Raw genomic sequence first — 54,676 nt, 5'->3', positions numbered from 1 at the left:
ATATTTTGCATAGAAACCCGGTTTATGATTAGTTAGTAACCAATTAAGTGCAATACGTCACGTAATACACTGTAACCAGCTAAGTCCCAAAGCAAGTAAGCGAGGAATCCAATTGCTGCCAAGCGACCATTCCATAATTCTGCTTGAGGAGTAAAACCGAAAAGAAATGCGTTGCGGTCTACACCGTTATATTCTTTAGCTACTGCTGGTAAATCACTTGAAGGACGAGTTTCGCGAGTTTCCATTTTCTTTCTCCGATGTTAGGTATTGGGTAATTAGTAATAGGCTTGAGAAACCGGGTTTCTTGTTGATATGTTGTAATAAAAACAAGATTTTGCGTAGAAACCCGGTTTCTTATTAGTTAGTAACCGATGAAGTGCAATACGTCACGTAAAACGCTGTATCCTGCTAAGTCCCAAAGCAAGTAAGCGAGGAATCCAATTGCTGCCAAGCGACCATTCCATAACTCCGCTTGAGGAGTAAAACCGAAAAGAAAAGCGTTGCGGTCAACACCGTTATATTCTTTAGCTACCGCTGGTAAATCACTTGATGGACGAGTTTCACGAGTTTCCATTTTCATTTCCCCTAAATTTCATTATCGAGCGCAATGTTTTAGCCTAATTTCTTAATCTAATTAGTTTTTTATCTAATTAGTCGGCTGTTGTTTTTCTGTTGTCTTTAATTTAACTTTTAAAAAGTTTTTTGGTTTCTGTCTACAGGCACAACATGCACGCACTTGTGGACTATTGTTTTCAATAGTATTTACGTGAAAATATCCACCCATAGGATGTTAAAAAAAACAAAATGTAACGAAATGTAACGAATGTAACATTCGGTTGATACTAAAAACACGGTTTCTTAGCGACAGGCGCCTATTTTTGATACAAAGTGGCGCCTTTGGACTAAAGATGATGACATTTCTATCTAACGCTGGAGGTAGGGTTCAAACTAGCGAGAGATGCCCAAAAGGTGTTGTATAGCCGATTCTATTACTTAAGAGTTGGGTCAATCCATACAATAACTTTCCCTTATGTAATTTTATCCACCGATGTTTTAATAGGATTAGAGGAAGCAGATACAATGTTTGATAAATTAGATATAAGGCTGTTCAGTATTAAGCCACTATTGTGGTTTATGCAAGCGGCGCCAATAGACACCTCACAAATCTCACCAGCGCAAGCTTCGGTGGTTACAGCAGGCCCCCGGTTCTTTGTAGCTCTAATCGCTGGTGTGATTTTGGCTTTTGCAATTCAACTAGTTTTAACAAATTTATCGGTTGCCGCTGGTATTACCTATTTAGGACGTTCCTCTGACTCCGACTCACATTCGACCCATAATGAAGCAGGCAGTTTTGGCGGGACAATCCGTAAAATTGGAACTGCTGTGGGTATGTGGACTTTGGTTACCGTCACGATTGCACTAGCTATTGCATCGTTTCTTGCAGTTAAACTCAGCTTATTAGTTCTTAGTCCTGGATTGGGTGCAATATTAGGGCTAGTAATTTGGGGCGCCTACTTTTTACTTTTAGTATGGGTAAGTTCTACAACGGTAGGTTCTTTAATTGGTAACGTCGTCAATACTGCAACATCCGGACTGCAAGCGATTATGGGTACTGCTACTGCCGCATTAGGCGCCAAAGCAGTGAATAATCAAGTAGTCTCAACAGCAGAAGCAGCAGCAGCAGCTGTACGCAGAGAGTTTGGTGGCGCCATTGACCCAGGTCATATCCGAGATAATATTGAAGATTATCTGGAAATGCTTCGTCCACCTGAGTTAGATTTGGGTAAAATAAGAAGCGAATTTGAAAAATTACTCAATGACCCTCAGTTAAAAGACATTGCAGGTAGTGACCTTCGCCATATTGATAAAGACAAATTTATTAGTTTAGTTAGCGAACGTACTGACATTTCCAAACGTGATGCAAATCGTATTGCGGATACATTATATGGAGTATGGCAGCAAGTAGTTGGTCAACAACCTCAGAAAGACCGTTTGGGTGAGTTAGTTGATTACCTCAAATCTTTACCACCAGGACAAACTAAAACAGATGAACTGAACGCTAAGTTAGAAGCTTTAATTGCAGAAACACGTTCAGCAAAACAATCTGATAATAGAGCTGCCAAAGAAGCAACTCCTGGTCCACTGCAAAGAACACTACAACAAGGATTTTCAACGTTATCGGGTATTGTACTAGGACGTACAGATTTATCTGATTTTGATGTTGAGAAAATTATAGGCACCTTAAGTCAAGCCAAAGATAAAGTTAGTAACCAAGCAGATAAACTAGGTATACCAACGCCATCTCAACCTTTTAGCGCAATTCGTGCGGACGTTGAAAATTATTTACTCAACACCTACGCATGGCAGTTAAGTAACGAAAAAATCGCTCAAGAATTCCGCGACGTTATATATGACCCTGCTGCTGACCCTGCAAGAGTCCGTCAAGAAGTAGAAAGTCTTGGACGTAACGACTTTATAAATATTCTTCAGCAACGTGGGTTGTTGACACAAACCGAAATTCAACGTATTGCCGACAAACTCGAAGCAGTTCGTCAAGAAGTTTTAGTAAGCGTCACAGCAGCAGAAGAGCGGGAAATAGTGCTTGACTTGCAGCGTCGAGTCGAAAGTTATTTGCTCGTCACTCCCAAAGACAACTTTACACCCGAAGCTATTGAGAGAGACTTTAAACCCATACTCGAAGACAAAAACGCAGACTACGAAACGTTATCACGACGGTTATCAATACTTGACCGTCAGCAAATGCTTGATATTTTACTCGAACGGAATGATATTCAACCTCGCGAAGCTACCTATGTTGTCGAATTGTTAGAAAAACAGCGCGACCAAGCTTTAATTGAGTCAAAAGGACTAGCAGAGCAAGCTAAGTATCAAGCTGAAACTTTATGGTTGAATTTAGAATCCTACCTGCGAAATACTGGTAAATCAGAACTAAACCCTGATGCTATTCGTGCAGACCTAAAAAGATTACTTGATGACCCGCAAGCTGGACTTTCGGCAATTCAAGCGCGTTTATCTCGATTTGACCGTGATACTCTCGTTAAATTGCTCACGCAACGTCAAGATATGACGGAAAGTGAAGCAAATCAAATTATAAATACAGTTTCAGAGTCGTGGCATAATGTTCAAAAGGCGCCGTCAGCAATAGCTGACAAAGCCAAAGAACAATACGACAACGTAACAGCTACGCTAACAGATTACCTACGGAAAACAGGCAAAGATGAATTAAACCCCGAAGGTATTCAGCGCGACTTAAACAAACTGTTCCAAAACCCCCAAGAAGGTGTAATTGCTTTACGTAATCGCTTGTCTAACGTTGATAGAGATACCCTCGTACAATTACTATCACAGCGACGCGATTTAAGCGAAGAACAAGTTAACCAAGTTATCGATTCGGTACAAACTTCGATTCGTGACATTATAGGCGCCCCACGTCGAATTGCCACTCGTACACAGCAACGAGTAGAAACCTTCCAAGCTTACCTGCAAGAGTATTTGCGCCAAACAGGTAAAGAAGAACTCAATCCAGAAGGTATCAAACGTGACTTGAATTTACTACTACACGACCCACGAGTTGGAGTAGACACTATATCCGAGCGTCTTTCACACTTTGACCGCGACACAATAGTAGCGCTGCTCAAAATTCGTGAAGATATTACAGATACCGAAGCTGAACAAATCGCAGATAACATCTTCTCGGTGCGCGACCAATTTGTCGAGCAAGTACGAGGAATACAACGACGCATCCAAGACGCAATCGATGGAGTATTCGGAAAAATTCGTAACTACCTAAATTCGCTTGACCGTCCAGAATTAAACTACGATGGCATCAAACGCGACGTTCGTAAGTTGATCGATGACCCACAAGCAGGATTTGATGCATTAAAAGACCGTTTGCAATCGTTTAACCGTGAAACCTTGGTTGCAATAATGAGTTCTCGTGATGACATCTCTCAAGATGATGTCAACCGAGTTATTGACCAAGTAGAGCGCGCACGCAACAACGTATTACAACGTGCAGAACGTATTCAACACGAAGCACAACGGCGCCTAGAAGACGTTAAACAACAAGCACAACGCCAAGCCGAAGAAACCCGTAAAGCCGCAGCCAATGCCGCTTGGTGGCTATTCCTCACAGCAGTTGTCTCCGCTATTTTCTCAGCAATTGCAGGCGCCGTGGCAGCCACAGCTTTATTGATATAACCCCTTATCTCCCCCTTAATCTCAATACCAGCCTCCCATCTTTAGATTAGGGAGGCTTTTTATTTTCTCTCTCTGTGTCCTCCATGTCTCTGTGGTGAAATAATTTTTTACCACAGAGACACAGAGAGCGCAGAGAAGAGGAGAGTCCAGAAACAAATTACAGTAAAGTTCGTTATTATTCTTAGATGCTTCAAACAGTAGCTAGTATTTAATAAGATATATGAAAACTATTTCCCGCGCGTCACGTAAAGCCTCAATATTAATTGCTATATCACCCTTATTTATCACACCGTTATTTTCGCACTCAGTTTTAGCACAATCAACCAACCCATCACAAATAAATTCGTATATCCAGCAACTAAGCAACCCGAACCAAAGCCAGCAAGCACAAAAATCATTAGTAAATATAGGTAAACCCGCAGTTCAGGCTTTAATTACGGCACTACAACAGCATCAAAACCCTGAAGTCCGTGCTGCTGCTGCTACTGCATTAGCTCAAATAGGCAATGATGCGGCGCCAGCTTTACCAGCACTATCAAGAGCATTACAAGACAAAGACCCAAAAGTTCGCTCTGCCGCAGTAGAAGCATTTGGCAGTATCGGCAAACGAGCCATGATACCTTACTTGGTAGCTAATTTAAAACACGAAAACGCATCTGTACGTTATAATGCAGCACACGGATTAACTCGCCTTGGTAATTATGCGGAAAGTGCAGTTCCCACTTTGACTGAAACTCTAAAAGATCAAGAAACTTGGGTGAGATTAACAGCAGCGACAGCATTAGGAAATATTGGAGTACGTGCGCTCTCATCACTACCCGCTTTAGTCACAAGCATGGAAGATAAAGATATATCAGTACGACATAGTGCTGCGTATGCATTAGGGAGTATAGCCACAAACGCACAAGAAACAGTAAACAAGGTATCTACAAAAGACTTAGACACATTAATTATAAACTTGGAAAAAGGCTTAAAAATAGCTGGAAAACCAAACCTAGAATTTCGACAGCAAGCAGTATCATCCGTTCGCACACCCCTAGAAGCCTTAAAAAAAGAAAGAAGCAAACGTAGAATTACTCAAATACTATCTCAATGGAAACATCTTTCTTTAGGGTATAGCAAAACAAATAGTTTAATTGTTAATTTAAAGTAGGAATAAATATAAAAACAAGTACAATAGGTAAAATTAAAATGAATAAAACAATAGTATCAATTGTATTATGTGTCTTTTTACTACTGTTTATTTTTTCGCCGTTCGCAGCATTCTCAGGCTTACTGCTTATATTATTCGTTTCAGTAATATCTTCGCTCTTTGTTAATATATTTCAAGCATTGCTAGGAAAAAATACAGATAACTCAAATTCTAATCCGGCGCCTTAATGGTGATTTTATAAGGGACGGGCAAGGATGCCCATCCCACAAGAATTAGATTACACAAGAATTAGAATGAACCACCCCACCGCATGGCGGATGGGGTTTCTAATTTACTGACTCGGTTCATTAAATGATTTCTTGAAATTACAAAACTTTAATATCTTGTGCTTACTTCATTGGGATCACGATAAGCATGAGGTTTTTCATCCCGTTTGAGAAGACCAGCTAAACCAAGTAATCCTAACCAACCAAGCCATCCCCAACTGGTACCACGGTTTTCTTGAACTCCAGTTGTACGTTGGTAATTAGTAGTATCAGTTGTTGTACCTGTTCCGGTTGTTGTGCCTGTACCAGTGGTAGTTCCATCGGTAGTAGTACCTGTTGTGGCGCCACCTGTTGTAGTTGTTTGATTTGTTGTGGTGTCTGTTGTGGCGCCAGTTCCTGTACCAGTTGTCGTATCGGTTCCAAAATTACTACCTCCTGTTGTACCTGTACCAGTTGTTGTACCTGTACCTGTACCAGTGGTGTCTGTACCTGTCCCTAATGAACCAGTTCCTGTACCTGTACCGTAGGTTGATGAACCAGTCCCCGTACCAGTTGTTCCTGTACCTGTAGTTCCTGTACCTGTCCCAGTGGTTCCTGTACCTGTGCCTGTACCGTAGGTTGATGAACCAGTCCCCGTACCAGTTGTTCCTGTACCTGTAGTTCCTGTACCTGTGCCCAATGAACCAGTTCCTGTACCTGTACCGTAGGTTGATGAACCAGCCCCCGTACCAGTTGTTCCTGTACCAGTGGCGCCTGTACCTGTACCGAATGAACCAGTACCAGTACCAGTGGCGCCTGTACCTGTACCGAATGAACCAGTACCAGTACCAGTGGTGCCTGTGCCTGTACCATAAGTTGATGAACCAGTACCAGTACCAGTGGCGCCTGTGCTACCCGTTCCTGAAGTTGTACCAGTTCCGGTTGTACCACCTGTGCTAGAACCATTAGAGGCGCCTGAACCCGAACCACCTGTTTGCGCTAAAGCTGGTAAAGATATAGGTAAGGTGGCAATACCGAAAACACAGGCACTAGCCCATACTAATTTGGATATTTTGGAAGGCTTCATTGTTTTAGTTGCTCCAATTTTTTAGGATAATGGGTTAATGTTGGCGATGCAATAATTACAATTTCAATTCGATTGCTAGAACAGAAGTTATTTATTTCAACTTGCTTTGAAATTAGTTTGAGATGTTTAGATTGAGTTAATAAACACTTAACTAGGATAAAAGTTTTAAATATATTTCACTTCCACCACAGACAGAAAGTTGCTACATCAAAAGGAATAGGTAGAAAATATATATAAATGCACAATAAAACAAGAGAGACGCAAAATTTTGCGTCTCTACATTTGTGGATATTGGTGTTTTAAGGGTTAAATTGAATAATAAAGGGGGAATGATTTGGCGTCTTTGGGTTTGACGTAGACTTTTTGCTGTGGTTCGAGGTTCAATTCGTCGAAGCGTTCACGCGATAAGTGCGCTGTCATTACTTGTCCGTCTTCTAACGTTAACTCGGCTTGTATTTCCCAACCTAGGTTAATTAATCTACTTATTCTTGCTGGTACTGTTGTACCGTTTGGATTTGTTTCTATAATTATATCTTGGGGTCGTAAGAACATTTTTGGATGTGCTGAGTCAAACCCGTTACTTTGGAATAACCCTGATGTGCTAGGTAAAACGTTGACTGGACCAATAAAGCTCATTACAAATGCTGATGCTGGGTGGTCATAAATTTCGGCGGGAGTACCAATTTGCTCGACAGCACCTTTATTCATTACGACAACTTCATCAGAAACTTCCATTGCTTCTTCTTGGTCGTGCGTTACAAATACTGTGGTTACATGCACTTCATCGTGCAAACGTCGTAACCATGCGCGCAAATCTTTACGAACTTTCGCATCTAAGGCGCCAAATGGTTCATCAAGTAATAATACCTCTGGTTCCACAGCTAATGCTCTAGCTAATGCGACACGCTGCCTTTGTCCTCCCGAAAGCTGTGATGGGTATCTATCTCCAAGTCCACTCAATTGTACTAATTCGAGTAGTTCTGAAACTCGGTTTTTTACCTTATTTTTTGGCGCCTTACGTATTTCTAGACCAAAGGCGATATTTTGCCGCACTGTTAAATGCTTGAATAAAGCATAGTGCTGAAACACAAATCCGATGTTCCGTTCTTGAACACTTTGATAAGTCGCGTCTTTGCCTGTTAACAATATTCTACCTGTGTCGGGCAGTTCTAAACCTGAAATCAAACGCAGTAATGTAGATTTGCCGGAACCTGATGGTCCTAGCAACGCTACTAACGAACCGCTTTCAATTTCTAGACTAACGTTATCAACTGCCTTAAAACTTCCAAACTGTTTGGATACGCTTTCAACTACTATGCCCACTGACTAACCACCTTTAGTTATAATCTACGGTTACTGGGTAGGGATACCGTGTTATAAATATACCATATGTGGATGATTTTGTTTAAAAGCTATTTAAAGGGCATAGAAACGATGAAAGTAGTGCCAACTCCTTCTTTGCTGACGAAGCTTATATCTCCACCGTGTAGTTCAACATACTGTTTGACGATGGATAACCCTAAGCCGTTACCAGGAATTTTACCAACATTGCGGCAGCGGTGAAATTCATTAAATAATTCTTGTTGGTCTGTGTAGGGAATACCAATACCTTTATCTTGGATACGAAAGATAGCTTCTTCCTGAAGACAGAATAAATCAAATTTGACGGGTTCACCGTTTGGTGAGTATTTGACGGCGTTTGTGAGCAAGTTTGTTAAAATGTGTTGTAGCAGCTTTTCGTCAAGAACAGGTAACTGGGTGGTTGCTTGTTTTGTAGAGGTCAAATTAGTTGTTGTATTTGCTGGGTTTTTTTCTAAGCACCGTAAGTTAGAAGTTGATGTGCTATCTTCTGCTTGCTTTGCACATCTTCCTTGAACGGTGAAAATAATGGGATTGGAATTTTTTGTACAAAGTTGAATTTCTTCGGTTAGGTCTTGGCAGAATTGTTCTAAATTTAGAGGCGCCGGGTTAAAATGAACTTTACCGACTTCACCTTGACCAACGAGTAAAACATCACTTAATAACTCTGTCATATGCGTTGCAGCTTTTTTGATATGATTGAGATATTCAGTTTTTTTATTATCGTTGATTTGGGCGCCGTGAACCACAAGTAACTCGGTAGAAGTAATTATGGCACTTAAAGGATTACGAAACTCGTGGCTAACTTTTGAAACGAATTGCGATTTTAATTGGCGTAGTGTTTTCTCTTTTGCCAGCGCTTCTCGCATGACTATTTCATTTTGATGTCGAGAAAATGCAATTTCAATAGTCGTAATTAATTGAGCTTCGTCAAATGGTTTTAAAACATAACCAAATGGCTGAGTATGTTTGGCTTTCGCAAGTGTATTTTCATCCGAATAAGCTGTTAAATATACAACAGGAATATGAAATCGAGAATAAATTTCTTCTGCTGCTTCAATACCGTTCATTTGACCTTTAAGCATTACATCCATTAAGATTAAATCTGGCTCTAATGCTTCTGCTTTTTCAATTGCATATTCTCCATATGCGACAATTGCGGATACATTATAACCCGAACGTTCTAAAGAGTTTCTAATATCGCAAGCGATAATACGCTCGTCTTCTACAACTAGGATATTTTTCATGAGTTAATTCCTCCTTATTGTTCGACGAATGTGATTGTGAATGAAGTACCGAGTTTGTTATTAAAAATAATCGAACCTTCTAATTGCTCAACTAAGCTCCAAACCAATTGTAACCCTAAAGATTGGTTTCTACGTAATTCAATATCATCGGGAACACCAATTCCATTATCGCTGACACTGAAAGAGTATTTACTATTTCCTAAATCTAAAAATTCTATATATATCACTCCAAACTCAGCGTTAATAAATGCGTGCTTGATTGCATTTGAAACAAGCTCGTTAATAATGAGACCGCAGGGAATCGCTGTATCTATTCTCAACTCTACTTGATGTATTTGTAAGTTAATTTTTATGTCTTTATTAAGGGAGTACCCACATGCAAGATTATTACTTAAGTTACGAATATATTCAGAAAACTTAATCTTACCCAAGTCAGTCGATTGATATAAGCTCTCGTGAATCATTGCCATTGCACGCACACGGTTTTGACTATCACGCAAAATATCTAATGCTTCTTCATCTTTAATGTATCGTGCTTGTAGTCTAAGTAAACTAGATATGACTTGTAAATTGTTTTTGACGCGATGATGAATTTCTTTGAGTAATACTTCTTTTTCTTTTAAAGAGCCTTTTAAACGAGCTTCTGTATACTTACTGACGGTAATATCTGTATTTGAGCCTGCCATGAAGCAGATTTTATCGTTAATATCACACAACATTGTACCGCGTGCTAAAAACCAAATATACTGACCATCGCGATGTCGCATTCGATGCTCTATCTCATACTTAGGAATCAAACCTTCAATATAAGCATTTATCTCGACTTTAAGCGCATCAATATCCGAAGGATGAACTAAATTTAACCACTCTTCAAAACAATTTGATAGTTCGTTATCAGCGTAACCCAGCATTGCTTTTAAGTTAGGGTCGATATATATTTCATTAGTATCAATATTCCATTCCCATATTCCCACTTTTCCTGCATAAATTGCTCGTGTATAACGGTCTTCAGCCTTTTTTAGTTCATAAGTTCTAGCTTCAACTCTCCGCTCAAGTGAGTTCTTGGCTGTTTGCAAAGCAGCTTGTGCTTGTTTACGCTGTGTAATATCACGAATAATTACGATGACTTGCTCTTGAATTGATGGTAGTAAACGTGCTTCAAAACTTTTCTCTCCATCGTGCATCAATAAAGAGTACTCGATTGCTACTAGCGATTTTGTTTGGTTAAGTTCGACGATTGCAGTATTGAACTTTTCGCTAACCTCGGATGGTACAACATCTTTAACAGGTTTACCTAAAAATTCTTCAGGTGGTAAATATAGTGCTGATTCGTCCTGAACATAGTAACTAAGTATTGTTCCATCAGCAGCAAGACGAAAATAAATATCAGGAAATGCTTGAAATATCTGCTGTAACTCAGATGTTGTTTTTAGTAGCTGTGCTTCGGTTTTAACCGAAAAGCAAATTTTCTGTTGTAGTTGCTGATTAACTTTTGCTAATTTTTCTGCACGAATTGCATGTTGCTTAGTTTTATTCAACTGAGTTTGTAATTGTGCTGCAATTGTCTCTGGTGTTAAAATCCCTAAAAAAGAACCGTCTTCATCAACAATAGCTAAGGATTTATGATGTTGTTTTCCAAATAGTGATAATGCTGTACTAGTTTCAATGTTTTTGTCAACCGTTACAGGCGCCTGCATAACTTCGCCAATTGTAATAGTAGTATAATCTACTTGAGAGAGCAGTAATTTCACTAAATCATTGACCGTAAATATACCAAGTAAACGTGATTGTTCGACAACATAAACACAATCGCATGGCGCCGTTTGACAGGTAGATTCTGAATATGCACCCATAAAATTAATTACATTGGGTAAGGGCGTATTACTGGGAAACGTTAGTGTCGGAACAATACTTTCTACTGTTGGCATAAGCGTGCGTTCTCATAGCTCAGGTGCAAGTGAAATGACTATTAATATGTTAAGTCTTGTATATGTCACAATTGTTTAGCTAGTTTGTTTTTTATATAAAACTATATTAATGAGTTAGGGTACATTCAAAACAATAAATCTGTATTTACACTCGATATGTACCTGCCTTACTCAAATTAAAGGCATAAAATAGTTAAGTCGGGAATAATAGGTGAGCGAATGAAAGCGATGTTATCAGAAAAACAAATTCCACAGCTTGCAGCAATAGTTGGAGAAGATGCGGTTTGTATGTGGGATTTTATAGAAACTAGTCACCTTTCCCGTATTAGTCGTGCGTTTTTACCTTCAGTCACACCTCCTAGTTGCATCGTTTATCCACAGTCAGAAGGTCAATTAGCTTCACTTCTAACTATTGCACACGGCAATAAATGGCGAATTTTGAGTTGCGGCAATGCAAGTAAACTGGGTTGGGGCAATTTGGCAAGTGATATAGATATAGTCATCAGTACCGAGCGGATGAATCAAGTTATTGAACATGCTGTTGGTGACTTGACGGTAACAGTATATTCTGGCATGAAATTTGCGGCTTTACAGCAAATGTTAGGAAACACTAAACAATTTCTTGCCCTCGACCCGAACCCATTATCAACGATTGGTGGTGTTATTGCTACCGGAGATACTGGTTCATTACGACAGCGTTACGGCAGTGTTCGCGACCAATTGCTTGGTATTACGTTTGTTTTAGCAGACGGACAAATTGCAAAAGCTGGGGGAAGGGTGGTAAAAAATGTTGCCGGGTATGACTTGATGAAATTATTTACAGGTTCGTATGGCAGTTTAGGAATTATTACCCAAGCGACATTTAGGTTATATCCTATGCAGTCAGCATCTTCTACCGTTGTACTAACGGGTGAAAGTGATGCAATACAGCAAGCAGCAGACATTTTACGTGGTTCTGCGTTAACTCCTACACAAGCAGATTTACTATCGAGTCAACTAGTAGCAAATTTAGAGTTAGGGAAAGGACTAGGATTAATTGTTCGCTTTCAAAGTATAGCCGAAAGTGTTAAAGAGCAAGCAATTCGACTTTTAGAGGTTGGGCAAAAATTAGGACTGCAAGGAAATCTATATGAATTAGAAGGTGACGCAAGCTTATGGGATAAATTACAACAACAAATCCATTCTTCAGATAATACAGACTTAATTAAGTGCAAAATAGGAATATTGCCTACTACAGCAGTTCAAGTACTAAGTTTAGGGGAGATAGGAATGGTGCATATCAGTAGTGGTTTAGGAATGTTGGAGTTTACGCATCTAGACAAAGTACTAGAAGCGCGTGCGTTATGTCAAAAGCACGGTGGTTATTTGACGATTTTAGAGGCGCCTGCTTCAATCAAGCAGAAAACAGATGTATGGGGTTACACTGGAAATGGGCTAGATTTGATGCGAAAGATAAAACAGCAATTTGACCCAGAGAATATTTTAAACCCTGAAAGATTTATAACCTAGGGATGTGTTGGGGAGAAAGACTGGCAACGGATGTAACGGATGTAACGGATGATTGATTATACTGCTACTAGATGAGACGACTTATGTCATGCTGAGGAACGAAGCATCTTCCGTCACACTAAGGAACGAAGCATCTTCTGTCACACTAAGGAACGTTAACGCAGTTTTCCCGCAGGGTAGCATCTCCCGTCATGCTGAGGAACGAAGCATCTTCCGTCACACCAAGGAACGTTAACGCAGTTTTCCCGCAGGGTAGCATCTTCCGTCATGCTGAGGAACGAAGCATCTTCTGTATTTTCAAGCTTGAAATATTGTGAAGTTGTAACCCGTTTTTATAATAAAATATGCTGAAAACCCCGTCTTTTAAGACGGGGATGAAAGCTTAGTGGATGGCTTTAGCCATCAATCATACTCTTTATGTGTAATTATTTATGAATATGATATTAACACGATGCTCATATTTAATTTAATTGCTTTTTAGAATATTTTAATAAGATGATATTTATAACTATTACAACACGTTTTATCTCATTAGTATAAAATAGAATACTATGTGTAAGCTTCAAATTTTTAAAGTTTATTCTTGATATATTTCCAAGATTTTTGTATAATATTTATAGTTAATCAATCAAGGAGGTGAGTCAGAATTGCTAACAAACTATTTGTATAAGCTTCAGCCTAATGTCACTCAAACGGCGGAAATGGTTCGGTGGATTGATATGCTACGTAGCCATTATAATTGGTGTTTGAATGATAGAATATCTCAATATTATCAACAATTTATACAAGGTGATTATTGCGATATCAGAACTAAAGCTGAGGCATGTCCTATTACTTGTTTTGTTAGCAAGAACGGCGCTAGCGGCGAGCCGTGGAAACAAGATAATCAAAATACCGTAGTTCCAATGGGAGAGTATTGTTTACTTCCATATGATTTGAATAATTTACCTTATAGTGGTAAAACTCCACGTCGTAGCGTTGGAGATATTCAAATCACGGCACTGCCAGTGTTGAAAGTTGCTCGACCTTGGTATGCCGATATTGATTCAACAGTATTACAACAAAATGTAAAACGGTTAGATACTGCTTACGAAAACTTTTTTGAAGGAAAAGGGTTTCCAAAATTTAAGAATCGTAGCAATTTTACATCATTTACTTATCAGGCAGGAGTTAAAGTAAGTGGGAATAAAATCTATCTGTCTAAATTAGGATGGATGCGTTTTCATGATTCTAGACCAATACCACCAGGCTTTGTAATTAAAGCTGCAACAGTACGTAAGCGTCAAGATGGTTGGTATATTTCTGTCAGAATTGAAGACAAAACTGTACCTGATTATGTACCAAAACCCCTGTCAGAAGTAAACAAAGTAATTGGTTGTGATTTAGGAATTGTAAAATTGGTTCACCTATCAGATGGACATCAAATCGATAATCCTAAAATTGCAACGAATAAAAAAACTCGAAGAATGCTGAAAGTTAGGCAGCGTCGAGTTAGTCGGAAAAAGAAAAATAGTAATAATCAGAAGAAGGCTAGCCGTGCAGTAGGGAGATTATATAAAAAAATTACTGACAAACGTCAAGCTTACCAATGGAATATTGCTAACGAGATTGTTTCACGTAACGTTGATGCAATTGGTGTAGAAAATTTAAATATCGCTGGGATGCTTAAACGTTGTAAAGTTAAAGTCGATGTTAACGAAGTTTGCCCGAAGGGCGAAAGTACAGGGAGGTTCTTACCTAACGGACAATCAAGAAAGAAGCATTTGAATCGTGCCATCTCGGATGCAAGCTGGAATGAATTAATTTTAAAAATCGAGTATCTTACTGTGAAGCGAGGAAAGGTTTTAGTTAAAATTAATCCTAAAAACTCTAGCATTGAGTGCAGAAATTGCGGTCATACTGATAAGTCAAATCGAGACAAAGAAAAATTTCTGTGCTCTCAATGTGGCTTTTACGAACATGCCGATATCGGTGCCGCAAAAACAATCCGAGATCGAGTAATCGAATTAATAGAATATCAAAAGGTACACGGGGACTGCGTGGAACCAGCGGATAAAACTGCTAAACGCCCGAAAAAACGTAAGGAGAAATCAGCGCGCTCTACCTTGAGCAAACGTGTTGAGCCTGGGAACCCAAAATCTAAGGGTGAAAATCCTGAAACTGGGATACAAGAGGACATAGCCTAAAATCTCTTGTGAATCTCTGTGGCTTTAGTTATCTCGTTTACAACAGCTATAACGTTAGCAATGAAAGCTTTTTAGGCTGTTGATATTTTCCACAACGTTATTTTATGGGCGATATTCTACAACGATGTTTTAGCCCTAGGAGAGCTTTACGTTAGGAGAAGCACATCTTTGTTTACGTTGTTTTTTAAACAGAGATAAAAATTCAACAACGTTCTAAAACGCTCAAAATACCAACGATGTTGTTGTTGTTGTTATTTATAATTTAATAAGAGATAACTTTAGCCCAGAGAGAGTCAATTTATCTGTTTATCTGTTTATCCGTTACATCCGCTCTCATCCGTTGCAAACTTTCTCACCTTATAGTATGTAACGCCTGCAATCTACATTAATAAAAACAAACTTTACCCCTCCTCTTAACTCCTATGCAAACTTCAGAAAATCCAATCAACGAAACTGCCAACATCAAAAACCTCAAAGGGTTTGACGCAAACCATCCACCCGACCCCAAACTCATAGATAGCTGTGTACACTGCGGGTTTTGTCTCTCAACATGTCCAAGCTACAGAGTACTTGGCAAAGAAATGGACTCCCCACGTGGACGTATCTATTTAATGGACGCAATAAACGAAGGTGAAATAGCGCTCAACGAAGCATCCGCACAACACTTTGACTCATGTTTAGGATGTCTTGCGTGTGTAACAACTTGTCCTTCTGGGGTACAGTACGACAAATTAATATCCGCAACTCGTCATCAAGTCGAACGTAACTACTCTCGTAACTGGTTTGATACATTAATACGAAAATTAATCTTCACGTTATTTCCTTACCCGAATCTTTTACGTGTTTTTCTAGTTCCTTTGTTCGTCTACCAAAAACTAGGTTTACAAAAACTAGTACGCGCAACAGGTTTACTTAAACTAATATCACCTCGCCTAGCCGCGATGGATTCGATATTACCAGAAATCACCTTAAAATCATTTCAGAGTAATCTACCAACAATCATTCCTGCCCAAGGAGAAAAACGTTACCGTGTTGGTGTAATTTTGGGTTGCGTACAACGCTTATTTTTCTCACCAGTCAACGAAGCAACAGTACGTGTACTAACAGCAAACGGTTGTGAAGTAGTAATTCCCAAATCACAAGGATGTTGCGCTGCACTACCAGAACACCAAGGACAAACCCAACAAGCGCAAGCGTTAGCAAAGCAAATGATAGACAGCTTTGCCGACACCAACGTTGATTATGTAATTATTAATGCAGCAGGTTGCGGACACACCTTAAAAGAATACGGTCACATTTTAGAAAACGACCCAGAATACAGCGAAAAAGCCAAGCAATTTGCAGCAAAAGTTAGAGATGCACAAGAATTTTTAGCAACCGTTGGTTTAACAACAAAACTATCACCAATTACCGAAAAACCCTTGACATTAGTCTACCAAGATGCATGTCATCTATTACATGGTCAAAAAATTAGCGTCCAACCACGTCAACTTTTACGACAAATACCTAATATCAAATTAAAAGAACCATTAGATGCAGCATTATGCTGTGGAAGCGCAGGTGTATATAACATGCTACAACCAGAAGTAGCAGAGGAGCTTGGGCAGCAAAAAGTGCAAAATTTACTTGATACAGGCGCCGAGTTAATAGCATCACCAAACCCAGGATGCGCGTTGCAAATTAGCAAGCATTTGAAAGCACAAGGTAAAAATGTTGAAGTGATGCATCCAATAGAGTTGTTAGATTACGCAATTCGTGGTGAAAAATTGAGTTGATCCCTCTAAAATGTAAAATGTAGCACAGGCCGAAAAGCCTGTGCAGTGGGTCAATATAATTTTATCTACCACAGAGAGCGCAGAGAGTACGTAGGTTGGGTAAAGCGCAGCGTAACCCATCACAAATCTTGTTGATGTAGAGTAACCCAACAAATAGAATAAGTTTAAAATTTTAAAAGCTTGAGCATTACTCAAATAGAACGGGAATAATATAAATGTAACTACCCTGCCGTTATGTATATTCAGTAATCCATATTAAAGATTAATAACTATATAGAGTTAAATCGACGTGGTTCTGCACTGCAAGAACCGATGTGTCTGTTAAAAATGGTTTGTCCTAGTACTGGCCATGTTCATATATTGCGCGTTCCACCTGATATGACTTCCGCGCGCACGGCTATTTACTGGGTAAACTGGGGTATTCAACCAGAAGATTTTGCGGTGCAAAGTTGAGATGATGAGTAGTAATTAATAACTATCACTCGTTTTTAGGAGGTTTACCGCGTTCTAAAGCTTTAGATGCTGGAGGTGGAGAACTTGGCGCCTGTTGTAAAATTTCTATAATTGCTGTAGTCACTTCGTTTATTTTTCCATCTTTGAGACTACCTAGTTTCCGTATCGCTGTACTTTTTTTAGCAGTATAAATTGCATCAGGATGTATATAGGAGATTAGATCTAATTTGCCAATTAAAAAATCTTCATCTTCTAATTTAATTTCTTTTTCTCTACCAGATTTACTAGTAATAACACAAACGATTATATTGTTTCCAAATGTAGCAACAAGTAAAGCAGGTCTCTTTTTACTATTTGAACCATCTGAAAAAGGATAATTAATTACTATGACATCACCTTTAGTCAGATATTCTACAGGTCTTTCCAAGCTTCATCCTCCTCTTCATTAAGCCAATACTCATCAAGTGCTGATTCACTTATATTCATAAAATTATTTATGATAATATCTTCAGAATCATCTAATTTATCTTGTTGACTTGCTGATTTTTGTAATACTTCAAGCTTATAAGTTCTCAAAACTTCTGTATTGGAAATTTCTAATATAACTTCTTGGTCATCTGGAATAGCAATTTCCTCAAGCAATTCTATATTTTTACCTCGCTTTATTCCTTTAATTCTCATATTGAATACTCCTAGTGTTTATACGTTGCTCACGTTTGGGTATTAGGTATATATAACGTTTTAACTATTGCCACGCTACCATTGGATAGTTAAGTTTGCGTGCTGCTTCCATCAAGTATTGCTTTTAAATCGTCTATCTCAAGGTCAGGCATTTCCTCTAATATTTGTTCACTGCTCAAACCCGCAGCAAATAGGTCTAAAACGTCAGATATACGAATTATCATGCTACGGATGCAAGGGCGCCCACCGCATTGTTTAGGATTAACTGTAATTCTTTGAAGTAAATTAGACATTTGGTTTATTTTGATACCTATTTTTTTATCTACAGAATTGTGAGCATTATTAACACAATATGGGAATAGTAGAAGTATACCAGTTATCGTCCTATTTTACGAGTAATGTGTGATGTCAGAAAATTCTACTATGACTGCTTGAAGAGCGGAACGCTGAATTACGAAGAGTTCTCATTCAAGGTATTGGGTATGAACACATTTGTGAAGAATTAGGCGCCGCCCTCGTTAGATACAAGGCTTGAGTATACTTTATTAAAGATTGATAACTACACAGAATTAAATCGACGTGGTTCTATATTGCAAGAACCGATGTGTTTGTTAAAAATGACTTGCCTTAGTACTGGAAGTATTCATATGCTGCGTGTCCCACCAGATATGACATCCGCACGTGAGGCTATTTGTTGGGTAAATTGGGGTATTGAGGTAGAAGATTTTGCAGTGCAAAGTTGAGATAATTAGATGTATATATAACTTTTTGATTAGCTAGTGATGTATATTTATGGTGTGCTTTAAAGACTACACAGGCAGGATGCCTGTGCCACGAGAATTTATTTAAATTAAGCGGTGGCGCCTACCGTTGATGGTTGCAATAAACTTAATAAATGCTTATCGGGGGTACGCACAGCAGCAACTTTGCCGAACGACGGTTCGCGAACTCGTCCTTCTAATTTTGCTCCCATGTTTTCAAGTGTGGCAATGACTTGGTGAATATCATCGACGTTAAAGCTTAAAATTGGTGAGTCGCCTGTTTCGGCATCAGACTCGGCGCCATGAAAAGCGATAGTAGTACCACCAGCATCGATTTCAGCCCACCCAGGTGTAGAAACTTTTACAGTTAATCCTAAACCTTCGCTATAAAATTTTACTGCTGCGGGCACATCCTTCACCATCAGCATTACGTACTTAAACTGTGCTGGCATTGTTTGCTACCTATATATATTGTCTCTAGTTTAATTGTATACGTAGAACACTTGTAGAAAAGCCTTATAGTATTTTTCAATCAAGTAAGGTACAAATTAAGTTAATAAAACTCTTGTGGAACGGGCATCCCGAACCGTGATTGTGTACTTCATTTGAATAGGAACCGCTATATCTGTTTAGTTAATAGAAAGTAGTAAAAGTAACATTTATTTTTAGTCCTCTTATAGAGGACTTCTGCTATTAGCATGGGAACTTACAGTCCCATGCGAGTAGGAAAATACATTAAGTTTCAGGTACATGAGGTATATAAATAATACCCAAAACCTTGTAGAGACGCGATTAATCGCGTCTCTACATGTACCGTATAAACGCGCAATCTGCTGTATTTATATATATTGGACTGCACAGGCAGGATGCCTGTGCCACAAGAGGGGTTAATGTAGTATTGATAGGATGAGGGTTACTGCTGAACAAAGGGAGAGAGCTAGTAACCAGGTGTTGAATTGTTTTTGCTTTTTTGATTGAGTTTCTAGTTTTTGATTTAATCGTTCGATTTCTGTTTGCACTTGCTGAAGCTGGTTGTGGATGGTTTGGTTATCTAGACGTATGTTGTCTAGTGCTTGTTTTCCTCCAAAGTCGGTTATTATTGTTTGAATTTCGGTTTTTATGGTTTGGATTTGTGAGTGTGCTTGAGATACTTCGTTGGTTTGTGTTTGAGTTTTTTCTTGGTATCTGACTATTTCTTGTTTGGTTGTTTCGATTTGCGCTGCTAGTTGGTTGATGTGTTCTAGTTGTTGAGGCAAGTCTTTGGTAAATGCTGGTAAGATTGCTTCTAGTTGTTGCGCTTGAGTTTTTGTTGCGTCTACGCTGTCTATAACAATTTTTAGCCCTTGTCTAAATGAATCTAGTACAGTTTGGTAATTTCCTATTTGCTCTAAGTATGATGCTATTTCGTTACGAATTTCATGGATTGTACTGATATTTGCTTCTAGTTTGACTTGTTGTTCTTGGATTTCTTGGATGTTGTTTTTGACAGTTTGTGAGAATGAGAATGTGTCTGATTTTAATTGTTCTATTTTGCTGTTATCTTCTATAATGGCTGTGTGAATGTTGGCAGCTTGTTTGACTGCGTTGTTCGCTGTTGTAATTCCTCGTTCGATGGTATGCCAAAGTTCTTCTAGTTGTTTGGCTATTTCTGCATCTGTATGTAATTTCATTTAATTTTCTCCTTTTAATAATAGATTATTTAGACGTGATGTAAATGATTTACATAGTAGTGTTACTAGTGGCTGTTTGTCGTTTGATTGAGTGTTGATATCTTGCCAAAAGCTTAGATTTTGTTGGTAGTTGCCATCATATATATGTGACCTGACGCGCGCTGCTTCATAAGGTAAACCTTTTGCTTCTAGGTCTTTGGCTATACTTTTTAATAAGTATTTATACTCTTGGAAGTCGGTATTTTTTAATAGTTCTGCTTCTTCTACTGCTTGCCAAGATAATCCCATTGCGCGTAATAGTAAGCAGCGCAGGTGGATATTTTGAGTTTTTTGGAGTTCGTTGTTTAAGTGTTCATGTGTATGTTTTTTTAATAGTGTTATGGCTTGGGTTTCCCATATATATAGTTCTGCGTTTTCTACTCCAGCAAATTGCAGTGCTAAGTAACTATCCCAATATAGATAACCTGTTTCGCAACGTTTGAGTAGACGTTGTTGTACGTCATCGGTAATTTGGTTTAAGTCGGCATCACTGACAATTTCACTAATCCAATTTATGGCGCCTTGAGTATCGATTATTTCACATTGCTGAAAAAAGTTATAGCCATTGTCAAAAAGGCGCCTCATTTCCGACGTTGTTACAACTACTAATAAACGGGAACGCGCACGGGTTAAAAGCGTATACCACTGAAAACTTTCTTCTAGAGTTGGTTTTTCTTCACCTTCAAACAAGCAAAAAGCTACACAAGCTTCAAATTCACGACCTTTAGCTTTTTCTGGATTGAGAATTACTAAATTATCGTTCGAGTTTAATGCTTTATTAGAAAGTACTTTAACAGCTTTTGCTAAGTCACGCAGTAAATAACGACGATTTTCTTCGTTACCACACTCTCCTGCAAGCTTGTCTAAAAATAAAATAGCTTCTTCTTTAGATGCACATTCTAATAATTTTACACTTTCACCAGTTTCAAAAGCGTGTTTAGGATTCGCGGGTAATGGTAGCTCTTTACATTTATTTTCAGATGTAATTGTTTTTGCTACTTCCCAAAATTGATTTGCAAATTCTAATATTTGGCGTGAGTTACGGTAATTACGTACTAATTCAATAGAGTTTTTTATATGTAGCTGTCCCCAGTTAAAATCAGTAGCTTGAATGCGTTGATTTAAATCACCTAACAGCCATAAATATGTTTGATGTCCTTGAGCAGCCCATGATTTACATACTGAAATAATAGCTTGTAACTCGCTTAATAAATAATCTTGTGTTTCATCTACTATTAATAAAGTGCATTCAGAATTGCTAGGGTTAATATTGAGTGAATTCTGTAATATTTTCGCTGCATCTGACCGTGAAATACGACAAGATAAAGCTTTATAAAAATGCTTTTTACTAATTTTCAATAAGTTTTCAACTCGGTGTGAGTTTACTTGATACATAACGTTTTTATCATTGGCTTTATTTTGATTTTCATCTAATACAAAAGCTTGGTATAATAAAACGTCATCTGTTGTAATATCAGTTTTACGACTATATTTCAGTGCTTGCTTTAATGCATCTAGCTCTTCTTGTCCTGAAGCTAGACGGTTTTTAAACTCAGGATTAATTTTAGTCAACCACTGCGGAAACGTGCCTAACCAAAAATTTTCTTGAGTTGCTGCTGTTTTAACTTCAGAAAATTCGGAAATATCACGTCGCAAAGCTTCCGGTACAATCAACATTGTATTCCACCCAAAATTACGGTGAATTTCGCAAGCGAATAAAGTTGCACAAACCGTCTTACCAGTACCAGGTGCGCTTTGAATAACAATGCACGAACTATCTTCAAACTCATGTACCGTTGATAGTTGATACTGCGAACACAATATTCGTAAAGGTTCATCTAAAATATTGCGCTGGTAATTTGTCAAAATCGGTGAGTACCGATAGCTACCATACACAAACCTGTACCAATCGGTATCTTGCTCTCGATTCCATTGATATGCTGGGTTTTCCTCTAATGCAGTACCTTGTGGGTGCAAAAGTTCTTCAATCACGTTTGTGTGCGAACATTCTCGCTCGTCAAAAGCATGATCATAAACACTATCGCGCAACCCAGCTTTGATAACAACAACATTATTATCTGCACGATGCCAAATAACGCGCCACTTGCCAGAGCGAGTTCGCAATAAATTATCAAAACCTTTTAGCGCTTTCGTTTGTCTTTCATCTCCCTGACTCAACCGATGCAAAATCTGATAAATCCTTTGCAGGTCAGCAGGTGGAAGCTTTTGAATTTCACGAAAGGCCGCACGGATTATTTTCACGTCAGCCATACAAAGTGTCTTTTCCCCGATAAACAGTAGTCGTATGCGCTTATTATTCCCACCTTCACAAGAAATATATATATAGCGCTTAATTTTGCCATCTTGTAGCACAGGCATCTTGCCTGTGCAGTGATATAGTTTTTCTACCACAGAGACGCAAAGACCACTTAAGAGTTGACAGTTAATCACAAAGGCGCCTAACCCTAAAGCCGCAAAGAACTTGTATACTAGAAAAAAGTTTGTGTGATGGAAGTTTTACATATGCCCTCACCATTTCCCGGCATGGATCCATACCTTGAACAGCCTACTTTTTGGTCTTCGTTTCATAGCCGACTTATCGTAGCTATTGCAGATGCAATTGAACCACAGCTAAGTTCCGAGTATTATGTTGAAGTTGAAACCCGAACTTATCAAACAATGTCAGTTTCAGTTAATGAGCGTTATTTAGAAGTGCGTGAGATGGTAACAGATGAAGTTATTACCGTGATTTAACTTTTATCTCCAAAAAATAAGCGAGCTAGTGATGGTCGAGTTGCTTATGAGAAAAAACGACGAGCAATTTTAGGCAGTGCTACTAATTTAATCGAACTAGATTTGTTACGAGCTGGTAAACCAATGGAAATTCTAGGAATGCAAACAACAACCGCGTATAGAATCTTAGTTAGTCGTAGCCATCAACGTCCCGCAGCAGAACTTTACCGTGTTTCCCTGCAACAGCAGTTACCAACTTTCCCTATACCTTTAAAGCTTAATCAAGTAGAACCTTTAGTAAATTTACAAGAAGTATTTAATGGTGTGTATGAACGTGCGCGTTACGCAACACGTATAGATTATCACCAGCCTGTTCCATCACCTGCATTGTCGAAAGCTGATGAACAATGGGTTGAAGCGTTGTTGTCTCCGATTCGAGTTGTATAATTCTCTATTATATATAGATGTAATTAAATATTTAAGGGAGTGAAAGTGCTTATGATACGAAAAGAGTTTGGTGGAAAACGAGTGTATCCAAGCGAAGAAGGTTTACATTTTGAACTTTATACTGAGGCTGAAGCTATTGATGCTTATAACGATGCCAAAAGTAGAAATGTGTCCGTGGAACTCAATGGCTTGATTTTGACATGGAAGTTTCCTAATCCGAAAAAAAAGCCATAATAGTAAATAATTTGTATAAATCAAGCTATAGAAGTTGTAACAAGCGTTGTAATTCTCCACAAGCTAGTTGAAGTGAGGGAGGCGCCTCCTTTAAAATATTTTGGGAACGACATTGTTCGGCAAGGTTTTCAACACTGGGTTTACAATTCGCTTCATTGTTAGGAAATTTTGAGTAAGTATCTTCCTCATTTACGCTTTCTCCTTGTAGATAATGTATCCAAGTCTCGATATTACGTTTAGGGACAAATATTGCAATTGCCTCGTCTGGTTGGCGATTTTGCTGCTCATCATCCGCAAGGGTACGAGCTAACCAATCGAGTCTTTCCTGTGGTGTGCTTGTATCTGCGTCAATCAATACAACTAATCCAATTGATACGCGATTTCTATTTTGACGATATGCTTTTACTTCCACCGGGTACTGAGTGCGTACATACTGCTCTCCTGATTGGCTACTTGGGGGGGCAAATTTTAGCTCGAAATAAACCTGTGAAACCACGCTTTTTAAGAAACAAACGAGCAAAAACCTCTTGCTGTCTATCTTCACAAAGAATAACCATTTGAACTCTACGCTGACTCATTCAACCATCCCCGTGCAATTAATTCAGAAACGGGTAATCCAGAATTATCTAATATTCCACTACCGATACGTTTGACCCGAACAGGAGTATTAGCTTGACGTTCAAACCAGTAACCAATTGGTGAAGCTAAAAGATAATTAATTAATTCTGGATGGTGAGAAATTAGTAGCGCTTGAAGTTTTCCATCGCTACAAAGGTCATAAAGTTCAACTAACCAAGGTTGAATTTCAGGTAAAGCTAAAAAGTTTTCAGGTTCATCTATACACAATGTATAGTCTTCTGATTTTGTACCATGAATAAGTGTATACAGAGCAATTAAGGTTTTTTGCCCATCAGATAATTCTCCAAGCCGATAGTCAATAGTTTTACTTGCATCTGTTTCTCCTGAAAAGCGTAGTTTTAACACTAAGCTTTGCTCGCTTACTCTTTCAAACTTAAAGTTTTGAAAGCCATCAAGTACTTCTTTTAAAATATTTCCTAGTTCAGCTACTTTTCCTTGGTCTTCAGAGAGATACCGATACCAAGAAACATAATTTTCCATTTGACTAGTTAAATATGTTTCTTCTTGATGAGTCTCATCATGCATTAAACTTGGAATAACTCGTACAATTATAAATCGTGCTATTCGTTCTCTAAACCAAATTAACTTTGTATTATCAGCTTTTGGCAGTAGTGAAGTTATAACTGACTGCGACCAATTGAAAGAGTATTGTGATTCTCTTGAATAATCATCTTTATAAGTTTGAACTTCCCCTTGCTCAAATTTTAGTAAAGGTTGATTATCATACCATAATCGTTCGTATTCAACTCGACTGTTATCTTTATTTTCATGAGTAATCCCTAACTCGTACTTATAAATACCATTATTACCGAATATTTCTAATTCAAACCTCTGTTTTTTTAATATTTGCCAACGAGTACAGTCTTTAGCTTTAAAAATAGTCTCAACTTTACTATCACCATTAATAAACAACTGAATTTTTTGCAAAACTTCAAATACGCTTGATTTTCCTGTTCCATTAGAACCTAGAAACAAATTAATTGAGTCAACGTTAAGTTCAACATTGACTAGACAGCGAAAGTTGTCAATATAAATGCGTTTCAACATAAGATTTCCTAATTAAGGAATTTTGTTGACAATAACATGGTCAACTTACTATCATAGCTCAGAACTTGCAGGCAATTATCAGTAAATTAAAATCAGCTAAGACAATAGATGAATTTAACCAGGTATTTGCTGAACTACGTCATGCCAATCGTCTTGTCCACTTAGGTACAGTGGCTGAAAATTCCTTAATTTTTACAAGTGCAAAAAAGGGTAACGACTACACGTTAGGCTTAATAAAAGTTAAAATTAACCCTATATCCGAAGCAGATGCCTTGTATATTGATAATAATGGTATTATCCACATTGATGAAGTAAAAAATACTGCCAACGCCCTGCGTGATAAACTGTTGAAAACTCCGGAGCAATTAGAGAGAATGAAAGACTGGCGCAATTTAGATTCCGCTCATAGAGAAATAGGGGTTGTTATAGAAACAGAAAATGCTTGGACAAATTTATTTTCTGCTTGTCCTGGGGAGACAGCCGCATTAAGAACTTTAATTGATGAACAAGTACCGCTTACTATTGCTCCTTATAATCTTAGTGTTTTCCAGATGGAACAATTATGGAATGCAGTAGCAAGAAAATCAAGGGAAATAAAAAGACAGGGCGAATGGTCAAATTGGAATGATTTTTATAGCCAAATGCCAACAATTTTAGATGCAGAATTTTTTTTATTGAATCGAATTGAGCCTGCGCTTGATAGAGATTCATTGCAATGGCTTCTTAGCGAAAAATTTACTAGGCGAGGGCAGTGCTTTAAAAAAGTTGTAGTAGTGAGAAATTCAACAAACACTTGTACGCCTACAAACTAGTTAAGAGGTGGCTTAAGGCGCCGCATTGTGAAAAGCGGGAGCAAGTACTATATTCCCAGCTTTAATTCGTTTGTCAGAGAAAAATGAACTTTATCTAACTGGCGCCAATAATACTGCTTTTAGAACGAAACTATAGCGGTTTCCGTTCTAATGAAGTACACAAAGGCGGGCAAGGATGCCCACTCCACAAGAGCTTTATTAATTTAATCTGTACCTCACTTGATTAAGAACCGCTATAACCTAACAAATACAATTCTTTTGCGTATAATTCTTGAACAGATTCAATTTTTAGAGAAGAATTAACTTCTATGGAAATTTTATTCATATAAAATTCATATTTTTTTCATGATAAATTAATTCAGTCTTGTGTTTATTTTTGCAATTGAAGTTGAGGAATTAATTTAGCAATTTGTATCTTTAGAAGTAACAGCTTCATTTGTGTGTAAGGAGCCAGCGATTGCCACTGATTCGGCTTGGTCAATTAAATGCCCATCCTCCATGTAGATAATGCGATCTGCCACATCTAAAATTCGGTTATCGTGCGTTACCATCAAAATTGTGCAGCCCTGTTCTTTTGCCAGTTTTTGCATTAGTTCTACCACATCGCGTCCTGATTTTTTGTCAAGTGCTGCTGTTGGTTCATCAGCTAAAACGATTTGAGGATGGCTGACCAGGGCACGGGCAATTGCTACCCGCTGCTTTTGTCCACCAGAGAGATCTGCTGGATAGTATTGAGTACGTTCTGCTAAACCCACCACTGCCAGCATGTTCACGGCTAGATTACGTCGTTCTGAACGAGAATAGGCGCCGTGTACTTCCAGACCCATCATCACATTTTCTTGGGCAGTTAGACTGCTATGGAGGTTGTGTGCCTGGAATATATACCCACACGAGCGACGCGCCTCGACTGCAACGGCTTTTGTCGCACCCACTAGTTCTGTATTTAACATGCGAAGACTGCCTAATTGCGGAGAGCGCAAACCACCCATCAGCGACAGCAGCGTTGTTTTGCCTGAACCAGATGGACCAGTTAAGATGACAATTTCTCCAGCATTGATAGAAAGATTAATGTCAAAAAGAGCCTGTTTTTTGAGTGTACCTTCGCCAAAAAAGTGGTCTAAGTGTTCAACCTGAATAACCGAAGATGGAACAATTGTCGAATTGTTTGTAATTATAGAAACTGGATTCATCCTGACTCCTAAAAATTATCGGCTGGATCAGCAGATTGAAGCTTCTTCGTCGCAATTATGCCCGACACCACACACATTACAACCGTTAGAGAAAAGACAAGAGCCAACCGAGCAAATGTCATTGAAATTGGCAAAGCACCCAAGTTACGAATGAGTGCGTATTGCCCCAACGCTAGTGCTAAACCAGGGATAAACCCAAGTGATGCTAGAATCACAGATTGTTCCAACACAATTAGCAGCAAATAGCGATCGCGATACCCCATTGCCTTAAACGTGGCATATTCGCTCATATGATCATTCACGTCAGTTGAGAGAATCTGAAATACTATGACAGTGCCAACTACAAATGCCATCACCGTACCAAAGGTAAAGACAATTCCAATTGGTGTAGTCCTCTGCCAGTACGCTTGTTCGTAGTCTACATATTGCTGTTTTGTAGAGGCAATTGTATCCGGTGGCAAGATGGCTTTAATTTCAGCAAGCACCTGTTTAGGATCAACACCCCTGTTGACTTTGATTAACCCCAATGTTATTTGTCCTGGACTACGTTCAGGAAAAAAGCGCAGAAAATTTTCTGGACTGGTGACGAGTGTTCCATCAGTAGCAAACGAGGCGCCCAATGAAAACAGTCCTACTACTTTAATAGTTCGACGTTGAATTTCACTTCTAGTTGATTGCCCTGCTGCAACTTTGGCAACAACCTCCGCGTACTCCCCTCGACTAAGACGATCAAACAAAAATGTATCCGCCTGCTCCAGCTTATCAAGATTTTGATTGATTTCATCAAACGTGAATGCGGGATAATCAAGACTTTGACCTACTAACGTTAATTGAGTTCTGCGACGAGTCTGAGGATTTCTCCAAACGACCCTCGAAATATACAGGGGTTCGGCTGATTGCACTCCTGGTACATCTTTAATCTGATAAAGACGGCGCCGAGGTAAAGTATCCGCCAGATTTAAATCCCGATATTGAGCGCTACGAATGATTATGTCTGCATCCATGCCTCGATTGAGCATTGTATTGCTGTCAAATAATGCCGCCTGAATTCCGAGTTGAGCAAACATCAATAGATCAGCAAAGCCAATTCCAGTCACCGCAACTAACAGCCGTGGTTTGTTTTTCTTCAGTTGCAGCCAACCTAATGGAGTTCTATCTTGTAGCGCCTGCCAAAGGTTCTTGCGCGGTTGCAAAATCAACGTCATAGTTTAATCTCTCCTGTTACCTGTAAATTTGTAAGTCCTGCGACTTTTTGAGCAGAGGTGCTATCGAGCCGCACACGCACCTCGACAACACGGGCATCTATGTTAGCCGAAGTGTCAGAGTTGATTACGTTTTGGCGCTTGACCTGCACACCAATTTCCATGACTTTACCAAAGAGTCCATCAGGTAGACTGTCCGCAAATAGTTTAGTTGCTTGCCCTAATTTCACCTTGCTGATGTCCGTTTCATAGATCTCCAACAAAGCAGTCATTTGCTGCGTTTGTCCAAGTTCAACAATGCCCTCACTAGAAATTAGTTCACCTGGACGGGTATGAATCTCTAGCACCACGCCATCTTGGGGAGCGCGAACTGTTGCCAGATTCAGTTGTGCGCGCGCTTGTTGTACTGCGGCATTAGCCTCATCCACTTGCGCCTTGGCTGCCGCTACATCCACAGGACGCACTTCGGCAATCCTAGAAAGTGTTGCTACAGCCGAACTAAGTTGCTTACTACTAGTATTTTGAATCCGCGCTAAAATTACTTTTGCTTCTTGTATTTGCTTGCTTCCCGTTGCAGTAGTACGTTCAAGGTTAGCTTTGGCTTCACTCAACTGAGAAGCCAGAGTTTTTGTTGGCAGACGCTTGCTGTCATACATCGATTGAGAAATGGCGCCCGAATTGTAAAGCTGTTGATAACGATTCAACTCTGATAAAGCATTGCTTAGTTCAGCTTCAAGTCTTTTAACTGTTGCTTGTTGTGCAACTTTGTCACCAAACCACTGCGCTTCTAACCTTGCTACAGTTTCTCGTTGCGCGCGTTCTTCACCTAGTGACTGCGCTCGTACTCTGGCTATCTCAGACTTTTGAGCATCAATTTCTCCAATTTTTGCACCAGCTTTAACCACAGCTAGATTTGACTGAGCCACGGCAACTTGCTTAGTAGCTTGAACCAGAGATGCTTGCAAGCGGTCATAACTATCCAAAACAGCAATTACTTGTCCTGCTTTAACTGCTTCTCCCCTCCTGACTAGAAGTTTCTCAACGCGATTTGCACTGCCGCTGGAATTTGGGGCAGACAGCTTAATTACCTCACCACTTGGTTCTAGATAGCCCAAAGCAGTTATGGTTTTTTGAACTCTGGGAACCGCTGCTGGTTGAGTGGTTTGGATAGAGGTAATGTGCCATTGCCAAAGCGAATATGCCCCTCCACCCAACAGAAGCACTGCACCAACGACTAAAAGCTGCCTTTTTGGTGACCGCTTGCCAATAATTTCGACCCTTTGACTTTGCATCATGCTAAACTTCGTGAATTTAAGTAAACGATTTAGTAAAGCCAAATTGCCTTTAAACACACTAATTCAAACGTTTGTTTGATATCATTCAAACACACGTTTGAATAAATTGCAACGTGCAAATCCCAAATAGCTGGAAAACTTGGTTCACCCGGCAACTAGCAAGTTCTCAATTACAATTGACAAGGTTAAACCGATGCAGGAAATTGTGGTTACTCCAACAAGTGATACAAAAGAACAAATCATGAATGTTGCTGAACGCCTTTTTGCCGAGCGAGGCTTTGCTGGGACGACATTACGTAATGTGGTAAGTGAGGCAAAGGTCAACTTGGCTGCCGTTCACTACCACTTCGGTTCAAAGGAAGAACTGTTTCGAGCCGTAGTTGCGCGGTTTGCTCGTCCAGTTGTTGAGCAAGAATTAGCACTGCTAGAAAAACTTCAGGCAGGGGATCAGGTGCCATCGGTGGAAGCAATCTTAACTGCACTACTAAAACCCTGCCTAGAAATTTTAGTCCAAAATAAAGATACCCTGCTGACTCGGGCCCAATTTATGGGGCGTTGCCGAACAGAACCTGAACCAATTAAAAGTATTGCGGCCAATGAATTTGCTGCGTCTACTGAGGCATTTTTGGATGTGTTGCAACGCGCGCTTCCGTCTCAGTCGCGATCTGAGCTTTATTGGAAGTTAGATCTAGTAATTGCAGCATTAATTCGAGTGCAAACTGAAGCTGGGCAACAGGAAGCATTGCTCCAAAGTACAGACCCCAAAGATATTCAAAATGCAACAGAGCAACTAGTTAAATTTCTTAGTCCGGGGATGCGGTCATGAATCAAGGTTACTCTTAAATAAAAAATAAATCCATAACGTACTAATGTCAAAAAAGAAACCTTTGAATATAGACTTTTCAAAAGAAACAGAGGTAGGCTATAAGCGTGTTTACTCACGATTGCCACTTTTAACAAACCTTGGAGCAGTTTGGGACGGGGTTACGAATGCATATGACAATCAACCACCTCATGAAACACCCGAAGTAATCGCTCCACAAATAGGTGTTGCTATTTTTACACAAGTGCCTGAAGCTATTCAGTATGAACAGACTTTAGATGGGCGCCTTTATTGTAAACAAGTTTGTTCTGGTGATATTGTAATTACTCCGGCAAATACAAGTACTCGCGCGCGGTGGAATAAGACTTTTAGTACTATTTTACTTGGCTTTGAACCATTAGTTTTTAAGCGTACAATTTACGAGTCGCTTGACCCAGACAAAGTAGAAATGGCGCCACATTTTGCAGTTACTGACCCATTGGTTTACCAAATTGGACTAGCGTTAAAATCAGCTTTGGAAAATTATAGTAAGCCCAGTCGCCTATACGTGGAAACGATGGCGAACGCTTTAGCTGTTCACATCATACAAAAATACTCAATTAACAAGCCTGTGATACAGGATTATACAGAGGGATTATCGCGATACCAGTTACAAACAGTTATTGATTATATTCATGCACATCTTAGTAAAAATATAGGATTGGCAGAACTAGCCCAATTAGTGCAAATGAGTCCACGCTATTTTCTAAAACTTTTTAAAACATCAACAAGTGCTACTCCTCATCAATTTGTCATCCGTACCAGGGTAGAACTTGCCAAGCAGTTATTGCTAGCAGGAAGAATGAGCATTGCTGAAATCGCACATTACTGCGGTTTTGCAAATCAAAGTCATTTAAATATGCACTTTAAGCGTTTACTTGGCATAACTCCTAAACAGTTTCAGCAAAAATAGTAATAACTTACAAAAATCTGAATAATCTGAAAGACAACGAACCGTCGATTTTGCTTTATTACAAGGAAACGTGATTTAAGCAAAATGAACACAGAACTTGACTTTCAAGGAAGTTTTATCCAATCTCTTGTAGATATGGGAGTACCAATTGGCGCCGCAAAAGCGATCTGGATGCCGTTACCAATGGTACTAATGTTGATTGTTGCAACGGTGGGAGTGCTGGTGTGTATATGGCAAGAGCGAAAAATTTCTGCCGCAGTACAGCAACGTATTGGCCCAGAGTATATAGGACCTCTGGGATTATTAGCTCCAGTGGCGGATGGTTTAAAGTTGGTATTCAAAGAAGATGTAGTACCAGCGAATGCGGACGCTTGGTTATTTACACTTGGCCCCATAATCGTAATACTTCCGGTATTTATCTCTTACCTGATTGTGCCCTTTGGACAGAATTTAATTATTGGTAACGTTGGTATAGGTGTATTTTTGTGGATTGCTTTATCTAGCATTCAGCCTATAGGTTTGCTGATGTCTGGTTATGCGTCGAATAATAAATATTCTCTATTAGGAGGATTACGCGCTGCTGCACAGTCAATTAGTTATGAAATTCCCCTTGCTCTGAGTGTTTTAGCTGTAGTCATGATGTCCAACAGCCTTAGTACTATTGATATTGTTAATCAGCAGTCCGGTTACGGTATTTTAGGATGGAATATTTGGCGCCAGCCAGTAGGTTTTATTATATTTTGGATAGCAGCGCTTGCTGAATGCGAACGAATGCCTTTTGATTTACCAGAAGCAGAAGAAGAAATTGTAGCAGGTTATCAAACAGAATACTCTGGTATGAAATTTGCTCTGTTTTATATTGCTTCTTACGTCAACTTGGTTTTATCTGCTTTGTTAGTATCAATTTTATATTTAGGAGGTTGGGATTTTCCAATTCCGATTAACTTAATAGCTAATTGGCTCTTGATTAGTCAAACTCATCCCATACTACAATTTGTAACCGCTTGTTTGGGAATAATTATGACTTTGCTCAAAACTTACTTTCTCGTATTCATCGCTATTCTTCTTCGGTGGACAGTACCGCGCGTTCGTATCGATCAGCTACTAAATTTAGGATGGAAATTTTTGCTACCTGTTGCTTTAGTAAATTTACTAATAACAGCCGCGCTTAAATTAATCTTTCCTCTCGCTTTTGGTGGTTAAAAAGATAGTGATATCAATACTACTCGGTTAAGAAAATTTGTAGGTTGGTGTCGAGGAACGAGACCCAACGTAAAGCTTATAAATGTTGGGTTAAGTTCCTCAACCCAACCTACGTATTTTGTCGTTTTAGGTCTTAAGCGATTAGCAATAGTTTTAAGCTGATTTTTTCACAGGTTTAGCGCGCGCTTTGTACGCAAGAGGCATTTTCTTCTTTGAGTCTTATGTTATGTTTATTTAGTCGTATAAACATTCTTGAGAAAGTAAACTATAAATATAATGGTTTACAAAATAACCATTTAAATATTCCGCATCACGTAGTTCACCTTCACGAATGAAACCTAATTTTTTTGCAACAGAAATACTAGGTTGATTTGTAGTAACGCAGCGAAGCTCGATTCGATGTAATTTTAGTTGTGTAAAAGCATATTTAATCAGTGCTTTCGCACTTTGTGTAATTATACCTTGATTTTGGAACTCTTGGCTAACAAAATACGCAATTGAAGCTTTACGATTCTCATGCTCAAAATTATTAAGCCGCATTGCACCACAAAGTTGGTTTTTACAAAAGACGTGAAATTCTAAAAGTTCATTTTTAGAAGCTAAATTTTGACAATCACGAATATGCTCAAGCGCAGAATCGAAAGAATTAATCATCAAAACAGCAGGTAGATAAATTTTTAGATACTCATAATTTTTTGTTACTAATAAATACAATTCTTTTGCGTATAATTCTTGAACAGATTCGATTCTAAGATGAGAATTAACTTCTATAGTAATTTGCATAACTTTTACGGTTTTAAATTAGCAGAACTAGATGAGATATGATACTTCCTTAATTAACTTAATAAATATTTGTAAATTACACACGCTTATATAGGCGCCTCCAAAGGGGCAAACTTATAGTTAATATTTACTATAACATCTGTGGATTGTAGCAGCATTCAATACATCATATTACTCAAAAAGCGGAAACTCTCCCCTTCACGTTAAGATATATTTGTTGTGCAATACAACACGAATTTAGGTAATGTAAATAATGGCTCACGCTAATACTTACGAACATATTGCTCTTGCTGCACTCAATCAATATGCTGTGATGGCGCCAGAAATTCGGTTTTTGGGTAAAAGCGGAAACATAAGCTTTTACGTGGAAACACTCGATTCAAATTTCCTCCTCCGCATTCACCAGGCATTGCCAGGGTTACAGAATGATATATGGCAAAAACCAGATGTTATCGAATCAGAACTAAAATGGCTTGATGCTTTGCGTCGCGACACTAATATAATAGTGCAAGAGCCATTACAAAACTTAGAGGGTGGATGGGTAACACAAGTGTTGGCAGATGATACCCAAGATATTTTTAATTGTTCGTTGCTACGTTGGATTGATGGCAGTGTCTCTAATAAGGAGCGAACACCGCAGCAAGCAAAAAATCTTGGCTTATTAATGGCTCAACTGCATCGCCATAGTAGTCAATGGAACTTACCACAAAATTTTGTCCGTCCAGTATTTGATGAAAATCTTTTTCGTACAGCACTTGAAGCATTTTATCCAGCAGTAACAATGGGTTTGGTTTTGCCAGAGCATTACAAGATGCTTACAGTGGCAACCGAAAAGATTGTTGCTATGATGGAAACGTTGGGTACTACACCTGATGTTTGGGGATTAATTCATGCAGATTTACATGATGGTAATTATTTATTTTACAACGAAGAAATTCGACCGATTGACTTTGCCCGTTGTGGGTTTGGGCATTACCTTTATGATATTGGTGAGTCAATTCAGTACTTAATGCCTCAAGTGAGACCCTCATTTTTTGAAGGTTATGAAACTATTGGTAAGTTACCAGATGGTTATTTACAAGCAGTAGAAGGATTCTTTATCATGGCAACAATAGGTAATTATTCCTTTCATTTGAGTAATCCAGAAGAACATAAATTTATTTCTGATGATGTAGAACATATTGCTAAAACGCTCCTCCGTAAATATCTAGAAGACGAATCATTTTTGTTTGGATAATTGATAGGCGCCGCGTTGTAAGCTTTTAGGAACAATTGCAAGTTGCTTTCGGGCTTTTTCTTACGTCAGATAATGCTTTATGAATAAATTAATCAATGAAACACGAGTGATTCTAATTGGCGGTTCTTCTCATGCAGGCAAATCAACCCTTGCCCAAGCTTTGGCTGTAGAGCTTGGTTGGAGTTATTGTTCTACGGATAAACTTGCTCGGCATCCCGGACGACCTTGGGTAGGTGTAGATGGAAAAGCTATTCCCCAGCATGTAGCAGAATACTACAGGGAAATGTCGGTTGAAGCTCTTTTTCTAGACGTATTGTCACATTATGAAAAAAATGTGTTGCCACAAGTCGAGGTTATTGTTCATTCTCATGTCTCTGACAAATCAAAGGAATGCGTTGTAATTGAGGGTTCTGCATTATGGCCAAAATTGGTAACGAATTTAGTTAGCGTTCCGGGTGTTAAAGCAATTTGGCTTACAGCTTCTAACCAACTTTTTCAAAGCCGAATCAACCGCGAAAGTAATTTTTGTAATGTATCTGAAGACGAAAAATACTTAATTCAAAAGTTTATAGAGCGTACCCTATTTTACAATAAATATATGAGGCAGGAAGTTGAGGATCTTGGATTTATGTGTATTGATGTAGAATCTGTCTCAACAGCAGACGAACTTGTAAAATTCTAATTTGATTTGTCATGCTTAAACTTTATTACACTCCTCTATCTGTATATTCGCGCCCAGTGTGGATTATGCTAATAGAAAAAGGGCTTGAGTTTCAACTAGTATCAATGAAACTAGATGGAGACCAAATTCAACCTGATTTTTTGGCAATTAGTCCCTTTAATCATGTTCCTGTTTTAGTTGACAACAATTTTACAGCTATAGAATCTTTAGCAATTCTTGATTATTTAGAGGCTCAGTATCCAATACCAGTTTTGCTACCTAACCATCCAAACGCTTTGGCTGTTGTGCGTATGGTTCAAATGGTAACGATGAACGAATTGTTGCCTAGTATGATTTTACTGATTCGAGAAAGTAAGGATGTACAGAAGCAAGAGTCAGCAAATACTCAAATCGCAAAAGTTTTAGATTTTTTTGAGAGCTTGCTATGTGATTCACTTTTCTTTGCTGGTGAGCAATTAACTTTAGCTGAAGTAGTTGCAGGGTCTGTAATACCTTTGCTACCCAACAATGGTATATCTTTATTAGCTTACCCAAAATTAAAGGCATGGTCTGAGCGCTTAATAGAGCGAGACTCTTGGCAGAATACTCAACCCAGTCCTGAAGAGTTTGAAATATTTAAACGTCGATTTAGGGTTTTACCTAGAGTTCGCAAGCGACTGTACAGGTAAACAATGTGCTTTTTATTGTGTACATTTAATAATTATAGATGGGCAAGATATCCACCATCAACTGCTAAAACTTGACCAGTAACATAAGATGCAGCATCAGATGCAAAAAATAAAACTGCACCAGCAATTTCAAATGGTTCTCCCCAACGACCAAGAGAAGTTCTTTTTGATAGCCACGTTGCAATTTCTTGATCTGCAACAACATCTAAATTGCTCTCAGTAGCAAAAAATCCTGGTGCAACAGCGTTGACGGTAATACCATACATTCCAAGTTCGGCAGCTAGAGCGCGCGTTAACGCTTCAAGTCCCCCTTTTGCCATAGTATAAACGGTATCGCCCGCATCAGCTAGAGGTCCTGCGATTGAAGTCATATTTATTATTCTTCCTTTACCATTTTCTATCATGAGTTGTGTGGCTTGACGAGACAAATTAAAAGGAGCAATTAAATTTGTATTGATAAGTTTATGCACTGAATCCATTTCAAATTCAAAAAGACCACGACGGTCGCGCATACCTACATTGTTTACAAGTATATCTAAATGTCCATATTTTTCTTTAATATCACTCAAAGCTTTTTTAACATCGGTTTCTGAAGCAACATCAAATTTTAATGGAGTAACTGTGGCGCCAGTAGAAGAGATTATCGCTACTGCATTATTTAAGCTTTCATCGCTTCGTCCATTAATAATAACTGAAGCACCCGATAAAGCAAGTAATTTGGCAATTTCTAACCCCAAACCTCTTGTGGCGCCAGTCACTAAAGCAGTTTTACCATTTAATGAAAAATCTGGTAGGTTCATAGGGCATTAGCTTAATCAACATTGGTATAAATAACTTTATCATGCTGCTGTGCTTTCTATTAAAGGAGAACTTAGCCAGAACATCGCTTCTATAGTTTATTAAAACTAATTTATGGAATCTCTAAAAAAGTTGACTGAATAATTGATTCAAGAGCTGCTTCAACACGCTGCCAACCTGTAGACGAACTAAAGTCTAATCCCATAAACGAATTACTAACCTTGGTACGTAGTAATAGATAGACAACTCCTGCAATTAAAATAGCGCTGATTGTAGGAATATCTTTATCTTGAGGAAATGAACCCTTTCCCTCAAGAAATTTCAGGCTACTTAAACCTAGTTGATCGCGCACATTGGCTAATTCATGGGTGAGTGAGTTCCTTTCTAGTAATTCCCATCTCAAAATTTCTTGTGTAACTGGACGTTCCTTTAAATCGTTTAAAAATCTTAACAACAGATAAACCATCCATTCTGCCTGTGTTTCGGCATTAGTGGTAGACTCATCACCAATTAATTCGTCAGGCGCCATCCAGTAACCTCCCTCCCTGGCATAACACTTGAGCAGAGATGGCAACCCATCAAAATATCTATAAATTAAAACTTTATCAACACCAGCTTCACGGGCAATTGCATTCACTCCCAAGCTCTCAAATCCAGATTCGGCTAATAGTTTTCCAACTGCTGCCAAAATCCGAGCTTTGGTTTCTTCTTTGTTACGAGTCATAAATTTCTCATGCCCACTTGTAATCTACTGGTGACTATGATACTTTGTCACTGAGTGGTGACTTATTAATTGTTTAATCTTTTAGGATTTAAGAGTAGACCATGCAAAAAATCTTCTTTGACTTAGAGATTTACTCCTACCAAATTGACTTTATAGGACATGTCAACAATGCTGTTTACATTAACTGGATGGAGATTGGGCGAACCAAACTGCTTGAAGCAGTTGGAATGCCAACCCATGAAATTTTTAAACAAGGATTTGCACCAGTTTTGATTCAAACTAGTATTACCTACAAATCACCTTTGTATTTAGGTGAGCGCGTTCAAGTAGAGAGTTGGTTGTCTGAGTTGCGAAATGCTTCTGCAACCCTGCAATTTCGTTTCTACAACCCAAAGAAGGCACTTGCAGCAGAAGGTGTTCAAAAAGGTTTGTTTGTTGACACGCAGACAATGCGTCCAAAGCGTTTAACTCCAGAAGAAAGGGCTTTGTTTAATTCATATTTAGACCAAAGTGTTTAAGTGAAGGTATTTGCAAAAGCTTATCCCGGTTTTCTTTAGGCTTTAGTATGTTTTTAATTGAATGGCAGTTATTTACAGTAATTTTTATATCAAATAAACAGTAGTAAAAGTGAGAGTAACTGCCATGAGAATAACCAATACATTTATATTTTTATAATTTTGCGGTAAATAAATGTCGGTAAATATTCTCAATAATTAGGACTATGTAAAATAAATTCAATAATTAACCAAATGCCAATTAAGAGTAAAAGTATTTGAAAAATTTTGGGTGAGTATTTTGTGATTTGATAACCGATTTTAAGAATCAAGTGGGCTGACCGTTCTCGATAAAAAAGATAAATTAGCAGCAGACCTAGTAATGGAAATACAAAAATAAAATTGTAGAATATTAGTGTAAAAATCACTTCTATGGAACTCAATTTACTTTGAACTATACGCTCAATAGCTATAATGTAGGGGAAAGCTGTTGGCGCCTCTAAAAAAGTCACGCTGAGTCCTAATAAAAAAGTATTAATTGGTTTAGTGACTTTTGGCTTATCGATAGCTTTTTCTGATGAATATGGATTAGTATTCAACGCAAATACTATCATTGCTACGCCGATTAGGAGTTGCAGTATGTGGATGTACGAACCAATATAATTGATAATATTCTCAATTAATTTTGTAAAACCCAGTGCAAGCAACCAACCCGCAATGAAGTATGCGACAAAAACTCCTAATATAAATGTTGCTGAACGTTTGACTGGATTGGGTGTGGAAAGTAAATAGATTTGTAGTATAGTTGCCGTAGGATTGATACTATCGGCAAAAGCAATTACGCCAAGATAAGTTAGTAGTTCAAACATGATAAATGTTAGCTATTGAGTACTAAAAAACATCCGCAGGGTCGGCAGATTGAAGTTTACCAAGTGCAATGGCGCCTGAAAAAGTACACATAACCACAGTTAGCAAGAACACATGCACTGCTCTCTCAACTGTCATCCCAATTGGTAATAACGTTGCTACATAGGCAATTTGATAAATGCCTACAGACACCAAATATCCTGGAATGAAACCGAAAGCTGCCAACAACAATGCTTCTTGCATAAGGACACCAATAAAATACTTATCCCCATAACCCATTGCTTTTAAAGTTGCATACTCTGGCAGATGGTTGGCTACATCGGTATAAAGAATTTGATATACAATCACAATGCCAACGATAAAGCCAACAATTACACCAAGTCCGAAAATAAAACCAATCGTCCCCCCACTCTCAACATAATGTCTTTCGGCAGCAACGAATTCTTCTTTGGTAAAAATTTTTATGTCCTTTGGCAGTCCCATACTTAGCTGCGCGCGCATAGATATTGGATTGACTCCCGGTTTCAGTTGAATTAAACCAACATCAACTTCATATGCTTGGCGCCCTGGAAATAACCTCAAAAATGTTGAGTCACCAACAATGACGTTGCCATCAGCAGTAAACGAAGTGCCAAGGTTAAAAAGACCGCTCACTAAGACATCCCGACGGTTTAAACTTGCTTCTATTTGTCCCTGTTTTTGTATCGATTCAGCAACATTTCCATATTCAGGACGTGATGCCAAATCAAAGAGAGCCGAATTCAAGAGTTTTAATTCAGAAGCATTTCGACGCAGTTCAGGTAACTTAAAACTGGCGCCATCTGGTTCAATACCCCAAATCATAATCGCGCGATTGATATCAGTTTGAGCATTCTTCCACTGCCCCATACCTGTATAAATCGAGCTTACTGACTTCACTCCAGAGTAACTCAATACTTGATAAAGCCTGTCTCTGGAAAAGCTTTTTGTTGTGGATAAACTTTGAAATTGCCTATCCACTACTATCAAATCCCCATCCAGCATTTTGTTGGCTTTGGTGGCACTGGTATAAAGCGAAGCCTCAAACCCCATCTGCACAAAGATAAGAATATCCGCAAAGGCTATACCAGCTACAGCTACAGCCAAACGTGTCTTTTCCTTCATTACCTGGCGCCATGCCAAAGGAGTTTTGCGAAATAATTTATTCAGCATATCTTTGTATATCGAACATTCGTTATATAATAAAATAGTAAAATTATGGTTAATTGAGAAATAACGTAATAAGCAATACCTCCTGTTACTGTAATTGCAGCAACTTATAGCCGATCTTCTTTCATATTTGACTGGGAGCAAATATTTTCAAATTCATAAGACTACGTGGGGTAGTCTAAGACAAACGTGCTTTTATGCGCTATGCGACATAGAAGTTAATAGCATGGATATTTGCTGACACTCCTTACTGTACCAGCTAGACGGTAAACATGTCAAGAAGAAACCGTCTGGATGGTATACTTAAACTCTGACATTATTCGGCGCATACTTTATTTACTGTAAAGAACTTATGTATTGCAAACTGCTTTGTGCGTTAGACCAATTCACCATACTTACTTCTACCCAACAAGCTAAATTTTGTAATCTCATGAAGCCGCTTGAGCTATACAAAGGTTCTATTTTGCTTGAACCAGGTACAGTTTGTGATAATTTATATTTTTTAGTTGAGGGAGTTGCTAGAGAAATTTGGTATCAAGGAGATAAAGAAGTTACATCTTGGTTTAGCTTTGAAGGAGAATTTTTCACAGCATCTAGTTTTTTCTCGCAAAAACCAACTTCAGAAAGCATTGTTTTAGTAAGCGATAGCAAGCTACTTTATATAAGCCATACAAGCTTACACTACTTATATGATTATGACAGTGACCCCATTTGGAACAAAGTAGGGCGGCTAATGATGGAACAGTACTTTATGGCGTTAGAAGAACATTTTGTTTCGCATCACTCACAATCAGCAGCCGAACGCTATAACAAATTACTACAAAAATTTCCGGAGATTTTAGATAAGGTCAGCCTTAAGCACATAGCGTCATATTTAGGAATAACGCAAGAAACTCTCAGTCGCATTCGCACTAAATATGAGGCAAGAAAGCGTTTAAGCCCTTTGTCGCCAGCCAGACTCAAGTAAATTTTATTTTTAAAAAATTTGATCTAGATCAAACAAAGTTACTTTACTTATCAATATTGCTCAACCTACGATAAAAATTGTAGTTGAGAAATTTGTTACAGGTATATGTATAGTAAGCCCATATTTACTGTGTCATCCTCACAAAAGGGTAAGCTGTATATTGATTTCGATAATCCAAAAGATGCTTTAGAAACAAACGCATTTTTTAATTTTTTGAGTTTTCAGGCAAATTTTAGAAATGTAGATGCTGCGAAAGATGCTTTTGAAAGGTTAATCAAAGTTTTGATTAGGACGCCAGTTTTTGAGTTAGCAGTCAACGAGATGAAATCTAACCCTGAACAGGCAGCACTTATTAAACAGCGTTACATGGCGCCATATCACAATTTAGATGTACTACAAGAATACCCGGAAGATTCTTTAGGGTATATCTATGCTGCTTACATTAAAGAAAACGGTTTGAACCCAGACTTTTACTCGCATATTGAAATAAATTCAGATGCTAGCTACGTAGAAGCACGTTTAGGTCAAACGCATGATATTTGGCATCTAATTACAGGTTATGGAACAACAATAATAGATGAAATTGGCTTACAAGCTTTTCATATTGCACAGTTTCCTTATCCTTGTGCAACAGTATATCTTGCAAATTTTTTGTTAGCATTTACTCTCTGGAATCCGGAAATGCTTGTACAAACAATAGGCGCCATTGAACAGGGTTTGCAAATGGGAAAAAATGCTAAACCTTTGTTTGCGGCTAAATGGGAAGAGAACTGGCAGAAATCAATATCTCAATGGCGTACTGAGTTAAATGTGCAACCAGTTTCAAGGCATTGCAGCTAGATGATATGGTTTCCTCAAATAGCTTAACCTTAATTAGTATCGCAAAAAGTGAAATTGGTGAACGCTTACGAAAAATCTTGAGTGGAAAAGTCACCCGCTCAACCTGCTAACGTTTGAGAATTTGCAACCGAGCTATATTCAGTTAAATTCCAAAGGTGTTGTGCCAACCAAGTAATCTTTTAGAAGAATTTTAGGCAGTCGTCTCAACTTACTCATCCCATATTCTACTCCTGTGGATGAAAACCACCTTGCGCCCAGAAACGTCGGGATTTTTGTATAAAACGGTCAGCGCGACGTTCATCATTTAAATCGAGACGGTTACAAGTTGCACGACCAGTAGGTGTTAAACCAATAATCTTTGTAGCATCTTCTGACCAGATAAAATGGTCTGACCATTTTTGGCGACGAGGATTAAATAATGTTACTTCTTCTTTAGTTTCTGGGTCAGTACCAACAGTGAAATTATAATGACGTTCATTGCAGCGACGACAAGCCAATGCCAAATTATCGGCATCGTCAGAACCTCCTAATGATTTTGGATCAATATGGTCAATTGTAAGGGGAGATGTACTGAGAAATTCTGGATAACGGCAATACTCGCACCGATATTCAGCACGCTTCCGTACAAGTTCTTGGGTGCTGCTAGAAATTGTCATGATTGAGATGCATTTATAGCATTTATATAACTAAATATAGTGTCTAATTCGTCTATAGCCTCTAGTTCAGCAGTTTCTTCTGGTGTTAATAGGTCAGCTTTTTTCTTGTCGAGAAGCTCTTGCATACGCAGACCTAGTTCTTCTGTAAATTTAAACAAGTTAAGATTATTGACTCTCTCAACCCGAATTCCTTCTGTTAGCCAAAATGAAGGCTTGATTACTACACTTGTCATAACTTTACTGCTGTAATTATATCTATTTTAGCAGGTGCCTACGCTTGAGCGTCTATTTCCTTAATATGTACCAACTAAACGGTAACATGTCAATGAAAGACCGTCTGGATGGTACACTGAAATTATAGAGGCAACTCATTCTAAGTAAACTCAGTCCTTTGTGCCCTAAGAAAGCGGGAAATCCTCGCTCCTTACGTAGTTTATTCCTCTTGCCTCTGTGTACTCTGCGTCTCTGTGGTAAATATATATACTCCTCTTCATGAATAACATAGACCACTAGTGTTGGTAAACGCCCACAGTTTGAACGGGCAAGGATGCCCATTCCACAACATGGAGAATTAATTTTTTGGAAGTCCCTAAGATTTTGCTAGTAAAGTTTTGATGTGGCGCCGTACAAGATATCGTTGTTGATCTGGGGGAAACTGCTCCGGGTTGATTACAACTCCTGTTCCAATGCCATCAACCAGAGCAATGAGTGCATTTGCTTCTAGTTTTAAATCAACATCATCTCGAATCAGCTTTGCTATTTGCAAATCAGCTAACTCCTCACAAATGATTTTACTTAAAAGGTCGTAGCGCTTTCGATGTTCTTGAACTAAATGTTGGCGCCCAATTGAATATCCCAAAAAAGCGATCCAAACTTGCCAGCCAGGAATACCACAGGCTTCCAAGGGCAAAGCTGCAAAAATCATCTGTTCTAGCCTTTCAATTCCCTCTCGTCCCTCAGTATTCGCTTTTATATCCTCAAACAACTTTTCAAAAACTCGTTCTAGTGCAAACAGAGTGAGTGAGTCTTTATCCCGAAAGTAGTGGGTTACAACTCCGGTTGAAGAGCCAAGTTCAGCAGCAATTGCCCGCATACTGGTGCGGTCTAGCCCTTCGCGGACAATTACCCGCCACGCGGCGGAAGCAACTTCAACACGGCGATCTCCATAACTCATAGTTCTGCTTTTTAATTAAAATACAACGACCATCTTGACATTTTATCACAACAGTTGTTATGTTTACTTGCATGACAACTGTTGTGATTTATATGGTATGCCTGATGCGATTTGGAATGCCTGGACGTTATTAGGGCTGTCTGCGATTGGGACTTGTGCTGGCAACCTGTTACTCAAGCAGGCAAATCTAGCTTTATCTAATCGCACTTTACTTACTATCGTGACTTCTCCTTGGTTTATTGGAGCTATCGCTTGCTATATTTTTGACCTTATTCTCTTTACGATAGCCTTGCAGCATTTGCCTGTATCATCTGCTGTTCCGGTCGTTTCAGGGATTCGGATTGCGGCAACTACAATTTTGGCTTACATCTTTTTCGGTGAACATCTCACAGTCAATCAGTTATTTGCATCGGGTGTAATCACCGCAGGAATCATTATCATGTCACGCACTTAACAGGAGAAATGTATCATGCTTGAGCTTTACCATGCTTCAGGTTCGCTCTGCTCGCAAAAAGTCAAATTGGTGTTGGCTGAAAAAAATCTTGAGTGGAAAAGTCACCCGCTCAACCTGCTAACGTTTGAGAATTTGCAACCGAGCTATATCCAGTTAAATTCCAAAGGTGTTGTGCCAACCTTAATTCATAATGATAAAGTTATTACCGATTCAGCCATAATCATCCGATATCTGGATGAACAATTTCTGCACCCTAAATTAACTCCTGCGGAACCTGCATTCGTGGAGAAGATGAGTTACTGGATTGGTTTGCAAGATAAATTCCCGATGGTAGAGCTAATTTATGGCAACTTTCGAGGAATTGAAGGGCTTGTATTGCGTCGCTCTGTTCAAATCAAAGAGAGATTGATTCCTAAACTTATGCAAGCAAATTCTGGATTGAAAGAGCAATATGCAGCTAAGTTGAAGGATGTAAACCAATTGAATTCCACAATTAGAAATGCAAAGGAAATTGAAAGTATCAATGCAAAAATTGAACCACTGTTAGAACAATTGGATGAGCAATTAAGGCAAACAGATTGGCTCTGTGGGACTACCTATTCTTTAGCAGATACGGTATGGACAGCCGTTCTAAATTGGTTAGATGAGTTGAAATTTGGATATTTATGGGCAGATAATAAACATCCTGCACTCAGAGCATATTTCAATCGTCTTAAAGCACGTCCTAGTTTTATAACAGCAATAAAAAGCGATGAAATGCCTTTACCAATGATTTTAGCGGGCTTACGCAGGATTTTTCTAAGTATTTGATACTGGATATGGGGCACGAGTTACACAGTTGTAACAAGTCTTACCGCACATCCAGTTGTGGCTACTTGCTATTGTTTAATAAACTCAACCCCATATTTTTTGGCAACTTTAATAGCTTGCTGAATATCACCAGGAGCTACTTTGGGTGGCGCCTCTTGAAGATTGCGAACAGGTTTACCAATATCTAAAATATATTTTAGCAGGCGCCCACGCTTGAGCGTCTATTTAATTAATATGTACCTACTAGACGGTAAAATTTCAACAAAAAACCGTTAATAGTTCCGTGTAAGCGAGTTTATGAAATCTGCTAAAGCTTCTACACCAAAGGCATCAAAAAGCGCCGCTCAATCCAAGTCTGGCTCCGCGACTCGTGATAAACTTCTTTCAGCAGCGATTCAAATACTATATTCGGTGATAGTACAGTTTACTAGTATGTTAGCTCTAACTAGTTCAGAGTTTGCATATGTATTTCCTTGCACTAATATCAGCCAAATCAGTTGCAATTTATATTTTTTAAGTATAAGTTATAGGCAAAATATATATTAGACATTTGGGAATGCTGCTCATATAGTAACTGATATAAACGCTTAAAAAACCCAAAATGAATACTATTGAAGTTGCAGGCTTCTCCCTTACCGGAACTCATTACATTTCTGAATTAGCTGCTACTGGCTCCCCAAATCAACATCTTTTTCCACTTACAGCCCAAGTCAACAGTAAAGGATACCTAGAAATTGGTGGTTGTGATGTCATCGATTTAGTTCAGCAATTTGGCTCACCACTTTATATCTTAGACGAAAATACTCTAAGAACTGCTTGCCGCCAATACAGAGATGCATTTAAACAATACTACCCAGGTAATTCTCAAGTTCTTTATGGCTCTAAAGCTTGGAGTTGCAAAGCTATTTGTGCAATAGTGACAAATGAAGGTTTAGGAATCGATGTTATGTCAGGTGGTGAACTCTACACTGCTTTACAAGCAGGAGCGAAGCCTGAAATGATTTATTTTCATGGTAATAATAAATCTTTTGCCGAACTAAAATTAGCAATAGAATCTGGTTGTACCATCGTTATAGATAATTGGTTGGAACTTCACACTCTAGTAGACATAGCAAAAGAGCCTACCTCTACTCAACGGGCTATTCAAGTGATGCTGCGAATGAATCCAGGAATTGAGCCTCATACTCACAAGCACATTTCCACAGGGCAAGTTGATTCTAAATTTGGTTTTGATTCAAACCAAATTGATGAAGTCTTCGCTTTCGTGAAACAAAACAACAGCTTATCGTGTACTGGGCTACACATTCATCTTGGCTCTCAAATTTTTGAGTTAACTGCTTACCAACTCCTTGCTGATGTAATGATAGGTTGGCTAAGTAAGTCTGTTGATTATGGGCTATCAATTAAAGCTATCAATATAGGTGGTGGCTTAAGTATCCGCTATACTGAAACAAATATTCCTCCTAGTATTAAAGATTGGGCAAAAGCGATTAGTGAATATGTTGTAGCAGCTTGCCAGGAGCGCAAAATGCCGTTACCCACTATTATGTGCGAACCGGGTCGTTCACTAATAGGAAACGCTGGTGTCACGGCTTATACATTAGGGAGCCAAAAAGAAATTCCAGAAGTGCGAACGTATTTAGCAGTGGATGGAGGTATGTCAGACAATCCACGTCCAATTACTTACCAAGCAACAAATTATGCGATTATTGCTAACCGAATGAACGCTCCCTTGACTGAGACTATCACAATTGTCGGTAAGCATTGCGAATCTGGAGACATTTTATTCAAAGACGTTCTATTACCTAAAACACAGCCCAACGATATACTTGTTGCACTTGGAACTGGTGCTTATAACTACAGTCAGTCATCAAATTACAACCGCGTACCTCGACCTGCGGCTATTCTGGTATCTCAAGGAAGAGCGCATCTCATTATAAAGAGAGAAACTTACTCAGACTTGATTAAACACGATTACCTTCCTACGCATCTTCAAAATTGAACTTTGGACAAATAAAATTCGCACTATTAGGCTAAAGAGAATACATCATGACTGATTTTTATAAATATCATGCTTTGGGAAATGATTATATAGTTATTGACCCTAGCAAGACAAATGTACCCATGACTAAAAAAAATATCCAAACTATATGCGCTCGCCATCTAGGTATAGGAAGTGATGGAATACTTTATGGTCCAATATTTGAAGACGGTCAAATAAAATTAAGAATATTTAACCCTGATGGAAGTGAAGCCGAAAAAAGTGGTAATGGTATTCGCATATTCTCTAAGTATCTTGGAGACTTTCGATATGTGAATAGCAATGAGTTTTTGCTTTCTACTTTAGGTGGAGAAGTAACTGTTGAAATCATTAACTTAAGAGAGGGATTAATAAAAGTAGATATGGGAACAGTTACTTTTCAAAGTAATTTGATTCCCGTGGTTGGCAAACGTCGCGAAGTAATACAAGAGTCTATCGAGGTTAATGGAGAATCATTATTAGTAACCTGTCTTTCAATCGGTAATCCGCACTGTGTTGTTCCTCTCAAAGAGATATCAAAAGAAAAAGCCATTAGTTTAGGGTCAATCCTAGAGAATAATTCGTTTTTCCCCAACAGAACTAATGTTCAACTAATGAAGGTCATTGACCCGCAAAATATCTATATTGAGATTTGGGAACGCGGTGCAGGTTACACTATGGCATCTGGAAGTAGTAGCTGTGCAGCTGCAAGTGCAGCATATGAATTAGGATTAGTAGATAGAGTTGTGAAGGTGCATATGCCTGGAGGTGAAATTGATATTGACATAAAATTGAATGGTCACGTATACATGACTGGTACATCTACTACTGTTGCACAGGGTGAATTTTTAGAAGAATTTAAAACTGGATTAATGAGTGATATTATGCCTTAAAAGGGGCAAAAACAGTAATAATTGATAGCGTAACTAGTATCTAAGGAATATAGGATGGAACTCCGACACCTGCACTACTTCTTGGCAGTCGCAGAGGAACTCAATTTTAGTCGTGCTGCGGAACGACTGCATATAGCTCAACCACCCCTGAGCCAACAAATTCGCGATTTAGAAGCAGAACTTGGAGTCACATTATTTGAGAGAACAAAGCGTCAAGTTAAATTGACAAATGCTGGACACATATTTTTAGAAGAGGTACAACAAGTACTTCAACAGGTTGATAAAGCAGTAGACTCTGTGCGACAGGCAGGGCGGGGTGAATTGGGTCGGCTAATAATTGGATTTAATAGTTCAGCAACCTACAGTGTTTTACCCGATGTTTTGTATCATTTTCGCCAGTCTCACCCCAATGTAGAACTTGTGTTGCATGAGTTGACAACTAGCCAGCAAATTGAGAAATTGTACAACAGCCAAATTGATGTAGGGCTTCTGTACTTACCTTTAGAGAATGATGAACTGAGTACCTTGTCAGTCCTGAAAGAACCACTAGTTTTAGCGATGCCAGAAACACATCCTTTAAGTACTCAACCTCAAGTATCAATGCAGTCACTTAGAAATGAGTTATTTATTTTGCCTCCATATCAGTTAGGTGAAGCGCTCTACAGACAAATTATGAACTTATTCGAGCAACTTGGTTTTGTACCTCAAAAAGTACAACAGGCAGTTCAGCTTCAAACGGTAATTAGTTTGGTGGCAGGGAGTGTTGGAGTTGCAATTGTTCCTGCATCATTACAAAACCTTCAAAGAATGGGGGTAGTGTATAAATATTTACAAGAGTATAGTTCTGAAGTCGAAATTGCAGCAGCATGGCGCCAAGGAGATACATCTCCTATTTTGCACAAATTTCTCGCCTCTGTTCAGGTAGTTGCTTCGGCACATTCTCTTTCAATACCTTCGTCAAAATAAAGAGGATATCATATAGTAGTTTGGGCGCCAAAAAGCATTTAATATATTCTTTTACCAACGTGTCCTGACGTTACATGTAACTTCAAGACATCATTTTGATATTTATCGAATACCCCAAAATCAAGATGATTCGCTATTGTTTAATGAACTCAACCCCATATTTTTTGGCAATTTTAATAGCTTGCTGAATATCATCAGGAGCTACTTTGGGTGGTGCCTCTTGAAGATTGCGAACAGGTTTACCAACATCTAAAAACCACTGCTCAAATCCTCCTGGAGAATAGCCTAAAAACATACGGGCTGGTTTGTTGCTAGCATTTTTGAATCGATGCGGAACTCCACGCGGCGTATTGATAAAATCTCCTTTCTTGGCTTGAAACTCTTTATTACCTACATACCAGTTAAGTTCTCCATCCAGCATGTACCAAAATTCTTCTTCACGGCTATGAACATGTAATGGTGTACCAACACCTGGAGGAATATAATCTTCAAACATTGCATAAGTCCCACCTGCATCCTTGCTTTGTAGTTTGAGCGTAACGAGGACACCCATCGCCCAAACTGATGTACCTTCTCTATCTTGAAGTAATTTTAAGTTGGCAGGTGTTTTAATATTCAAAGCTGGATCGGTAGTAGAATCCGCAACTGGTACACTCTTTGCGTTAGGTTGAGGAGTAGTAAGGGCACAACCTGTAATGATTATTACCGTAAAAAATATTCCCGCAATTAGCTTAATAATGTAACGCATATGTAAACTCTTTGGTATGTTTGTCAAATTCTCACCAGCATTGATACTACTGACAAACCAGTGGAATGTCTTTCTCAAACTTGCAAAAAATGTTCTGTTTTTGCAGAATATTTTAAGTTGGCGCCAGAACAATAGATATTGATAATCAAAATAAATCATAAAGTTTTGGGAAATTTGACCCAAAAGTGGAGAAACTGGCTATGGTGCTACATACAAGCATTAAGTAGTTGAGGAGAAAGATAGTGACCCAGAAGCTGAAACCTCTAATAATCGATCTTCGCCAAAAAGGAGGCAGCGAAAAGCTTCTCTCACAACAACCACTACTTACTAGCCATCAAGCAGGATGGGACAACATTCATTTGGTGTATCATCATTTACCTTACGCAGAAGTCCCCGAATCTTGCCATCCCACACACACAATTGCTCTCGGTTTAGGCGCCACAGTTAAGCGTGAACGATGGGTTGACGACTGCTATCACTCAGAAATGCTTCATCGTGGTAGTGTTGCTATCCTTCCAACTGGTGTCACACATCGTGCAAATGTTCGCCAACCGCTTGAGTTTATGCTTGTTGGGATAGAACCGAAATTTTTTACCAAAGTCGCTCAAGAATGGTGTAACCCAGATTGCACTCAACTTATTCCCCGCTTTGCTGACCAACAAGACCCATTGCTTCTGCAACTGGGATTGACACTCAAAGCAGAACTTGAACAGGGGTGTCCTGGTGGAAAACTCTATATAGATTCTATTACCCAACTATTTACCGTTCATTTATTAAAAACTTATTCTAATAATCGCCCATTAATTAAAAGCTACTCCAATCCGCTACCAAATAAGACTTTGCAAAGCGTCATTGACTATATTCAAGCAAATCTTGACCGAGAAATTACTCTTACTGAGCTTGCTCAAATTGCCAGAGTAAATCATTATTACTTCTGCACTTTGTTCAAAAAGTCAACAGGGCTTTCACCCCATCGTTATATACTCCAACAGCGTATAGAACGTGCCAAAAAATTATTGAAATATTCGCAAAACACAATTATAGATATTGCTTTTCAATGCGGCTTTGCTAATCAGAGCCATTTTACTAAACGATTTCATGAACTAACTGGTTTAACCCCTAAAGTATATCGAAATCAAGTTTAGAACATCTTTTGATTGCTCCAGTCTTTCCGTGTCAAAAGTTTTGGTAGGTTGGCGCCTGCCGTTACGGTTTTGACTAATAGAAGCAATTATTATATGATAAAGATAAGTAAAAATTTTTACATGTAGTTTATGAGACCTAATTTAACAAAATATATTAGCGTAAAAGATTTTAGAGACTACTATTGGTTAAAGAAGGAATTACAATTATTTTGTCGAGAAAATGGAATCAGTACTTCTGGCTCAAAAATAGAAATTTCTAATAGAATCGAAACATATCTTACAACAGGTAAGGTTAAAAAAACTATCATAAATCTAAGAGTGGATAAGAAAATAAAATCTCAAGAAGATTTAAGTCTTGATACAGTAATTGTGGAAAACCATCGTTGCAGTCAAGATGTAAGAGCTTTTTTTGAGACAGTTATCCCAAAATTTCATTTTTCCACCTATATCCAAAATTACTTTAAAAACAACGTTGGAAAGAATTATTGTGATGTTGTAACCGCTTGGTATGAGGAAGAAGAGCGAAAGAAAGACCCCTCGTACAAGAAAAATATTGCACCTCAATTTGAATACAATCAATTCACTCGTGACTTTTTTGCTGACCTGAATAATCAAGGAAAAAATCGTGAAGAAGCAATTGAAGCATGGAATCAAATTAAGAAACTTCCTGGAAGCAATAAATATAAATCTAATGATTAAACTTTAAAGCTCACTAGCTAAACAATAGTTGATTTGAATATTAATTTCTTTGCGACATCAACTTAAATATTTAATGTTTTAAATTATACTCTACAGATATTTCTGCTGATGGAGAACCGGAGAAAGTTATCAAAAGCGATGAATAAATATACTTATACCGAGGGAAGATATATTGTAGGCTTTGTACGGAAGAGCCAATAATTTTAAATGAACTATAAAATAATCAAAGCCTTCAAACTTTATTTATTTTATAATCTGTGAAAAAAGGCCTAGTAATCGCTCCACGGGTTCAAGTGAAATTTCTACTTTATCAATAGATAATGTTTGATTTTCCAAACGTAAAAATCTCCATAAAACACCTGTAGTAACGCAACCAAAAACAGAATCAATAGCATTATTCTTTTTTGCATTGTATATCTGTGCTGCAACCATTTCGGCGCCGCACTGACCTAAACCACTGTTAATATCTTGGTTTTTTGCTTCCACAAGTGTTATTACAGGAGCAGTAATAAAAAACTGTTCGCGGTTACGACTAATTAAAAAGTCAGGATTCCCATTTAAACCACGTACAATATCAACATTAAACTCTTTTCCCGAAAATATAGATATTGGTATATTAATTCTTCGTTTGACTTCTAGTAATATAGGAAATATAATTAATTCACCACGCGCTTTCTCTGTATTAATTGCTGTTGCTAAAGGTATATTTTCTTCTAAAGTAGCTTTTAATAAATCACCTGGCTCTACAGGCTGGATGTTAGGAAATAAGCTAGTATCTTCCGATATTTCTAAGCTGAACTCTACAGCTAACGTCTCAAGGTCAAACTTATTATATGGCATATATATTTATAATTTATTAGCATGGAACTTATGTATACAATTTCATTTTAACTTATACATCCTGTTGGCGCAGTTATAAATTTGATAGTATTTTTGTTTTATATCGAACTACGGCGCGATAAATTGTGAATATGAGGGCACCGAAAATAATGACTACCAGGCGCCCGCGCTTGAGCGTCTATTTCCTTAATATGTACCAACTAGACGGTAAAATGACAACAAAAACTGTCCATGTGGTATAGTATAAATATACGAGTAATAGTTTTGTGCAAGCGAGTTTATGAAATCTGCTGAAGTTTCTACACCAAAGCCATCCAAAGGCGCCAGTAAATCGAAATCTGGCTCCGCGACTCGTGATAAACTCCTTTCAGCAGCGATTCAAATTATTATTACTCAAGGTATAGAAAGGCTAACCTTGGATGCGGTTGCTCGTGAAGCGGTCGTTAGTAAAGGTGGTTTGCTTTATCATTTCCCTAGTAAAGAAGCTTTAGTTGCTGGGGTAATATCTTATTTAATTGATGATTTTAATGCAGCAATTGAGAAAGAATTAGAAGACTTACATACAGATAACCCTTCAAAAGACTGGCTTAAAGCTTATGTACGAGCAAGCTTTAATAGTAGCCAACCACCCCTAGCCTTAATTGCTGGCTTATTTATAGCTGTTACACATAATCCAGAATTAGTAGAACATGCACGTGATGGTTGTGCCCAATGGCAACATCACTTCGATGAAAGTGGACTTGACCCTGTTCGTGCTGGTATCATTCGATTAGCTACAGAAGGTTTATATCCAACAGAAATGTTTGGTGTTGAACCAATTCAAGAGCCTTTACGCAGTCAGTTAAAAGATGCAATTTTAGAACTTATCGATTCGTCAAATTAATTTGCATTATTTGGTATTAATCGGTTGTTACTGTTGCCGACAGAATTCCTAAGAGACGCTCAATAGGCGTTATATCATATTCAGTAATATCAACCACAAGTTCAGTTCCTGAGAGCTTGAGGAATTTCCAATTACTGCCATTGGTTACACAACCATAGACAGAGGAAATCGTAAGATTGTGAGTTTGATTAAACAGTTGTGCTGCTACCATCGCGGCGGCACATTGTCCTAGCCCATTTTCTAAAATACCACGTTTGGCTTCAGCAATCACTACAACTGGAGCTTGAATCACAGATTGAATAGGGCTAAGACTAATTAAAAAATCACAGTAGCCATTTAACTTGCGTTGCGGGTCTACGTTAAATTCTTTACCAGCAAATACACTTATCTGCTGATGTTTCATCTCTCTTATTTCTAGCAGTACTTGAGCAATAATCCCACTATAACGAGCAATTTCAGACCCCACTGCAATTGCCCAAGGCATTTCCCGTTCGAGAATTGCGACTAGTAGTTCCGTCGGTTGTACGGGTTGACTTTTAATTAGCGAGCGCGTTTCCCGAATGCTGAGATTGAACTCCTCGATAACCATTTCCAGCGTAAAGTCACTATATGCCATCGTAATATTGCTCCTCCATAATTTACTTTACCGCATTTCTTACAAGTGGGCAGTAGGAAAGAATTATTTTATTGATTCATCAAATTGATTTGCAGCATTGATTCTGCTTCTTTTGTGGCGCCTGAAGTTCTAATTGCCGAAGCTAAAATCTTGATAAAGCTGGCAATTGGCACTGCCAAGAATAACCCTAATGGGCCTGCAAATCTGGCGCCTAAGAACAGCGAAATCAAAAGCCAAAAAGGATTTAAGCCAACCAAGTTACCAAGGATACGGGGAGCTATCAACGTTTCATTTATTTGACCAAGTATAACTGTTATAACCAAGACTTTGATTCCTACCCAAAAATCTTGAATAGTTAATATTAATCCAATTAAAGCAATACTTGTGGCGCCTCCCAAAGGGATTAAACTCATAATTCCAATAACCACCCCAAACAGCAAACCAAAAGGTACATTTAATAATAAAAATGCACTTGTTTGCAAAACTGTTAAAATTGTCGCAATAATAAATTGACCGGAAATAAAATTTTCAAACGTTTGCCGTAGAGAATTTTGTAAGTAAGTCGGCGCCAATAAACCAAACTATGTAAAGATATATAAATACGGAAATGCATCTACATGAGGTAACACAGCT

The 54,676-nt window shown here is 38.5% G+C and carries 55 protein-coding genes and 2 pseudogenes; 28 read left to right on the top strand and 29 right to left on the bottom strand.

Annotation, left to right across the window (positions count from 1 at the left end; translation table 11 throughout):
- Positions 1–32: 32 nt before the first annotated feature.
- Both DSM106972_RS38935 and DSM106972_RS38930 read right to left on the bottom strand, forming a co-directional pair.
- Positions 33–245, bottom strand: coding sequence for a high light inducible protein (locus tag DSM106972_RS38935; protein ID WP_019489836.1), 213 nt, complete (start codon positions 243–245; stop codon positions 33–35).
- Positions 246–361: 116 nt separating this feature from the next.
- Complete coding sequence (locus DSM106972_RS38930; protein WP_019489837.1) at positions 362–574, bottom strand: high light inducible protein; 213 nt, start codon at positions 572–574, stop codon at positions 362–364.
- Positions 575–1,080: 506 nt separating this feature from the next.
- On the opposite strand from DSM106972_RS38930, the gene DSM106972_RS38925 reads away from it, so the two are divergent.
- The 3 genes from DSM106972_RS38925 (at position 1,081) to DSM106972_RS54195 (ending at position 5,601) form a co-directional block, all read left to right on the top strand.
- Positions 1,081–4,221: an MFS transporter gene (locus DSM106972_RS38925; RefSeq protein WP_127085720.1), complete on the top strand. Its 3,141-nt coding sequence runs from the start codon at positions 1,081–1,083 to the stop codon at positions 4,219–4,221.
- A gap of 220 nt (positions 4,222–4,441) precedes the next feature.
- The gene (locus DSM106972_RS38920) at positions 4,442–5,374 is read left to right on the top strand and encodes a HEAT repeat domain-containing protein (RefSeq protein WP_127085719.1); all 933 of its coding nucleotides are present in this window, start codon (positions 4,442–4,444) and stop codon (positions 5,372–5,374) included.
- Between the two features lie 38 nt (positions 5,375–5,412).
- Positions 5,413–5,601 (top strand): hypothetical protein, encoded by a 189-nt coding sequence (locus DSM106972_RS54195; protein WP_127085718.1) that lies wholly within the window; start codon positions 5,413–5,415, stop codon positions 5,599–5,601.
- A 148-nt stretch (positions 5,602–5,749) separates the two neighbouring features.
- Here DSM106972_RS54195 and DSM106972_RS51770 read toward each other — a convergent pair whose 3' ends face one another.
- The 4 genes from DSM106972_RS51770 to DSM106972_RS38895 form a co-directional block, all read right to left on the bottom strand.
- Positions 5,750–6,706 carry a hypothetical protein gene (locus DSM106972_RS51770; RefSeq protein WP_158632948.1) on the bottom strand — a complete coding sequence of 319 codons (957 nt, stop codon included), beginning with the start codon at positions 6,704–6,706 and terminating at the stop codon, positions 5,750–5,752.
- 306 nt (positions 6,707–7,012) lie between these two features.
- Positions 7,013–8,029: a sulfate/molybdate ABC transporter ATP-binding protein gene (locus DSM106972_RS38905; RefSeq protein ID WP_127085716.1), complete on the bottom strand. Its 1,017-nt coding sequence runs from the start codon at positions 8,027–8,029 to the stop codon at positions 7,013–7,015.
- A gap of 89 nt (positions 8,030–8,118) precedes the next feature.
- Complete coding sequence (locus DSM106972_RS38900) at positions 8,119–9,312, bottom strand: hybrid sensor histidine kinase/response regulator (protein WP_127085715.1); 1,194 nt, start codon at positions 9,310–9,312, stop codon at positions 8,119–8,121.
- Positions 9,313–9,326: 14 nt separating this feature from the next.
- Positions 9,327–11,240 (bottom strand): histidine kinase dimerization/phosphoacceptor domain -containing protein, encoded by a 1,914-nt coding sequence (locus DSM106972_RS38895; RefSeq protein WP_127085714.1) that lies wholly within the window; start codon positions 11,238–11,240, stop codon positions 9,327–9,329.
- A gap of 219 nt (positions 11,241–11,459) precedes the next feature.
- On the opposite strand from DSM106972_RS38895, the gene DSM106972_RS38890 reads away from it, so the two are divergent.
- The 4 genes from DSM106972_RS38890 to DSM106972_RS38880 all read left to right on the top strand — a co-directional run bounded on the left by DSM106972_RS38890 (position 11,460) and on the right by DSM106972_RS38880 (position 16,710).
- A complete protein-coding gene (locus DSM106972_RS38890; RefSeq protein WP_127085713.1) occupies positions 11,460–12,749 on the top strand; it encodes an FAD-binding oxidoreductase in 1,290 nt (429 codons plus the stop codon).
- 88 nt (positions 12,750–12,837) lie between these two features.
- The gene (locus tag DSM106972_RS51765) at positions 12,838–12,984 is read left to right on the top strand and encodes a hypothetical protein (RefSeq protein ID WP_158632947.1); all 147 of its coding nucleotides are present in this window, start codon (positions 12,838–12,840) and stop codon (positions 12,982–12,984) included.
- A 412-nt stretch (positions 12,985–13,396) separates the two neighbouring features.
- The gene (locus tag DSM106972_RS38885) at positions 13,397–14,935 is read left to right on the top strand and encodes an RNA-guided endonuclease InsQ/TnpB family protein (RefSeq protein ID WP_127085712.1); all 1,539 of its coding nucleotides are present in this window, start codon (positions 13,397–13,399) and stop codon (positions 14,933–14,935) included.
- 422 nt (positions 14,936–15,357) lie between these two features.
- A complete protein-coding gene (locus tag DSM106972_RS38880) occupies positions 15,358–16,710 on the top strand; it encodes a (Fe-S)-binding protein (protein ID WP_127085711.1) in 1,353 nt (450 codons plus the stop codon).
- A gap of 478 nt (positions 16,711–17,188) precedes the next feature.
- Here DSM106972_RS38880 and DSM106972_RS38875 read toward each other — a convergent pair whose 3' ends face one another.
- The 6 genes and pseudogenes from DSM106972_RS38875 to DSM106972_RS38845 form a co-directional block, all read right to left on the bottom strand.
- Complete coding sequence (locus DSM106972_RS38875; protein WP_127085710.1) at positions 17,189–17,590, bottom strand: type II toxin-antitoxin system PemK/MazF family toxin; 402 nt, start codon at positions 17,588–17,590, stop codon at positions 17,189–17,191.
- On the bottom strand, positions 17,575–17,844 hold the full coding sequence (locus tag DSM106972_RS38870; protein WP_127085709.1) for a hypothetical protein: 270 nt from the start codon (positions 17,842–17,844) through the stop codon (positions 17,575–17,577). Before DSM106972_RS38870 ends, DSM106972_RS38875 begins: the two co-directional genes overlap by 16 nt.
- 64 nt (positions 17,845–17,908) lie before the next feature.
- Positions 17,909–18,137: pseudogene (locus DSM106972_RS38865) on the bottom strand (DUF433 domain-containing protein).
- 557 nt (positions 18,138–18,694) lie between these two features.
- The gene (locus DSM106972_RS38855; RefSeq protein ID WP_127085708.1) at positions 18,695–19,057 is read right to left on the bottom strand and encodes a VOC family protein; all 363 of its coding nucleotides are present in this window, start codon (positions 19,055–19,057) and stop codon (positions 18,695–18,697) included.
- 435 nt (positions 19,058–19,492) lie between these two features.
- Positions 19,493–20,275: a hypothetical protein gene (locus DSM106972_RS38850; protein ID WP_127085707.1), complete on the bottom strand. Its 783-nt coding sequence runs from the start codon at positions 20,273–20,275 to the stop codon at positions 19,493–19,495.
- Positions 20,276–22,693 carry a hypothetical protein gene (locus DSM106972_RS38845; protein WP_233787189.1) on the bottom strand — a complete coding sequence of 806 codons (2,418 nt, stop codon included), beginning with the start codon at positions 22,691–22,693 and terminating at the stop codon, positions 20,276–20,278.
- A 144-nt stretch (positions 22,694–22,837) separates the two neighbouring features.
- Between DSM106972_RS38845 and DSM106972_RS55565 the strand changes: the two genes are divergently transcribed.
- The 3 genes and pseudogenes from DSM106972_RS55565 to DSM106972_RS38835 all read left to right on the top strand — a co-directional run bounded on the left by DSM106972_RS55565 (position 22,838) and on the right by DSM106972_RS38835 (position 23,728).
- Entirely contained in the window at positions 22,838–23,068 is a 231-nt protein-coding gene (locus DSM106972_RS55565; protein ID WP_325052262.1) for a DUF4058 family protein, read from the top strand.
- A 12-nt stretch (positions 23,069–23,080) separates the two neighbouring features.
- Positions 23,081–23,494 (top strand): annotated as a pseudogene (locus DSM106972_RS55560) (DUF4058 family protein); the annotation flags it as partial.
- 51 nt (positions 23,495–23,545) lie between these two features.
- Complete coding sequence (locus tag DSM106972_RS38835; RefSeq protein WP_127085706.1) at positions 23,546–23,728, top strand: hypothetical protein; 183 nt, start codon at positions 23,546–23,548, stop codon at positions 23,726–23,728.
- Between the two features lie 25 nt (positions 23,729–23,753).
- Here DSM106972_RS38835 and DSM106972_RS38830 read toward each other — a convergent pair whose 3' ends face one another.
- Positions 23,754–24,224, bottom strand: coding sequence for a hypothetical protein (locus DSM106972_RS38830; protein WP_233787188.1), 471 nt, complete (start codon positions 24,222–24,224; stop codon positions 23,754–23,756).
- A gap of 68 nt (positions 24,225–24,292) precedes the next feature.
- Positions 24,293–25,414: an AAA family ATPase gene (locus DSM106972_RS38825; protein WP_127085705.1), complete on the bottom strand. Its 1,122-nt coding sequence runs from the start codon at positions 25,412–25,414 to the stop codon at positions 24,293–24,295.
- Between the two features lie 65 nt (positions 25,415–25,479).
- Here DSM106972_RS38825 and DSM106972_RS38820 point away from each other — a divergent pair, with 65 nt between their 5' ends.
- Complete coding sequence (locus tag DSM106972_RS38820; protein WP_127085704.1) at positions 25,480–26,226, top strand: hypothetical protein; 747 nt, start codon at positions 25,480–25,482, stop codon at positions 26,224–26,226.
- A gap of 401 nt (positions 26,227–26,627) precedes the next feature.
- On the opposite strand, the gene DSM106972_RS38815 is transcribed toward DSM106972_RS38820, so the two are convergent.
- Genes DSM106972_RS38815 through DSM106972_RS38805 form a run of 3 tightly spaced genes read right to left on the bottom strand, consistent with a single transcriptional unit; the run spans position 26,628 to position 29,913 of the window.
- A complete protein-coding gene (locus tag DSM106972_RS38815; RefSeq protein WP_127085703.1) occupies positions 26,628–27,416 on the bottom strand; it encodes a DevA family ABC transporter ATP-binding protein in 789 nt (262 codons plus the stop codon).
- A gap of 8 nt (positions 27,417–27,424) precedes the next feature.
- On the bottom strand, positions 27,425–28,621 hold the full coding sequence (devC, locus tag DSM106972_RS38810) for an ABC transporter permease DevC (protein ID WP_127085702.1): 1,197 nt from the start codon (positions 28,619–28,621) through the stop codon (positions 27,425–27,427).
- Entirely contained in the window at positions 28,618–29,913 is a 1,296-nt protein-coding gene (locus tag DSM106972_RS38805; protein ID WP_127085701.1) for an HlyD family efflux transporter periplasmic adaptor subunit, read from the bottom strand. Before DSM106972_RS38805 ends, devC (DSM106972_RS38810) begins: the two co-directional genes overlap by 4 nt.
- Positions 29,914–30,106: 193 nt before the next feature.
- Here DSM106972_RS38805 and DSM106972_RS38800 point away from each other — a divergent pair, with 193 nt between their 5' ends.
- From DSM106972_RS38800 to nuoH, 3 genes are all read left to right on the top strand, one after another.
- Entirely contained in the window at positions 30,107–30,739 is a 633-nt protein-coding gene (locus tag DSM106972_RS38800; protein ID WP_127085700.1) for a TetR/AcrR family transcriptional regulator, read from the top strand.
- A 43-nt stretch (positions 30,740–30,782) separates the two neighbouring features.
- Entirely contained in the window at positions 30,783–31,688 is a 906-nt protein-coding gene (locus tag DSM106972_RS38795) for a helix-turn-helix domain-containing protein (protein ID WP_127085699.1), read from the top strand.
- A gap of 84 nt (positions 31,689–31,772) precedes the next feature.
- The gene (gene nuoH, locus DSM106972_RS38790; protein WP_127085698.1) at positions 31,773–32,891 is read left to right on the top strand and encodes an NADH-quinone oxidoreductase subunit NuoH; all 1,119 of its coding nucleotides are present in this window, start codon (positions 31,773–31,775) and stop codon (positions 32,889–32,891) included.
- Between the two features lie 234 nt (positions 32,892–33,125).
- Here nuoH and DSM106972_RS38785 read toward each other — a convergent pair whose 3' ends face one another.
- Positions 33,126–33,674 carry a GNAT family N-acetyltransferase gene (locus DSM106972_RS38785; RefSeq protein ID WP_127085697.1) on the bottom strand — a complete coding sequence of 183 codons (549 nt, stop codon included), beginning with the start codon at positions 33,672–33,674 and terminating at the stop codon, positions 33,126–33,128.
- Positions 33,675–33,927: 253 nt separating this feature from the next.
- Between DSM106972_RS38785 and DSM106972_RS38780 the strand changes: the two genes are divergently transcribed.
- The 3 genes from DSM106972_RS38780 to DSM106972_RS38770 all read left to right on the top strand — a co-directional run bounded on the left by DSM106972_RS38780 (position 33,928) and on the right by DSM106972_RS38770 (position 36,261).
- The gene (locus tag DSM106972_RS38780) at positions 33,928–34,911 is read left to right on the top strand and encodes a phosphotransferase enzyme family protein (RefSeq protein WP_127085696.1); all 984 of its coding nucleotides are present in this window, start codon (positions 33,928–33,930) and stop codon (positions 34,909–34,911) included.
- A gap of 106 nt (positions 34,912–35,017) precedes the next feature.
- On the top strand, positions 35,018–35,593 hold the full coding sequence (locus tag DSM106972_RS38775) for a 2-phosphoglycerate kinase (protein WP_233787956.1): 576 nt from the start codon (positions 35,018–35,020) through the stop codon (positions 35,591–35,593).
- A gap of 11 nt (positions 35,594–35,604) precedes the next feature.
- The gene (locus DSM106972_RS38770) at positions 35,605–36,261 is read left to right on the top strand and encodes a glutathione S-transferase family protein (protein ID WP_127085694.1); all 657 of its coding nucleotides are present in this window, start codon (positions 35,605–35,607) and stop codon (positions 36,259–36,261) included.
- 32 nt (positions 36,262–36,293) lie between these two features.
- Here DSM106972_RS38770 and DSM106972_RS38765 read toward each other — a convergent pair whose 3' ends face one another.
- Together DSM106972_RS38765 and DSM106972_RS38760 are read right to left on the bottom strand one after the other, a co-directional pair.
- A complete protein-coding gene (locus DSM106972_RS38765) occupies positions 36,294–37,061 on the bottom strand; it encodes an SDR family oxidoreductase (RefSeq protein ID WP_127085693.1) in 768 nt (255 codons plus the stop codon).
- 110 nt (positions 37,062–37,171) lie between these two features.
- Positions 37,172–37,783: a TetR/AcrR family transcriptional regulator gene (locus tag DSM106972_RS38760; protein ID WP_127085692.1), complete on the bottom strand. Its 612-nt coding sequence runs from the start codon at positions 37,781–37,783 to the stop codon at positions 37,172–37,174.
- A gap of 101 nt (positions 37,784–37,884) precedes the next feature.
- On the opposite strand from DSM106972_RS38760, the gene DSM106972_RS38755 reads away from it, so the two are divergent.
- Positions 37,885–38,301 (top strand): acyl-CoA thioesterase, encoded by a 417-nt coding sequence (locus tag DSM106972_RS38755; RefSeq protein WP_127085691.1) that lies wholly within the window; start codon positions 37,885–37,887, stop codon positions 38,299–38,301.
- Between the two features lie 188 nt (positions 38,302–38,489).
- On the opposite strand, the gene DSM106972_RS38750 is transcribed toward DSM106972_RS38755, so the two are convergent.
- A complete protein-coding gene (locus DSM106972_RS38750) occupies positions 38,490–39,146 on the bottom strand; it encodes a GAP family protein (protein WP_127085690.1) in 657 nt (218 codons plus the stop codon).
- A gap of 22 nt (positions 39,147–39,168) precedes the next feature.
- Positions 39,169–40,335, bottom strand: coding sequence for an ABC transporter permease DevC (gene devC, locus DSM106972_RS38745; RefSeq protein ID WP_127085689.1), 1,167 nt, complete (start codon positions 40,333–40,335; stop codon positions 39,169–39,171).
- A gap of 427 nt (positions 40,336–40,762) precedes the next feature.
- Here devC (DSM106972_RS38745) and DSM106972_RS38740 point away from each other — a divergent pair, with 427 nt between their 5' ends.
- Positions 40,763–41,299 carry a Crp/Fnr family transcriptional regulator gene (locus DSM106972_RS38740; RefSeq protein ID WP_233787187.1) on the top strand — a complete coding sequence of 179 codons (537 nt, stop codon included), beginning with the start codon at positions 40,763–40,765 and terminating at the stop codon, positions 41,297–41,299.
- Positions 41,300–41,428: 129 nt separating this feature from the next.
- Positions 41,429–42,139, top strand: coding sequence for a Coq4 family protein (locus tag DSM106972_RS38735; RefSeq protein WP_158632946.1), 711 nt, complete (start codon positions 41,429–41,431; stop codon positions 42,137–42,139).
- Between the two features lie 224 nt (positions 42,140–42,363).
- Here the strand turns inward: DSM106972_RS38735 and DSM106972_RS38730 are convergent, their stop codons facing one another.
- The 3 genes from DSM106972_RS38730 to DSM106972_RS38720 form a co-directional block, all read right to left on the bottom strand.
- Positions 42,364–42,795, bottom strand: coding sequence for an HNH endonuclease (locus tag DSM106972_RS38730; protein WP_127085686.1), 432 nt, complete (start codon positions 42,793–42,795; stop codon positions 42,364–42,366).
- Complete coding sequence (locus DSM106972_RS38725; protein ID WP_127085685.1) at positions 42,792–43,028, bottom strand: hypothetical protein; 237 nt, start codon at positions 43,026–43,028, stop codon at positions 42,792–42,794. Before DSM106972_RS38725 ends, DSM106972_RS38730 begins: the two co-directional genes overlap by 4 nt.
- A gap of 356 nt (positions 43,029–43,384) precedes the next feature.
- Positions 43,385–43,969 carry a TetR/AcrR family transcriptional regulator gene (locus tag DSM106972_RS38720; RefSeq protein ID WP_127085684.1) on the bottom strand — a complete coding sequence of 195 codons (585 nt, stop codon included), beginning with the start codon at positions 43,967–43,969 and terminating at the stop codon, positions 43,385–43,387.
- Between the two features lie 97 nt (positions 43,970–44,066).
- Between DSM106972_RS38720 and DSM106972_RS38715 the strand changes: the two genes are divergently transcribed.
- The 5 genes from DSM106972_RS38715 (at position 44,067) to DSM106972_RS38695 (ending at position 49,112) form a co-directional block, all read left to right on the top strand.
- Complete coding sequence (locus tag DSM106972_RS38715) at positions 44,067–44,423, top strand: DMT family transporter (RefSeq protein ID WP_127085683.1); 357 nt, start codon at positions 44,067–44,069, stop codon at positions 44,421–44,423.
- A 15-nt stretch (positions 44,424–44,438) separates the two neighbouring features.
- Positions 44,439–45,233: a glutathione S-transferase family protein gene (locus DSM106972_RS38710; protein WP_127085682.1), complete on the top strand. Its 795-nt coding sequence runs from the start codon at positions 44,439–44,441 to the stop codon at positions 45,231–45,233.
- A 601-nt stretch (positions 45,234–45,834) separates the two neighbouring features.
- Entirely contained in the window at positions 45,835–47,235 is a 1,401-nt protein-coding gene (lysA, locus tag DSM106972_RS38705; RefSeq protein WP_127085681.1) for a diaminopimelate decarboxylase, read from the top strand.
- Positions 47,236–47,282: 47 nt separating this feature from the next.
- Complete coding sequence (dapF, locus tag DSM106972_RS38700; RefSeq protein ID WP_201800843.1) at positions 47,283–48,146, top strand: diaminopimelate epimerase; 864 nt, start codon at positions 47,283–47,285, stop codon at positions 48,144–48,146.
- Positions 48,147–48,200: 54 nt separating this feature from the next.
- Positions 48,201–49,112, top strand: a complete 912-nt coding sequence (locus tag DSM106972_RS38695) for a LysR substrate-binding domain-containing protein (protein ID WP_127085679.1) — start codon at positions 48,201–48,203, stop codon at positions 49,110–49,112.
- 133 nt (positions 49,113–49,245) lie between these two features.
- Here DSM106972_RS38695 and DSM106972_RS38690 read toward each other — a convergent pair whose 3' ends face one another.
- Positions 49,246–49,860 carry a cupin domain-containing protein gene (locus DSM106972_RS38690; RefSeq protein WP_201800842.1) on the bottom strand — a complete coding sequence of 205 codons (615 nt, stop codon included), beginning with the start codon at positions 49,858–49,860 and terminating at the stop codon, positions 49,246–49,248.
- A 242-nt stretch (positions 49,861–50,102) separates the two neighbouring features.
- Between DSM106972_RS38690 and DSM106972_RS38685 the strand changes: the two genes are divergently transcribed.
- Positions 50,103–51,005, top strand: coding sequence for a helix-turn-helix transcriptional regulator (locus DSM106972_RS38685; protein ID WP_127085678.1), 903 nt, complete (start codon positions 50,103–50,105; stop codon positions 51,003–51,005).
- Between the two features lie 129 nt (positions 51,006–51,134).
- Positions 51,135–51,704 carry a DUF6434 domain-containing protein gene (locus DSM106972_RS38680; protein WP_127085677.1) on the top strand — a complete coding sequence of 190 codons (570 nt, stop codon included), beginning with the start codon at positions 51,135–51,137 and terminating at the stop codon, positions 51,702–51,704.
- Positions 51,705–51,947: 243 nt separating this feature from the next.
- Here the strand turns inward: DSM106972_RS38680 and DSM106972_RS38675 are convergent, their stop codons facing one another.
- Positions 51,948–52,544 carry a hypothetical protein gene (locus DSM106972_RS38675; protein WP_127085676.1) on the bottom strand — a complete coding sequence of 199 codons (597 nt, stop codon included), beginning with the start codon at positions 52,542–52,544 and terminating at the stop codon, positions 51,948–51,950.
- Between the two features lie 280 nt (positions 52,545–52,824).
- Here DSM106972_RS38675 and DSM106972_RS38670 point away from each other — a divergent pair, with 280 nt between their 5' ends.
- The gene (locus DSM106972_RS38670) at positions 52,825–53,427 is read left to right on the top strand and encodes a TetR/AcrR family transcriptional regulator (RefSeq protein ID WP_127085675.1); all 603 of its coding nucleotides are present in this window, start codon (positions 52,825–52,827) and stop codon (positions 53,425–53,427) included.
- Between the two features lie 16 nt (positions 53,428–53,443).
- Here DSM106972_RS38670 and DSM106972_RS38665 read toward each other — a convergent pair whose 3' ends face one another.
- Together DSM106972_RS38665 and DSM106972_RS38660 are read right to left on the bottom strand one after the other, a co-directional pair.
- Entirely contained in the window at positions 53,444–54,043 is a 600-nt protein-coding gene (locus DSM106972_RS38665; RefSeq protein WP_127085674.1) for a hypothetical protein, read from the bottom strand.
- Between the two features lie 68 nt (positions 54,044–54,111).
- On the bottom strand, positions 54,112–54,615 hold the full coding sequence (locus DSM106972_RS38660; RefSeq protein WP_127085673.1) for an AI-2E family transporter: 504 nt from the start codon (positions 54,613–54,615) through the stop codon (positions 54,112–54,114).
- Between the last annotated feature and the right edge of the window lie 61 nt (positions 54,616–54,676).

The organism is Dulcicalothrix desertica PCC 7102 (assembly GCF_003991905.1).
In the GTDB taxonomy this organism is placed as follows: Bacteria; Cyanobacteriota; Cyanobacteriia; order Cyanobacteriales; family Nostocaceae; genus Dulcicalothrix; species Dulcicalothrix desertica.
Note: the sequence above shows the minus strand (reverse complement) of the source record. Positions and strands in the feature narration are given on the sequence as shown.

Bases quoted from the DNA above. Each gene is read 5' to 3' on its own strand.
- DSM106972_RS38935 (WP_019489836.1), bottom strand. From the start codon at position 245: ATGGAAACTCGCGAAACTCGTCCTTCAAGTGATTTACCAGCAGTAGCT.
- DSM106972_RS38930 (WP_019489837.1), bottom strand. From the start codon at position 574: ATGGAAACTCGTGAAACTCGTCCATCAAGTGATTTACCAGCGGTAGCT.
- DSM106972_RS38925 (WP_127085720.1), top strand. From the start codon at position 1,081: ATGTTTGATAAATTAGATATAAGGCTGTTCAGTATTAAGCCACTATTG.
- DSM106972_RS38920 (WP_127085719.1), top strand. From the start codon at position 4,442: ATGAAAACTATTTCCCGCGCGTCACGTAAAGCCTCAATATTAATTGCT.
- DSM106972_RS54195 (WP_127085718.1), top strand. From the start codon at position 5,413: ATGAATAAAACAATAGTATCAATTGTATTATGTGTCTTTTTACTACTG.
- DSM106972_RS51770 (WP_158632948.1), bottom strand. From the start codon at position 6,706: ATGAAGCCTTCCAAAATATCCAAATTAGTATGGGCTAGTGCCTGTGTT.
- DSM106972_RS38900 (WP_127085715.1), bottom strand. From the start codon at position 9,312: ATGAAAAATATCCTAGTTGTAGAAGACGAGCGTATTATCGCTTGCGAT.
- DSM106972_RS38895 (WP_127085714.1), bottom strand. From the start codon at position 11,240: ATGCCAACAGTAGAAAGTATTGTTCCGACACTAACGTTTCCCAGTAAT.
- DSM106972_RS38890 (WP_127085713.1), top strand. From the start codon at position 11,460: ATGAAAGCGATGTTATCAGAAAAACAAATTCCACAGCTTGCAGCAATA.
- DSM106972_RS51765 (WP_158632947.1), top strand. From the start codon at position 12,838: ATGCTGAGGAACGAAGCATCTTCCGTCACACTAAGGAACGAAGCATCT.
- DSM106972_RS38880 (WP_127085711.1), top strand. From the start codon at position 15,358: ATGCAAACTTCAGAAAATCCAATCAACGAAACTGCCAACATCAAAAAC.
- DSM106972_RS38870 (WP_127085709.1), bottom strand. From the start codon at position 17,844: ATGAGAATTAAAGGAATAAAGCGAGGTAAAAATATAGAATTGCTTGAG.
- DSM106972_RS38855 (WP_127085708.1), bottom strand. From the start codon at position 19,057: ATGCCAGCACAGTTTAAGTACGTAATGCTGATGGTGAAGGATGTGCCC.
- DSM106972_RS38850 (WP_127085707.1), bottom strand. From the start codon at position 20,275: ATGAAATTACATACAGATGCAGAAATAGCCAAACAACTAGAAGAACTT.
- DSM106972_RS38845 (WP_233787189.1), bottom strand. From the start codon at position 22,693: ATGCCTGTGCTACAAGATGGCAAAATTAAGCGCTATATATATATTTCT.
- DSM106972_RS55565 (WP_325052262.1), top strand. From the start codon at position 22,838: ATGCCCTCACCATTTCCCGGCATGGATCCATACCTTGAACAGCCTACT.
- DSM106972_RS38835 (WP_127085706.1), top strand. From the start codon at position 23,546: ATGATACGAAAAGAGTTTGGTGGAAAACGAGTGTATCCAAGCGAAGAA.
- DSM106972_RS38825 (WP_127085705.1), bottom strand. From the start codon at position 25,414: ATGTTGAAACGCATTTATATTGACAACTTTCGCTGTCTAGTCAATGTT.
- DSM106972_RS38815 (WP_127085703.1), bottom strand. From the start codon at position 27,416: ATGAATCCAGTTTCTATAATTACAAACAATTCGACAATTGTTCCATCT.
- devC (WP_127085702.1), bottom strand. From the start codon at position 28,621: ATGACGTTGATTTTGCAACCGCGCAAGAACCTTTGGCAGGCGCTACAA.
- DSM106972_RS38805 (WP_127085701.1), bottom strand. From the start codon at position 29,913: ATGATGCAAAGTCAAAGGGTCGAAATTATTGGCAAGCGGTCACCAAAA.
- DSM106972_RS38800 (WP_127085700.1), top strand. From the start codon at position 30,107: ATGCAGGAAATTGTGGTTACTCCAACAAGTGATACAAAAGAACAAATC.
- DSM106972_RS38795 (WP_127085699.1), top strand. From the start codon at position 30,783: ATGTCAAAAAAGAAACCTTTGAATATAGACTTTTCAAAAGAAACAGAG.
- nuoH (WP_127085698.1), top strand. From the start codon at position 31,773: ATGAACACAGAACTTGACTTTCAAGGAAGTTTTATCCAATCTCTTGTA.
- DSM106972_RS38785 (WP_127085697.1), bottom strand. From the start codon at position 33,674: ATGCAAATTACTATAGAAGTTAATTCTCATCTTAGAATCGAATCTGTT.
- DSM106972_RS38780 (WP_127085696.1), top strand. From the start codon at position 33,928: ATGGCTCACGCTAATACTTACGAACATATTGCTCTTGCTGCACTCAAT.
- DSM106972_RS38770 (WP_127085694.1), top strand. From the start codon at position 35,605: ATGCTTAAACTTTATTACACTCCTCTATCTGTATATTCGCGCCCAGTG.
- DSM106972_RS38765 (WP_127085693.1), bottom strand. From the start codon at position 37,061: ATGAACCTACCAGATTTTTCATTAAATGGTAAAACTGCTTTAGTGACT.
- DSM106972_RS38760 (WP_127085692.1), bottom strand. From the start codon at position 37,783: ATGACTCGTAACAAAGAAGAAACCAAAGCTCGGATTTTGGCAGCAGTT.
- DSM106972_RS38755 (WP_127085691.1), top strand. From the start codon at position 37,885: ATGCAAAAAATCTTCTTTGACTTAGAGATTTACTCCTACCAAATTGAC.
- DSM106972_RS38750 (WP_127085690.1), bottom strand. From the start codon at position 39,146: ATGTTTGAACTACTAACTTATCTTGGCGTAATTGCTTTTGCCGATAGT.
- devC (WP_127085689.1), bottom strand. From the start codon at position 40,335: ATGCTGAATAAATTATTTCGCAAAACTCCTTTGGCATGGCGCCAGGTA.
- DSM106972_RS38740 (WP_233787187.1), top strand. From the start codon at position 40,763: ATGAAGCCGCTTGAGCTATACAAAGGTTCTATTTTGCTTGAACCAGGT.
- DSM106972_RS38730 (WP_127085686.1), bottom strand. From the start codon at position 42,795: ATGACAATTTCTAGCAGCACCCAAGAACTTGTACGGAAGCGTGCTGAA.
- DSM106972_RS38725 (WP_127085685.1), bottom strand. From the start codon at position 43,028: ATGACAAGTGTAGTAATCAAGCCTTCATTTTGGCTAACAGAAGGAATT.
- DSM106972_RS38720 (WP_127085684.1), bottom strand. From the start codon at position 43,969: ATGAGTTATGGAGATCGCCGTGTTGAAGTTGCTTCCGCCGCGTGGCGG.
- DSM106972_RS38715 (WP_127085683.1), top strand. From the start codon at position 44,067: ATGCCTGATGCGATTTGGAATGCCTGGACGTTATTAGGGCTGTCTGCG.
- DSM106972_RS38710 (WP_127085682.1), top strand. From the start codon at position 44,439: ATGCTTGAGCTTTACCATGCTTCAGGTTCGCTCTGCTCGCAAAAAGTC.
- lysA (WP_127085681.1), top strand. From the start codon at position 45,835: ATGAATACTATTGAAGTTGCAGGCTTCTCCCTTACCGGAACTCATTAC.
- dapF (WP_201800843.1), top strand. From the start codon at position 47,283: ATGACTGATTTTTATAAATATCATGCTTTGGGAAATGATTATATAGTT.
- DSM106972_RS38695 (WP_127085679.1), top strand. From the start codon at position 48,201: ATGGAACTCCGACACCTGCACTACTTCTTGGCAGTCGCAGAGGAACTC.
- DSM106972_RS38690 (WP_201800842.1), bottom strand. From the start codon at position 49,860: ATGCGTTACATTATTAAGCTAATTGCGGGAATATTTTTTACGGTAATA.
- DSM106972_RS38680 (WP_127085677.1), top strand. From the start codon at position 51,135: ATGAGACCTAATTTAACAAAATATATTAGCGTAAAAGATTTTAGAGAC.
- DSM106972_RS38675 (WP_127085676.1), bottom strand. From the start codon at position 52,544: ATGCCATATAATAAGTTTGACCTTGAGACGTTAGCTGTAGAGTTCAGC.
- DSM106972_RS38670 (WP_127085675.1), top strand. From the start codon at position 52,825: ATGAAATCTGCTGAAGTTTCTACACCAAAGCCATCCAAAGGCGCCAGT.
- DSM106972_RS38665 (WP_127085674.1), bottom strand. From the start codon at position 54,043: ATGGCATATAGTGACTTTACGCTGGAAATGGTTATCGAGGAGTTCAAT.